The sequence below is a fragment of the Actinoplanes lobatus genome, assembly GCF_014205215.1.
Classification (GTDB): domain Bacteria; phylum Actinomycetota; class Actinomycetes; order Mycobacteriales; family Micromonosporaceae; genus Actinoplanes; species Actinoplanes lobatus.
The window spans coordinates 5,013,547-5,070,924 of record NZ_JACHNC010000001.1; the positions used below are offsets into that span (position 1 = coordinate 5,013,547).

The 57,378-nt window shown below is 71.2% G+C and carries 50 protein-coding genes and 1 tRNA gene (2 of these 51 cut by a window edge); 15 read left to right on the plus strand and 36 right to left on the minus strand.

Annotated elements, in window-relative coordinates:
* Nucleotides 1–2,860, minus strand: the 5' portion of a protein-coding gene (locus tag BJ964_RS23130; protein ID WP_188122622.1) for a beta-propeller fold lactonase family protein. Its footprint begins 2,270 nt before the window's first position; 2,860 of the gene's 5,130 nt are visible here — the first part of the coding sequence; it begins with the start codon at nucleotides 2,858–2,860; its stop codon lies beyond the left edge, outside the window.
* Nucleotides 2,861–3,208: 348 nt separating this feature from the next.
* Here BJ964_RS23130 and BJ964_RS23135 point away from each other — a divergent pair, with 348 nt between their 5' ends.
* Nucleotides 3,209–4,387, plus strand: a complete 1,179-nt coding sequence (locus BJ964_RS23135) for a hypothetical protein (RefSeq protein ID WP_188122623.1) — start codon at nucleotides 3,209–3,211, stop codon at nucleotides 4,385–4,387.
* Nucleotides 4,388–5,145: 758 nt separating this feature from the next.
* Here BJ964_RS23135 and BJ964_RS23140 read toward each other — a convergent pair.
* Together BJ964_RS23140 and BJ964_RS23145 are read right to left on the minus strand one after the other, a co-directional pair.
* Nucleotides 5,146–6,342, minus strand: a complete 1,197-nt coding sequence (locus BJ964_RS23140) for a helix-hairpin-helix domain-containing protein (protein WP_188122624.1) — start codon at nucleotides 6,340–6,342, stop codon at nucleotides 5,146–5,148.
* A gap of 169 nt (nucleotides 6,343–6,511) precedes the next feature.
* A complete protein-coding gene (locus BJ964_RS23145; RefSeq protein WP_188122625.1) occupies nucleotides 6,512–7,879 on the minus strand; it encodes an APC family permease in 1,368 nt (455 codons plus the stop codon).
* 58 nt (nucleotides 7,880–7,937) lie between these two features.
* Between BJ964_RS23145 and BJ964_RS23150 the strand changes: the two genes are divergently transcribed.
* Nucleotides 7,938–8,354 (plus strand): universal stress protein, encoded by a 417-nt coding sequence (locus BJ964_RS23150; RefSeq protein ID WP_188122626.1) that lies wholly within the window; start codon nucleotides 7,938–7,940, stop codon nucleotides 8,352–8,354.
* Between the two features lie 25 nt (nucleotides 8,355–8,379).
* On the opposite strand, the gene BJ964_RS23155 is transcribed toward BJ964_RS23150, so the two are convergent.
* From BJ964_RS23155 to BJ964_RS23195, 9 genes are all read right to left on the minus strand, one after another.
* A complete protein-coding gene (locus tag BJ964_RS23155) occupies nucleotides 8,380–10,236 on the minus strand; it encodes a glycosyl hydrolase family 28-related protein (protein WP_188122627.1) in 1,857 nt (618 codons plus the stop codon).
* A 170-nt stretch (nucleotides 10,237–10,406) separates the two neighbouring features.
* Nucleotides 10,407–11,117 carry a class F sortase gene (locus tag BJ964_RS47370; RefSeq protein WP_188122628.1) on the minus strand — a complete coding sequence of 237 codons (711 nt, stop codon included), beginning with the start codon at nucleotides 11,115–11,117 and terminating at the stop codon, nucleotides 10,407–10,409.
* A gap of 7 nt (nucleotides 11,118–11,124) precedes the next feature.
* Nucleotides 11,125–11,745 carry a hypothetical protein gene (locus BJ964_RS23165; protein ID WP_188122629.1) on the minus strand — a complete coding sequence of 207 codons (621 nt, stop codon included), beginning with the start codon at nucleotides 11,743–11,745 and terminating at the stop codon, nucleotides 11,125–11,127.
* Nucleotides 11,746–11,953: 208 nt separating this feature from the next.
* Entirely contained in the window at nucleotides 11,954–12,448 is a 495-nt protein-coding gene (locus BJ964_RS23170; protein ID WP_188122630.1) for a DUF2510 domain-containing protein, read from the minus strand.
* A gap of 157 nt (nucleotides 12,449–12,605) precedes the next feature.
* Complete coding sequence (locus tag BJ964_RS23175) at nucleotides 12,606–14,114, minus strand: M28 family metallopeptidase (RefSeq protein WP_188122631.1); 1,509 nt, start codon at nucleotides 14,112–14,114, stop codon at nucleotides 12,606–12,608.
* Nucleotides 14,115–14,226: 112 nt separating this feature from the next.
* Nucleotides 14,227–15,003, minus strand: coding sequence for an ABC transporter ATP-binding protein (locus tag BJ964_RS23180; protein ID WP_188122632.1), 777 nt, complete (start codon nucleotides 15,001–15,003; stop codon nucleotides 14,227–14,229).
* A gap of 13 nt (nucleotides 15,004–15,016) precedes the next feature.
* Nucleotides 15,017–15,790: an ABC transporter permease gene (locus tag BJ964_RS23185; RefSeq protein WP_188122633.1), complete on the minus strand. Its 774-nt coding sequence runs from the start codon at nucleotides 15,788–15,790 to the stop codon at nucleotides 15,017–15,019.
* A complete protein-coding gene (locus BJ964_RS23190) occupies nucleotides 15,787–16,590 on the minus strand; it encodes an ABC transporter permease (RefSeq protein ID WP_188122634.1) in 804 nt (267 codons plus the stop codon). The genes BJ964_RS23185 and BJ964_RS23190 overlap by 4 nt, the downstream gene beginning before the upstream one ends.
* Complete coding sequence (locus BJ964_RS23195; protein ID WP_188122635.1) at nucleotides 16,587–17,549, minus strand: ABC transporter substrate-binding protein; 963 nt, start codon at nucleotides 17,547–17,549, stop codon at nucleotides 16,587–16,589. The genes BJ964_RS23190 and BJ964_RS23195 overlap by 4 nt, the downstream gene beginning before the upstream one ends.
* Nucleotides 17,550–17,649: 100 nt before the next feature.
* On the opposite strand from BJ964_RS23195, the gene BJ964_RS23200 reads away from it, so the two are divergent.
* On the plus strand, nucleotides 17,650–18,435 hold the full coding sequence (locus BJ964_RS23200) for an IclR family transcriptional regulator domain-containing protein (RefSeq protein WP_188122636.1): 786 nt from the start codon (nucleotides 17,650–17,652) through the stop codon (nucleotides 18,433–18,435).
* A 6-nt stretch (nucleotides 18,436–18,441) separates the two neighbouring features.
* Here the strand turns inward: BJ964_RS23200 and BJ964_RS49155 are convergent, their stop codons facing one another.
* From BJ964_RS49155 to BJ964_RS23220, 4 genes are all read right to left on the minus strand, one after another.
* On the minus strand, nucleotides 18,442–19,929 hold the full coding sequence (locus BJ964_RS49155; protein ID WP_188122637.1) for a GGDEF domain-containing protein: 1,488 nt from the start codon (nucleotides 19,927–19,929) through the stop codon (nucleotides 18,442–18,444).
* Between the two features lie 45 nt (nucleotides 19,930–19,974).
* The gene (locus BJ964_RS23210) at nucleotides 19,975–21,378 is read right to left on the minus strand and encodes an ankyrin repeat domain-containing protein (protein WP_188122638.1); all 1,404 of its coding nucleotides are present in this window, start codon (nucleotides 21,376–21,378) and stop codon (nucleotides 19,975–19,977) included.
* Nucleotides 21,379–21,408: 30 nt separating this feature from the next.
* Nucleotides 21,409–21,484 (minus strand) — tRNA-Pro (locus BJ964_RS23215).
* Nucleotides 21,485–21,557: 73 nt separating this feature from the next.
* Entirely contained in the window at nucleotides 21,558–21,998 is a 441-nt protein-coding gene (locus BJ964_RS23220; RefSeq protein ID WP_188122639.1) for a DoxX family protein, read from the minus strand.
* An 85-nt stretch (nucleotides 21,999–22,083) separates the two neighbouring features.
* On the opposite strand from BJ964_RS23220, the gene BJ964_RS23225 reads away from it, so the two are divergent.
* From BJ964_RS23225 to BJ964_RS23240, 4 genes are all read left to right on the plus strand, one after another.
* Nucleotides 22,084–22,656 (plus strand): TetR/AcrR family transcriptional regulator, encoded by a 573-nt coding sequence (locus BJ964_RS23225; protein ID WP_188122640.1) that lies wholly within the window; start codon nucleotides 22,084–22,086, stop codon nucleotides 22,654–22,656.
* Nucleotides 22,657–22,858: 202 nt separating this feature from the next.
* Nucleotides 22,859–23,404 carry a hypothetical protein gene (locus tag BJ964_RS23230; protein WP_188122641.1) on the plus strand — a complete coding sequence of 182 codons (546 nt, stop codon included), beginning with the start codon at nucleotides 22,859–22,861 and terminating at the stop codon, nucleotides 23,402–23,404.
* A gap of 9 nt (nucleotides 23,405–23,413) precedes the next feature.
* The gene (locus tag BJ964_RS23235; protein ID WP_188122642.1) at nucleotides 23,414–24,502 is read left to right on the plus strand and encodes a hypothetical protein; all 1,089 of its coding nucleotides are present in this window, start codon (nucleotides 23,414–23,416) and stop codon (nucleotides 24,500–24,502) included.
* A 4-nt stretch (nucleotides 24,503–24,506) separates the two neighbouring features.
* A complete protein-coding gene (locus BJ964_RS23240) occupies nucleotides 24,507–25,823 on the plus strand; it encodes a vWA domain-containing protein (protein ID WP_188122643.1) in 1,317 nt (438 codons plus the stop codon).
* Here BJ964_RS23240 and BJ964_RS23245 read toward each other — a convergent pair.
* The 3 genes from BJ964_RS23245 to BJ964_RS23255 are packed head-to-tail and all read right to left on the minus strand — an operon-like array spanning nucleotide 25,820 to nucleotide 28,744.
* Nucleotides 25,820–26,431 carry a TIR domain-containing protein gene (locus tag BJ964_RS23245; RefSeq protein WP_188122644.1) on the minus strand — a complete coding sequence of 204 codons (612 nt, stop codon included), beginning with the start codon at nucleotides 26,429–26,431 and terminating at the stop codon, nucleotides 25,820–25,822. The two genes, BJ964_RS23240 and BJ964_RS23245, sit on opposite strands and share 4 nt — an antisense overlap.
* A 52-nt stretch (nucleotides 26,432–26,483) precedes the next feature.
* Nucleotides 26,484–28,214, minus strand: coding sequence for a hypothetical protein (locus BJ964_RS23250; protein ID WP_188122645.1), 1,731 nt, complete (start codon nucleotides 28,212–28,214; stop codon nucleotides 26,484–26,486).
* Complete coding sequence (locus BJ964_RS23255) at nucleotides 28,211–28,744, minus strand: hypothetical protein (protein ID WP_188122646.1); 534 nt, start codon at nucleotides 28,742–28,744, stop codon at nucleotides 28,211–28,213. The genes BJ964_RS23250 and BJ964_RS23255 overlap by 4 nt, the downstream gene beginning before the upstream one ends.
* Nucleotides 28,745–28,887: 143 nt before the next feature.
* On the opposite strand from BJ964_RS23255, the gene BJ964_RS23260 reads away from it, so the two are divergent.
* The gene (locus BJ964_RS23260) at nucleotides 28,888–30,225 is read left to right on the plus strand and encodes a macro domain-containing protein (RefSeq protein ID WP_188122647.1); all 1,338 of its coding nucleotides are present in this window, start codon (nucleotides 28,888–28,890) and stop codon (nucleotides 30,223–30,225) included.
* Nucleotides 30,226–30,230: 5 nt separating this feature from the next.
* Here the strand turns inward: BJ964_RS23260 and BJ964_RS23265 are convergent, their stop codons facing one another.
* From BJ964_RS23265 to BJ964_RS23335, 16 genes are all read right to left on the minus strand, one after another.
* On the minus strand, nucleotides 30,231–31,187 hold the full coding sequence (locus BJ964_RS23265) for an ABC transporter substrate-binding protein (RefSeq protein WP_229807308.1): 957 nt from the start codon (nucleotides 31,185–31,187) through the stop codon (nucleotides 30,231–30,233).
* Nucleotides 31,184–31,786, minus strand: a complete 603-nt coding sequence (locus BJ964_RS23270; RefSeq protein WP_188122648.1) for a GTP-binding protein — start codon at nucleotides 31,784–31,786, stop codon at nucleotides 31,184–31,186. Before BJ964_RS23270 ends, BJ964_RS23265 begins: the two co-directional genes overlap by 4 nt.
* A complete protein-coding gene (locus BJ964_RS23275; protein WP_307838042.1) occupies nucleotides 31,770–32,099 on the minus strand; it encodes a DUF742 domain-containing protein in 330 nt (109 codons plus the stop codon). Before BJ964_RS23275 ends, BJ964_RS23270 begins: the two co-directional genes overlap by 17 nt.
* 225 nt (nucleotides 32,100–32,324) lie before the next feature.
* On the minus strand, nucleotides 32,325–32,750 hold the full coding sequence (locus BJ964_RS23280) for a roadblock/LC7 domain-containing protein (protein WP_188122650.1): 426 nt from the start codon (nucleotides 32,748–32,750) through the stop codon (nucleotides 32,325–32,327).
* 47 nt (nucleotides 32,751–32,797) lie between these two features.
* The gene (locus BJ964_RS23285) at nucleotides 32,798–35,167 is read right to left on the minus strand and encodes a sensor histidine kinase (protein ID WP_188122651.1); all 2,370 of its coding nucleotides are present in this window, start codon (nucleotides 35,165–35,167) and stop codon (nucleotides 32,798–32,800) included.
* Nucleotides 35,168–35,434: 267 nt separating this feature from the next.
* Nucleotides 35,435–35,905: a sarcosine oxidase subunit gamma gene (locus tag BJ964_RS23290; protein ID WP_188122652.1), complete on the minus strand. Its 471-nt coding sequence runs from the start codon at nucleotides 35,903–35,905 to the stop codon at nucleotides 35,435–35,437.
* Entirely contained in the window at nucleotides 35,898–38,630 is a 2,733-nt protein-coding gene (locus BJ964_RS48100; RefSeq protein WP_229807309.1) for a 2Fe-2S iron-sulfur cluster-binding protein, read from the minus strand. The genes BJ964_RS23290 and BJ964_RS48100 overlap by 8 nt, the downstream gene beginning before the upstream one ends.
* Nucleotides 38,627–38,869: a sarcosine oxidase subunit delta gene (locus tag BJ964_RS47385; RefSeq protein ID WP_203832737.1), complete on the minus strand. Its 243-nt coding sequence runs from the start codon at nucleotides 38,867–38,869 to the stop codon at nucleotides 38,627–38,629. Before BJ964_RS47385 ends, BJ964_RS48100 begins: the two co-directional genes overlap by 4 nt.
* A gap of 15 nt (nucleotides 38,870–38,884) precedes the next feature.
* Nucleotides 38,885–40,102: a sarcosine oxidase subunit beta family protein gene (locus tag BJ964_RS23300; RefSeq protein WP_188122653.1), complete on the minus strand. Its 1,218-nt coding sequence runs from the start codon at nucleotides 40,100–40,102 to the stop codon at nucleotides 38,885–38,887.
* Entirely contained in the window at nucleotides 40,087–41,052 is a 966-nt protein-coding gene (locus tag BJ964_RS23305; protein WP_188122654.1) for an ABC transporter substrate-binding protein, read from the minus strand. The genes BJ964_RS23300 and BJ964_RS23305 overlap by 16 nt, the downstream gene beginning before the upstream one ends.
* 3 nt (nucleotides 41,053–41,055) lie before the next feature.
* The gene (locus BJ964_RS23310) at nucleotides 41,056–43,023 is read right to left on the minus strand and encodes an ABC transporter permease subunit (protein WP_188122655.1); all 1,968 of its coding nucleotides are present in this window, start codon (nucleotides 43,021–43,023) and stop codon (nucleotides 41,056–41,058) included.
* Nucleotides 43,023–44,060, minus strand: a complete 1,038-nt coding sequence (locus BJ964_RS23315) for a quaternary amine ABC transporter ATP-binding protein (RefSeq protein WP_188122656.1) — start codon at nucleotides 44,058–44,060, stop codon at nucleotides 43,023–43,025. The genes BJ964_RS23310 and BJ964_RS23315 overlap by 1 nt, the downstream gene beginning before the upstream one ends.
* A 17-nt stretch (nucleotides 44,061–44,077) precedes the next feature.
* Entirely contained in the window at nucleotides 44,078–45,505 is a 1,428-nt protein-coding gene (locus BJ964_RS23320; RefSeq protein ID WP_188122657.1) for an aldehyde dehydrogenase family protein, read from the minus strand.
* Nucleotides 45,502–47,163 (minus strand): choline dehydrogenase, encoded by a 1,662-nt coding sequence (betA, locus tag BJ964_RS23325; RefSeq protein ID WP_188122658.1) that lies wholly within the window; start codon nucleotides 47,161–47,163, stop codon nucleotides 45,502–45,504. Before betA ends, BJ964_RS23320 begins: the two co-directional genes overlap by 4 nt.
* On the minus strand, nucleotides 47,160–47,480 hold the full coding sequence (locus BJ964_RS23330; RefSeq protein ID WP_188122659.1) for a bifunctional 3-phenylpropionate/cinnamic acid dioxygenase ferredoxin subunit: 321 nt from the start codon (nucleotides 47,478–47,480) through the stop codon (nucleotides 47,160–47,162). Before BJ964_RS23330 ends, betA begins: the two co-directional genes overlap by 4 nt.
* The gene (locus tag BJ964_RS23335) at nucleotides 47,480–48,598 is read right to left on the minus strand and encodes an NAD(P)/FAD-dependent oxidoreductase (RefSeq protein ID WP_188122660.1); all 1,119 of its coding nucleotides are present in this window, start codon (nucleotides 48,596–48,598) and stop codon (nucleotides 47,480–47,482) included. Before BJ964_RS23335 ends, BJ964_RS23330 begins: the two co-directional genes overlap by 1 nt.
* 145 nt (nucleotides 48,599–48,743) lie before the next feature.
* Here BJ964_RS23335 and BJ964_RS23340 point away from each other — a divergent pair, with 145 nt between their 5' ends.
* From BJ964_RS23340 to BJ964_RS23355, 4 genes are all read left to right on the plus strand, one after another.
* The gene (locus BJ964_RS23340; protein ID WP_188122661.1) at nucleotides 48,744–49,517 is read left to right on the plus strand and encodes an IclR family transcriptional regulator; all 774 of its coding nucleotides are present in this window, start codon (nucleotides 48,744–48,746) and stop codon (nucleotides 49,515–49,517) included.
* A gap of 74 nt (nucleotides 49,518–49,591) precedes the next feature.
* Entirely contained in the window at nucleotides 49,592–52,015 is a 2,424-nt protein-coding gene (locus BJ964_RS23345; protein ID WP_188122662.1) for a GcvT family protein, read from the plus strand.
* A gap of 9 nt (nucleotides 52,016–52,024) precedes the next feature.
* Entirely contained in the window at nucleotides 52,025–53,143 is a 1,119-nt protein-coding gene (locus tag BJ964_RS23350; protein WP_229807310.1) for an aromatic ring-hydroxylating oxygenase subunit alpha, read from the plus strand.
* 25 nt (nucleotides 53,144–53,168) lie between these two features.
* Nucleotides 53,169–54,326: a TetR/AcrR family transcriptional regulator gene (locus BJ964_RS23355; RefSeq protein WP_188122664.1), complete on the plus strand. Its 1,158-nt coding sequence runs from the start codon at nucleotides 53,169–53,171 to the stop codon at nucleotides 54,324–54,326.
* A gap of 4 nt (nucleotides 54,327–54,330) precedes the next feature.
* Here BJ964_RS23355 and BJ964_RS23360 read toward each other — a convergent pair whose 3' ends face one another.
* Nucleotides 54,331–55,545, minus strand: coding sequence for an oxygenase MpaB family protein (locus tag BJ964_RS23360; protein ID WP_188122665.1), 1,215 nt, complete (start codon nucleotides 55,543–55,545; stop codon nucleotides 54,331–54,333).
* 180 nt (nucleotides 55,546–55,725) lie between these two features.
* Between BJ964_RS23360 and BJ964_RS23365 the strand changes: the two genes are divergently transcribed.
* The 3 genes in view from BJ964_RS23365 to BJ964_RS23375 are tightly spaced (each overlapping or abutting the next) and all read left to right on the plus strand, a layout consistent with a single transcriptional unit that may run on beyond the window.
* Complete coding sequence (locus BJ964_RS23365; protein WP_203832736.1) at nucleotides 55,726–56,727, plus strand: tripartite tricarboxylate transporter substrate-binding protein; 1,002 nt, start codon at nucleotides 55,726–55,728, stop codon at nucleotides 56,725–56,727.
* On the plus strand, nucleotides 56,728–57,177 hold the full coding sequence (locus BJ964_RS23370) for a tripartite tricarboxylate transporter TctB family protein (RefSeq protein WP_188122666.1): 450 nt from the start codon (nucleotides 56,728–56,730) through the stop codon (nucleotides 57,175–57,177).
* Nucleotides 57,177–57,378: the 5' portion of a tripartite tricarboxylate transporter permease gene (locus BJ964_RS23375; RefSeq protein WP_188122667.1), read on the plus strand. Its footprint extends 1,304 nt past the window's final position; 202 of the gene's 1,506 nt are visible here — the first part of the coding sequence; it begins with the start codon at nucleotides 57,177–57,179; its stop codon lies off the right edge, out of view. The genes BJ964_RS23370 and BJ964_RS23375 overlap by 1 nt, the downstream gene beginning before the upstream one ends.

Here is a 57,378-nt window from a genome sequence, read left to right on the forward strand (position 1 = left end):
CTCCGCCGTCCGCAGCCGCGGGCTTCCCGGGGCGGTCGACCGCGGAGTCCGCCACGCCTGATGCGGGCGTGTCCGAGGCGGCACCCGGCTCCGAACTGGCGGACCGCGCCGCATCCGGGCTCTCCGCAGTCGTCGGGCCGGTCGCGTTCACATCCGGCTGCGCTCCCGCCGAGCTGCCGGCTGCCGCCTCCTCAGCGACGGAGACCGCCGCCTGTTCGCCGTCCGGTCCGGAGTTGTCATCGGAAGCCGTAGCCGAATCGGTGGTGGCGGTCGTCCGGTCCGGTCCGGAGGTGTCATGGGAAGCCGTCGCCGAATCGGTTGCGGTGGCGGCCGGCCGATCTGGTCCGGAGGTGTCATGGGAAGCCGTCACCGGGTCGGCGGGGTCAGGCCTGGGAGCCGGATCCTCCGTGCTGCCGGAACCTGCTGCGGGGTGCGCGGGGAAGATGTCGTCCGCATGGTCCGGTTCGGATTCGCCTGCCGGGCTGACGGTGACGTCATCCCGTTGTCCAGGTCCGGCAGACGGTTCCTCGATGAAAACGGGTGTGGCGCTCGCTGCCGTAGTGCTGTCCCACCCGGCTTCCGGGCCGGTGGTCGCGGCCGGTCCCGGGGGAGCGGCCGGGGTGTCCGCTGCCGCTACCGGGAACGAACCACGTACCGTCGCCCTGGGCGCGACCAGAGGTTCGTCACCCGAAGGCCCGGACGATTCGGTCTCCGGGAGAGCCGCTTCGGGCTCGCCACCGCGAACGTCCGAGCGTTCCACCGCCGAAGTGTCGCTGTTCGTTCCCGCTCCAGAGTCCACCGAAGGCTCATCGGCGGGCCTGACCGTGCTCTCGAACGAGGCCGCAGCACCCGACTGCCCGGCCGAGAGGGCGGCGGAGCGACTCGACGACGGCGGCCCACTGGTGGGCGCCCACGGCGAGGTCCACGCCGCGGTGCGCGGCCCAGCCGCATCGCCCGAGCCTGGAGCCTTCTCGGGGGAGACCCGCGGTGACGCGTCAGCAGGCAGCCCCGAAAGTGAGCCCTCGGCGGTCGGGGTGGCAGGCGTTTGACCGGCAGGCTCGGGGCGGGGTGTCTGGTCGGAGCGCACCCACGGGGAGACATCAGCGGGCCGGCCCTGGACCGGTGACGCGCCGGCCGGAGCGTCCGGATGCGGGGCGGTGCCACCCACGGCCGGTGGCGGGGTGCTCCGAACCGGAGGGCCGCTCGTGGGGGACCAGGCCGGGGACCCCGATGTCGGTGCCCATCCGGGGGATCCGGCTGTGGGCGGGACCGCTTCGGCCGTACCGGAAGAGGGGTCGGGGTTTTTGTCTCCTGACCCACCGGATGGCCATGCGGCCGGTGATCCGGCGCCGCTGCCCGGCTGAGCGGGTGGTGCCGCCTCGCCGGGCGCCGCTGCCGGGTCCGGGGTCTGCCGTGGCTGATTTCGGACTTCGCCGGGCCAGGCCGTCTCACCCGGCCACGCCTCCTCGGGTGTCGGGGTCTCGCCCGGCCAGGGCTGTCCGCCCGCTGCCCAGGCCGCCTCCCACGCGGCCGCCGGGCTACCCGCTGCCGGCGGCACAAAGCCGCCGCCCGAAGGCGATGTATGCGGCCCGGCGCCGGATGAGGGCACGGGAGGGACGGCGTGCGGCCCGGCGCCGGATGAGGGCGCCGGAGAGACGGCGTGCGGCCCGGCGCCGGACGTAGGTGTGGAACCGGCTGCCGGCGACCCGGGTGGGGAGAAACCCCCCGCGACCGGACCGCCGCCAGTGGGCGGCGCGGCAGGCAGAGCAGCCTGCGTGCCGTTCCCTCCGGGCGCCGGGACCCAACCGCCGGTGGCCACGTCGAAGTCCGTGGCGACCTCGCCGGTCACGGTGAGGCGGGCGGATCCGGCCGGCCCGTCGAGGGTGACCGCTCCGTCGAGCCGCCCGACCGTGGGGAACCAGGAGACCCGCAGCACGTTGCCTTCGAGGCGGGCGTGCAGGCCCTCGGCATCGCTGGACACCGCGGACGCGGCGGCCAGCGGTGGGCCCTGGACGGCGACGACGGCGGCGAGCTGGCGGGTTCCGGGGGCGACCCGGCCGAAGTCGACGGCCGGTTCGGCGAGGCGGACGGAGGTGCGGCGGAGCGCGGCCGACGCCGCGGCCGCGACCCGGCCCTCACCGGTGGCGAGCCGCTGCAACGACGAGCGGGCCTCGACGGCGCGGGACAGGTCGTCGCCGGCGGCCGCGACCGCGAGCTGGGCGATCTGTGCCATCTGGTCGCTGCCCTGGCGGCGGATCCGGGCCAGGTACGGCTGCCGCCCCGACCCGAACACCCACTGCCGCACGCTGGGGTCGCGTTCGCGCAGGTGGTCGTGGAGTTCGCCGATGCCGATCCAGCCGTCCCGGTCGCGGTCGGCGGCGCCGGTGACGACGCCGTCGGCGATGAGCCCGGCGAAGGTGGGCGGTTCGGGCCGGGCGGTGGCGGCGATGACGACCCGGCTCTGCCACTCGGCGGCCCGTGCCGCGCGGAAGTGGTGCCCGGCGTCGACCGGACTCCCGGTACGCCCGTCGAGCAGCACCACGGCCTGCCCGGCCCGGCTCCGCTGCATGAGGACGGCCATCTGCGCCACGTCGATCGCGGTGTCGGTGGGCCGGCCCATCACGGTGTCGGCGGTGGCCAGGTAGAGCCCGCCGCCGGGCCCGGTCAGCATGACGCCGCGGAAGTAGACGAGGACGCAGTCGTCCTGCTCCCGGCCGTCGAATATCGACTTCGTCCGGGAGTACGCCTCGCGCGCCCCGGGATCTCGCAGATAAGTCACGTCGAACCCGCCGAGCGCCGGCTCCCCGAGCACGTCCACGAACGCCGGAACATCTGCCGACGGCACCGAGAACCTGCGCAACACGGGATCGTCGTGCTGCTCGACGCTAACCACTACTGCCAGTCGTCGCCCGCTCATCGAATGCATCACCCGTCATCCATGGTGCGACGACGAGGCCCGACACGAAACCCCGAGTTGATTACGAACAGCGCCGATCCGGCGACACTGCGTTGTTGATCTAGCCGGGGCGCGGTCGTCCGGGCCGCTCGGCGACGGGTGTCCGCATGGCGATCTACCAGCGATGATGTTGCCGAATCGCCGGGCCTGGAAAGAGGTGGAAGAGCGTCGATCCATCGTGCGCCGGAGAGTGTGCCGAAGTCACGGCGAATTCCCGGCTTTCACCGGATCCGGTGGTTCTACCATGATCGGATGTCTGATCTGTCCGGTGCCTTTGGGTTGCGCTCCGTGACGCCGCCGACCGTCGAGGCCGATTTCGGGGCCGGTCCACAGACGATGATCGCCTCGATGACCGTACTCGATCTGACGAATCGCGTGCCCACGGACGGCCCGGTCGACTTCGCCGCGCTGGACGCCTTCCCACAGGCCAGGAACATCCTCTGGTTCGGCGCCGACCGGGGTCTCGCCGAGGCCCTCCGCTCCCGCCCGCGGATCCGCTTCCTCGAGTGGCGCGATCCGGTCGGCGACATCGATCTCGCCGGCACCTCCGTCGGCACCCTGCGCCTGCACGGCTGCGACGGCCTGCACGGCCTTCGCCTGCCCGCCATGGAGACACTGCTGCTCGCGGGCCGGTCACCCTCGCTGCGGGTCGATCTTCCCGATGCGGGGTACGACGTGAGCCTGCGCTGGTTCCCCGACGAGCCGAACGCGCGGCTCCCCGACGGCCTCCACCGGGTGCGGGACGCTGAGGCACCGGGCGTTCGGCTCCCTGACGGGCTCCACCGGGTGCGGGACCTCTGGCTCCGGGTGAGCACCGGGGTGTCCGCCTCGGTGCTGTCCGGCCTCACCGAGCTGGCGAAACTCCGTCTCGACTTCGACGACCCGCCGGGCACGCTGGAGGATCCGCACCTGCTGGCCGCCTGCTCCCGCCTGCGTACCGTCTCGCTGTCCGGCGCCTACGCCCTCGGCCCGGACGATCTTCCCGATCTCCCGGAGTTGCGCCGCATCGAGGTGCACGGGATCCGCCGAAGCGTGGCGAGGGCGCTGCGTGACCGCTACCGTGGCGGCGCCGTCCAGGTGTATGTGCGGGGCGACGTCTCCGACGCCTGGCTGGCCCGGCACCTCGGCAACCCGTTCCGGGACTGGGTGGAGGACTCCGAGGCGGCCGCCGAGGAGGCCGGTTCCGCCCACGCGCGGGCGCTCGCGGCCGCTGAGGGGATCACCCCGTCGACGCCGGATCGTCTCCTGCGGGCCGAGCGGGCGCTGCGCCGGTTCGTCGCCGATCTCAACGGCATGAATCAGCGGTACGGCGTGATCGACACCGCCGAACGTGAACAGGTCTGGGACGTCTACTGCGGCCTGGCCGCCCGGTTCCACGTACCCGTGGAAGAGGGGCCGTCCGAGTGGTTCGACGCCGGCCGGGAGTTCTGACCGGGTAGCGGAATCGATGATGCGGCGTGCCACTGCGGCGTCACCCCGACTCGCCGGCGATCTTGGGCGATTGCAGCTTTCAGGCCGATCTTGATTCCTGGTCGCCATGCGGTGGTCGATCATCGCCCATGATCTATTTACGCTGGAAGACCTCGGGTGATCGGATGCATCCGGGATGCTTCTTCTTGGCTGCCCACGGCCGAATCCGCAATCCCTCGTCCAGCGGACGCGTCACCCTGAGCGATCTTGGTCGATTTATCACCGTCTCGGGTGGCCAATCGTTCAAGATCGCAGAGCGTCGGCATGCAAAGCGGGCGAAACGGGCATCTGTTCCCCGCGAAAGCCCCATTTCCACCTAGCGCGGCGGATGGCGGCCCCTTCGCCGATTCGCCCGACCAGGCGCTTGACGTCGAACCGCAAACGTCCAAGGAGAAGGCTCCCGGATGACCGTGATCGCGCAAGATCACGCCGCCGGCGACGATTACCCAAGATCTGCATCGGTGCTCGCGGATGGCTTGAGCGGCCGGCGGTGACCGGTCGAATCTCCCGGCGAAGGCGGGGAAACACGCGAGCAGGCGACTTGACATCGGCGCCAGGCGAAAAGCGAAAGAGACTCCCTGGCGACGGGCGACGGGCGACGGGCGACGGGCGACGGGCGACGGGCGACGGGCGACGGGCGACGGGCGACGGGCGACGGGCGACGGGCGACGGGCGACGGGCGACGGGCGTGCCCCGGCGTGGGGCACGCCCGTGTTCGCTCAGCTCTTGGCGCCGACCAGGTCGCGGGCCTTCTCCGGCCAGGAGGCGAGGCTCGCCGAACCGCGCATGCCGGCCGCGTTGATCGCCTGCTTGAGGCTGTCCACGTCGGAGTCGGCCAGCTTCGCGTAGGTGGTGATACCGGCCGCGGCGAGCGCGACAGCCACCTTCGGGCCGATGCCCGCGATCCTGGTGAGGTCGTCCTGCGCGTCGACCGGGGCGGGCGTGGCCGCCAGGTCGGGCTCCTCGGTGATGACGGCCTGCACCGGAATGACCGGCTCGGGCGTGAAGACCGGCTCGGGGGCCACGACCGGCTCGGGCGCGACAACCGGCTCAGGCGCGACGACCGGCTCCGGGGCGACGACCGGCTCGGGCGCGACGACCGGCTCCGGGGCGGTCGGGGGCTCAGCGGCGGCGACCGGCTCCGGCTCGGCGACGGGCTCAGCGGCGGGCTCGGTGGCGGCGACCGGCTCCAGTTCGGCGACGGGCTCAGCGGCGGGCTCAGTGGCGGCAACTGGCTCCGGCTCGGCGACGGGCTCCACGACCGGCTCGGCGGCGGCAACTGGCTCCGGCTCGGCGACGGGCTCCACGACCGGCTCGGCGGCGGCGACCGGCTCGGCGACGGCGATCGGCTCAGTGGCGGCGACCGGCTCGGGCTCAGTGGCGGCGACCGGCTCCGGCTCGGTGATGGGCTCGGTGACCGGCTCGGCCTCCACGATGGTGACCGACTCGGTCTCGGTGAGAGCGACCGGCTCGGGCTCCGCGATGACGACCGGCTCGGGCTCTGCGATGACGACCGTCTCGGGCTCGTCGACGGCGACGGGCTCGGCGGGCTCGGTCTCGGCGGAGGCCACGATCTCCTCGGCGGCGGCAACCGGCTCGGCGGCAACCGGCTCGGCCGGGGCCTCGGGCTCGACGGCGGGTGCGGCCTCGGCCTCGGGCTCGGCGGCGACGGGCTCGGCGATGAGCTCGTCGGCGGGCGAGGTCACGGCAGACGACTCGGAGTCGGTGTCGGCCGGTGTCGCGTCGACCGCGGGCGCGACCGCGGTGGCTTCGGTCGAGGACGGCGACGGGGCCGTGGTCGACGGGGCCGAGGCCGACGTGGCCGGGGCGGTCGCGCCGGAGCGGCGGCCCCAGATCAGCCAGCCGGCTATCACGCCGATCACGAGCCCGGCAACAAAGTAGAGGAATGATGCCATATCGGGCCTCCGGACAGGAGAGGAGGATGCATGTGGTAGCGGGCAGCTTCGCACATCGCTTCAAGCTGCCACGACGAGGGTGTCGACCAGCGTCGAACACCCGCCACCTGCGACGCCCCAAGATTTCCGTCCGGTTACGCCGATCGTGCGACCCGGCCCGGTCACCCGATCAGGTACGCGATACTGCGCCCGGAACGAGGCGGTTCGTCGCATACGTGATGGCCCACAGCGCCACTCCGATGAGCAGCAGCACCCCGGCCACCCGGTAGTCCGCCCCGGCCCGCCCGGAGAGAGGGCTGGCCAGGAAGGCGCAGGCGATCGCCCCGAGCACCGGGATGACCGTCGGCGCCCGGAAGTGCTGGTGCTCGACCCGGTCCCGCCGCAGCACCAGACAGGCCACGTTGACGACGGTGAAGACGCAGAGCAACAGTAGCGCCGTGGTGCCGCCGAGGGCGGCCAGATCGGCGAACCAGATCAGCCCGAACGCGATCAGCGTGGTGAACACGATTCCCACCCAGGGCGTACGGCGACGGCGGTGCACCCGGCCCAGCACCTTCGGCAGGACCCCCTCGTTCGCCATCCCGTACAGCAGCCGGCTGGCCATCATCATGTTGATCAGCGCCGAGTTGGCCACCGCGAACATGGTGATGAACGCGAACACCCACAACGGGAACCCGGGCGCCCCGGCCTGCACCACCTTGAGCAGCGGCGTGTCCCCGGAACCGAGTTCGGCGGGCGGCACCAGCGCGACCGCCGAGATCGCCACCAGCACGTAGATGACCCCGGTGACGCAGAGGCCGGTGAGCATGACGCGCGGGAAGATGCGGACCGGGTCCCGGGTCTCCTCGGCCATGTTGACCGAGTCCTCGAAGCCGACCATCGCGAAGAAGGCCAGCGCCGTCCCGGCGGTCACGGACAGCCACACGCTCTCCCCGGGCGGGGTGTTGAACTCGGTGAGCCGGGACAGGTCGCCGTTGCCGCCACCGAGCGCCCACGCGCCGACCCCGATGACGATCAGCAGGCCGGTCAGCTCGACACAGGTGAGCACCACGTTGGCCTTGACGCTCTCCCCGACGCCCCGGAAGTTGATCAGGCCGACCAGGGTGATGAAGCCGAGCGCCACGGCGGTGAGGGCCAGCCCGTCGCCGAGGGTCAGGTCGAACGCCTTGCCGAAGTTCCCGGCGAACGCCTTGGACGCGCTGGACGCCGAGGTCAGCCCGGAGCACATCACCGCGAAGGTGACCATGAAGGTCAGGAAGTGCACCCCGAACGCCTTGTGGGTGTAGAGCGCCGCGCCGGCGGCCCGCGGGTACTTCGTGACCAGTTCCAGATAGCTGAACGCGGTGAGCAGCGCGACCACGAACGCCAGCAGGAACGGCAGCCACACCGCGCCGCCGACCTCGTTGGCCACCTTGCCGGTCAGCGCGTACACGCCGGTGCCGAGGATGTCCCCGATCACGAACAGCAGCAGGAGTGCCGGGCCGATGACCCGGTTGAGTGCGGGCTGCTCGGACTCGGGCGAGGTCACATCCGCCATGCGTGCTCCCTGCGAAGGTCCACTGCGGATAAGTGACGTTACCCGTACCTTGGGTGACATGCATATCGTGCTTGCCGCAAATCCCCAGGCCGAGCAGCCGTGGGTGACCGACGCCGTCGCCGACCTGGTCCGGCAGACGGGCGCGTCGGTCATGGTGGTCGCGGTGGACGAGCTGGAGAGCGAGTATCTTTCGCCGATGCCGCGCAGCGTCTACACCGAGCGGGCCGAGCATGCCGCGGAGGTCGCGGTCCGGCGGTTGGCCGAGGCCGGGATCGAGGCTTCGCGTACGGTCCTGCCGGGCCGCGCCGCGGAGCAGATCATCCGGTTCGCGAGCGATCAGAAGGCCGACCTGATCGTGCTCGGTTCCAGCGTGCGCCCGGTGGTGGCGCAGCGCCTGCTGGGGAGCGTGCCGCTGACCCTGATCGAGAAGGCGGGCCGCCCGGTGCTGGTGGTCACCCGCCCCGTGAACGGGTGACCACCAGACCCTGGTTCGCGAAGGGTTACGGGACCGCGGGGTAGTCCGCCACGAAGACCGGCTGGCCGACCTTGGTGGTGTCCGCGGCCTCGCCGACGCCGTTGACCACGTGGTCGATGATGCCGGCGCTCAGGTTGACGGTCATGATGTGGTGCAGCTTGACGCCGGGGGTCTGCGGCACCTCGAACCCGTTCTCGGTGTGGATCGACGGGTTGTTCTGGTTGAAGACGTAGACGCCCGCCCCGTACAGATGATGGGTCTTGACCTTGGATCCGACCTTGTAGCCGGCGTAGCCCTCGACCGATCCGTTCATCCAGTCGGCCTGCGTGGGCGGGTCGTACGGAAGCTCGTTCTGGTAGAGGACGGTGGTGCCGCGCTCGCCGTTCCAGACGGTGTTGTACTTCTGGAAGTGCTCGACGAACAGGCCGGTCGCGGTCACGTCGTCGCCGTTGATGACGGCGCCGTAGCGGCCGGTGTTGGTCTTCCAGCGGTCGGTGTCGCCGTTCACGCCGTTGGTGAAGCCCTCGACGCCGTGGTCGCCGCGCCACACCCAGGTGTGGTCGATCAGCACGTCGTCGCTGTTGACCTCGAGCGCGATGTTGCTCTTGCCGATGTGCGGGCCGCCGACGCGGAAGTAGACGTCGTTCAGCGTGGTCGGGTTGGCCGCCGAGCTGAAGCCGAGGCCGTGCTTCTGGCCGACGCGCAGCAGGACCGGCGACTCCTTGGTGCCGGCGTCGATGGTGACACCGGCGATGATCGCGCCGGGCACGTCCGCGACGTCGAGCGGGATGGAGCCGTTGACCGCGGTCAGCGTGGCGTGGCCGAGGCCGAGGACCACGGTGTTCGGGCGGCGCACCTCGATGCTGCGGGCGATGTCGTAGACGCCCGGGGTGAGCAGCAGGTGCTTGCCGAGCGCCAGCGCCACGTTGATCTTGGTGACCGAGTCACCCGGCTTCGCGACGTAGAAGTCCGAGAGCGGGATGGTACGGCCGGAGGCGTCGTCCCAGGAGGTGCCGGCCGTGTTGCGCTTGGCGGCGGGCACGCGTACCTGGTACTTGCCCTTGGCGTCGACGAACAGGAACGGCTTCTCCCGGCTGACCGGGGTGGTGGGAAGCGTGGTGTACGGCGGGTTCGGGAACGCCGCGTCGTCGGGCGCGCCGGTCACCCCGGCGAACACCTGGTTCCAGACGGCGTTGGACCAGGTCGCCACCTCGCTGTTGCGGGTGAGCCACTGCTGCTGGGAGCCGTTGACCGTGTTCGGCAGCTTCGAGTTGGCGATGAAGCCGCCGCTGGCGTACTGCGGGCCGGCGGTGCAGTAGTCCATCAGCGACAGGGTGCCGCCGGTGAACTGGGTCCGGCGCAGCGAGACGGCCTGGGAGACGGCCCAGAAGTTGGCGGTCTGCCGGCAGCCGTCCTGGCCCGCGCCGTTGATGTTGACGGTCAGGTTGGACAGGGTGCGCCAGAAGTTGACCAGCGCGATGCAGTTGGGGTTGGCCGGGTCCGAGCCGAGGCAGCGGTTGTACGCCTCCACCTTGCCGTTGATCACCACATCGCCCGGGTTCGCCCCGAGGCCGGTGATCTCCGTGTAGTAGCCGACCTTGATCTGGAGCGGCTGCTCGGCGGTGCCGTACGTGCCCGGCTTGAACAGGTACGCGTACCGCGCCGTACCCATCTCGTTGTCGACCTGCTTGGCGTAGGTGGCGTCCAGGGTGGCCTGGATGTCACTGACCGGCATGCTGGGGTCGAAGACGGTGACGTTGGAGCCGAAGCCCGGAGTGCCGGAGCCGTGCGCCGACGCCGGTGAGCCCGGCACGGCGGCGAGTGAGAGCCCGAGAGCGAGGGCACCCACTGCGGCGCGGCGGAACGGGCGGATTCTCGTCATGCGGAGGGGTTCCTTCCGAAACAAGATCGCAATGATGCCCGTCACAGAAACAACCCTCGATCGCCTGTGTCAAGGGAAGCTGTCCGGCATGCGGCCCGAACCGGGGCAAGACGGTCAGGTTCCGGAACCAAACTGACCGAAAAGCCGGTCGGAACCGCTCCCGGAAGCGGTTACGAGAGGGCCTCCGCGAAGACGACGATGTTGCTCCGGTAGCTGCCCCGGCCCCGGTCGAAGACGCCGCCACAGGTGATCAGGCGCAGCCCGGGACGATCCAGCGGGGCGTACACCTGGTCGCTCGGAAAGTCCCGCTTCGGATAGGTGGCCACCTTCGTCACGGTGAAACGGGCGACGGAGCCGTCGGTACGGCGTACCGCGACGGGGTCGCCCGGCCGCGCCTCACCCAGCCGGTGAAAGACCGCGGGCCCGTCCCGCGCCGAGTCCACGTGCCCGGCCAGCACCGACGCGCCCACCTCGCCCGGCGTGGGGGAGTGGCGGTACCAGCCGGCCGGGGCATCACCGCGCAGCGGCGGCACCTCGAGCGTCCCGTCGTCCCGGAGCCCGAGCGTCATCAGCTCGGTGTCCACCCCGATCGACGGGATCTCCAGGCGCACCGGCACCGACCGCGTCATCCCTCGCGCGCCGACATCCTTCCCGCCGCCCGCCGCGTCGTTCCCCTTCTTCCCGCGGGCCGCCTCCTTCTCTTCCTCACCGCCCGCCGCCGAGCCGGACGGCGTGAGGGAAGCGCCGACGGCCTCGGCCGCGAGAGACGGTGGTACCGGTCCGGTGTCCTCGGTGCGCAGGCCGAGCGTGACGGTCGCGGTTCCGAGCAGCGCCAGCACGGCGGCGAAGGCCGCCGCACGGCGGTCATGGACGCGGGGCACGCCGCGCCTATCGGTGGTTCGGGCGCCGCATGCTGTACGCCCCCGCAGCGGCCGCCGCGATCAACAGGAACAGGCCCGTCGCCAGCAGCGTGAGGCGCCGCCCGCCGACCAGACCACCACCTCCGGTGTCCACGCCGCCGGAGGGTGTCGGCCGCGGAGAGCCGCTGGGCTCATCGGTGACCGGGGGCGGTTCGGTCGTGCCGGGCGGCTGGGTCGTGCCCGGAGGCTGGGTCGTACCGGGCGGTTCGGTCGTGCCGGGTGGTTGGGTCGTGCCAGGCGGTTCGGCCGTGCCGGAACCGCCGGAACCGGGCGGCACTGATCCGTTTCCGCCACCGGACGGCCCCGGGTCCACGCCGCCCGGCTGCGAGCCGCCCGGGGTCGGCCCGCCGGGTTCGGACGCGCCCGGGTTCGGCCCGCCCGGATCCGGGGAGCCGGACGGCGGCGCGCCCGGGCCGGACGACGCCGGCCCGGCGGCGGGCGGCTGGTCGTCCTCACGGCTGTCGCAGTACGCCAGCACGGAGAAGAGCAGAATCAGCGCGAGCAGCAGCCCGGCGCCGATCGCGACGGCCCGGTTGTTCTGCAACGGGCTCGGCCGGCGGTGTGTCGGATAGCTGCTGGGGTCGGACATGCGGTCCTTCCAGGACGACCGGGGTGGGCGCCACCCTAGTGGTCCTCTTCCCCGTTCCGCAGCCTTCTATCCGTGATCGGTCACTTCGGACGGTCCCGGGGCCGGGCGGGGCAGCAGCTTGGGGCGTGTAGTCCCGCCCGGCACGAGCAGCATGCCGGGCGGCGCTCTCGTTTCGCTCTCGGTTCGCTGTCCGGCTGTCCGGTGCGGATCAGAGCAGAAGGAGGTACGCGGTGAGCGTCAGCACGATCACGGCGACCACGGCGATGGCCGCGGGCAGGACCACCCGGTGCAGCTCCCGGCCGGAGGGGCCGGAGGGGCCGGAGGGGCCGGGAGGGCCGGGAGGCGGTTCCGGCACGCGGTGACCGGGCTGCCCGGAGACCGCGTCGACCGGCTGCATGGCGTACGGCACGGCCGGCACCTCGGGGTGCGGCGCGGGCGAGGCCGGCCGGGTGCCGGAGAGCAGCGGCAGCCCACCGCGCCGGGCGGAGGCGGGCTGGGCGGCGTGGAGCGGCGGATCGCCGGGGGTGACCGTGTGCTGCCCGGGGGCCGCGGGCCCGGTCGGCGGCACCGGCGGGAAGAAGCCGTTCGGTGGTGGCGTCGGAGGGCCGCCGGGCTGGATGTGATCGGTCCACTTCCCGCCGTCCCACCAGCGCTGGGCCGGTAGACCGCTCGGATCGGCGTACCATCCGGCGGGCTGCGACATGGGCGTGCTCCCTTCTCGGGCCGGGGACGAGGGCTGGTCCTCCCGATCGGCCGGAGACGCCCGGGTCTGAAGGGTTCCCGCCCGCCGGGAGAGTCCGGCGGGCGGGTGACGAGGGTTTCCCGCCCGCCGGGGCTGACCGGCGGGCGGGTGACCCGGCTCAGGAGCTGGTGATGACCAGGTTGTCGACGGCGGCCTCGACGAGCGAGGCGGTGCCCGCGTCGGCGGCCTCCACCCGGATGCGGACGGTCTGCCCGGCGTACGAGGACAGGTTGGCGGTCGCCGTGGTCCAGGCCGCGGCCTTGTTCGCGGCGCTCGCCGTCTGGCTGAGCACGGTCGTCGTGGTGGTCCCGGAGACGACCTGCACGCGCAGGTAGTCGGCGCTCGTCGCGTTGTTGAGGTAGGCCAGGTACCAGGACAGGCTCAGCGTCAGCGTGCCGGTGGGCAGCGTGATCTGCGGGGAGACGATGCTGGTCACGCCGCCGTCGAGGTCGTTGGCCCCGGCGCTGGATCCGGCGGTGGCCCCGGTGATCAGGGCGTAGCTGCCGCCGGCCGCCGCGTCGAGCTGGGTGGCCACGCCGGAGCTGCTGGTGGCGGCCGGGTTGCCGCGTTCGAGCAGGCCCGCGGTGGCGGTGTCGCCGGTGCCGGCGGTCCAGCCGGTCGCGGTCTCCAGGCCGTCGGACCAGACGGTGGTCCCGGGCGGCGGTTCGGTTCCGCCGCCGTCGGCGAGGGTCCAGACGGCGTACGCGATGGCGTCGCTGTTGCGGTCCAGCGCCGTGTCGTTGATGTTCGACGTGGTGTCGCAGGAGGCGTGGTAGCAGGGGTCGAAGCGGGTGGCGGTGCCGCCCCAGAGGGTGACCTGCGCGGACGTCTTGGTGCCCTCGGCCCCGGTGAAGATGCCGCCGGCCGGGATGCCGTTGGCGATGAACGGGCCGTAGTCGCTGCGGCCGTCGAAGTCGGTGCCGCGGGTCGGCACGCCGATCGAGGTGAAGTAGGCGGCCAGGGTGGCCTCGATCTGCGCCGAGCCGGCCGGGCCGGGGCCGGAACCGGTGCCGTCGGAGTTGTCGCCGTCGTAGAGGAAGTAGCCGGGGTTCGGCGAGCCGACCATGTCGAAGTTCAGGTAGCCGGTGATCTGCGACCGCTGAGCGCTGGTGAGCGAGTTGACGTACGCCGTCGATCCTCGCAGGCCCAGCTCTTCCGCGCCCCACCAGGCGAAACGCAGATGCCGGTCCGGCTGGAAGCCGGATCGGGCGACCTGGAGGGCGACCTCGAGGTTGGCCGCCGAGCCGGACCCGTTGTCGTTGATGCCGGGGCCGGCCGTGACGCTGTCGAGGTGGCCACCGATCATCAGTGTGTCGCTGGTGTCACCGCCCGGCCAGTCGGCGATCAGGTTGTAGCCGGTCGCCCCGTTGTACGTGAAAGACTGCTGGGAGGTGGTGAATCCGGCCTGGTCGAGCAGGTTCTTCACGTAGGTGACCGAGGCCAGGTAGCCGGGGCGGCCGTGCGCCCGGTTGCCGCCGTTGGCGGTCGCGATGCTCTGGAACTGGCTGAGGTGGGCCTTCACGTTGGCGACCGGAATGTCCGGCGCGGCGGCGGCCTGGGCTGGGCCGGCTACCGCGAGGCCGGCCAACAGCAGGGCGGCGGCGCCGACGAGGGGTGTTGCTCGCACGAGATCTCCTCTGCGGGCTCAGGAATCTGGGGTTGCCCGAGCATCGCAGAGGAGAACGCCCGGACCCTCATATCAATCGATACCTATCAGGGCCCGGGCGTCCGGTGCGGAGCTACCGCATCGCGTTGCGCTTGGCGGCCTGGATCTGCTCGTAGACCCGGGTGCGCAGCTGGATGAACCGGGGGTCGGCCCGGGTGGTCAGCTGGTCCCGCTGGTCGGGCAGGTCGATGGCCAGCTCCTCCTGCACCACGGTCGGCGAGGTGGAGAGCATCACCACCCGCTGTCCGAGGTAGACCGACTCGTCGATGTCGTGGGTCACGAACAGGATGGTCACGCCCAGCCGCTTCCACAGCTGGCGGACCAGGTCCTCCAGGTCGGCGCGGGTCTGCGCGTCGACGGCCGCGAACGGCTCGTCCATGAGCAGCGTCTGCGGCTCGTACGCGACCGCGCGGGCGATCGCGACGCGCTGCTGCATGCCGCCGGAGAGCTGCCACGGGTACGCCGACGCCGTGCCGGTCAGTCCTACCGCTTCCAATGACTGCTCTACCAGCTGCTTGCGTCGGGCTCGCCCGACTCCTTTTTGCTTGAGCGGCAGTTCCACGTTGTCGCGCACGCTCATCCAGGGGAACAGGCTGCGCCCGTACTCCTGGAACACCACGGCCATGCCCGGCGGCGGCCCGTCGACCGGCTTGCCGTTGACGCGGACGTCCCCGGCGGTCGGGTCGAGCAGGCCGGAGATACAGCGCAGCAGCGTGGTCTTGCCACAGCCGGACGGGCCGACCAGGCAGACCAGTTCGCCGTTGTCGACGGTGAACGTCAGGTCGCGGAGCGCCTCCACCTCCCGGCTTCCGGACCGGTAGACCTTCCGCAGTCCCTTCACTTCGAGCATCGTCGCTCCTCCCTCAGCTCTGGCGCTGCGCCGCGCGCAGGCCCTCGTACCATCGCAACGCCCGCCGCTCGGCGAGCCGGAACAGCAGCGACAGCACGAAGCCGAGCAGGCCGAGCAGGATGATCCCGCTCCACATCTCGGGGATCGCGAAGCTGCGCTGGAACTGCACGATGGTGAAGCCGAGGCCGTTGCTGGCCGCGAACATCTCGCTGATCACCATCAGGATGATCGCGATGGACAGCGCCTGGCGCAGTCCGGTCGCGATCTGCGGGCCCGCCGACGGCAGGATCACCTTGGTGATGCGGGCGACGCCGTTCACCCCGTACGAGCGTGCGGTCTCCAGCACCACGCTGTCCACCGCGCGGACGCCTTCCACCGTGTTGAGCAGGATCGGCCAGATGCACCCGAAGACGATGACGATCACCTTCATGGCGTCGCCGATGCCGGCGAACAGCATGATGACCGGCACCAGCACCGGCGGCGGGATGGCCCGGAAGAACTCCAGGACCGGTTCCACCGCGGCGCGCAGGCGCCGGTTCATGCCGATCGCCACGCCGGCGCCGATGCCGATCAGGGCGGCCAGCAGGTACCCGGCGAACAGGCGCAGCAGGCTGGGCGCCACGTCGGCCTTCAGGCGGTCGAGGCTCCAGGTGTCCCCGAAGGCGACCAGGATCTTCTCCAGCGGCGGCGAGTAGAAGCTCTCGCTGCCGGCGCTGAGCACGTACCAGCCGGCGAACAGGATCAACGGCAGTGCGATGGCGAGCAGGATCCTCTTCACGACGTTCATGCGGTCACCTCTCCCCGCACGGACTGGTGCCAGGCGAGCAGGCGGCGCTCGCCGGTACGAGCCAGCAGGTTGATGATCACGCCGAGCACGCCGGTGACGACGATCAGGGCGTACATGGTGGGAACGGCCTCGGAGGCCTGTGCCACGGCGATCTCCTTGCCCAGGCCGGGCGAGCCGATGACCAGCTCGGCCGTGATCGCCAGGACCAGCGCCACCGAGGCGGCCAGCCGGACACCGGTGAAGACGTACGGCAGGGCGGTCGGCCAGAGCACGTGCCGGATCCGGCCCCACGCGGAGAACCGGAAGCTGCGGGCGGTCTCGAAGGCGACCGGGTCGACGTCGGCCACCCCGTACAGGACCTGGACCAGGATCTGCCAGAAGGCGGCGTAGCAGACCAGCAGCAGGGTGGAGCCGAGCTCGGTGCCGTACATCAGCACGGCGAGCGGGATCAGCGCCACCGACGGGATCGGGCGCAGGAACTCGATCGTCGAGGCGGTCAGTGACCGCAGCACCGGGATCGACCCGATCACGATGCCGGCGAGCACGGCGGCGCCGACCGCGATCGCCAGGCCGACGGACCAGGCGAGCAGGGTGTCGGTGAGCGCCGTCCAGAACGCGGGGGTGCCGGCCTCCTCGGCCAGCGCGGCCGCGATCCGGCTGGCCGGCGGCAGGAACCGCTCGTCGACCAGGCCGAGCCGCGGCGCCAGCTCTATGACGAGAAGCAACCCGGCCAGGCCGGCAACACCCAGAAGGGCGGTGCTGCCGGACCGGGCCGGGTTGCCACGACGTGGGGACGTCACGGGAGGAGCTTCTCCAGGTCCGGGGTGCCGGTGAAGATGCCGTCCTCGGCGCCCAGGGTGGCGAGGGTCTGCACCGACGGCTCGTTGATCTGGGTCGGCCACTTCGGCAGCACCAGCGAGGAGCGGAGCTTCTCATCGATCTTGGTGTAGGTGCCGAGCACGGTGCGGACCTCGTCCGGGTGCGCGTCGGCGTAGGTCAGCGACTCGTTGATCGCCTCGGTGAAGCGCTTGACCAGGTCGGCGTCCTTCTCGATGAGCGTGGTCGAGGCGAAGTACGCGGCCACCGTCAGGTTCGGCGCGGTGTCCACGAACGTCGAGGCGATCTCGCGGCCACCCGCCGCCTTGATGGTGGACAGCTGCGGCTCGACCACCCACGCGGCGTCGACCTGACCGTCCTGGAGGGCGGCCGGCATGTTCGGGAACGGCATCTCGACGAAGTTCAGGTTCTTCTTGTCGCCGCCGTCCTTGCGGACCGACTCGCGGGTCACGGTGTCGCCGATGTTCTTCAGGGTGTTCAGCGAGATCTTCTTGCCGACCAGGTCCTTGGCGGACTTGATCGGGCTGTCGCCCTTGACCACGACGGCGCCGAAGTCCTTGCCCGCCTCACCGGTCGACGCGACGCCGGCCGCGATCGCCTTGATCGGCACGCTCTTGGTCTGGGCGATCAGCAGCGAGGTGAAGTTCGAGAAGCCGAACTGGAACTGGCCGCTGACCACGCCCGGGACGATCGCCGCGCCGCCCTGACCGGCTTCCAGGGTGAGCTCGATGTTCCGGCTCTTGAAGAAGCCCTTCTCCTTGCCCAGGAAGATCGGGGCCACGTCGACGATCGGGATGACACCGACCTTGACCTGGTCGACGCCGCCCGCGTCGGTGGTGTCGCCCGAGTCGCTGGAGGTGCCGCATGCCGCGAGGGCGCCGGCGAGGACGGCCGCCGTCAGCCCTGCGAGAAGTCGCCGCATATTTACTCCTTCGAAATGTGTGCGCATGACGAACGTGAGTTCTCATAGAGAACGCTATGATGTGCCCCGTGTCACGTCAACGACTCGGGTCGATCATCTGATGCCGCGCGAACCGTACTACGTTCAATCGCTGGAGCGGGGGCTCGCGGTCATACGTGCGTTCGATGCCCGGAACCCGGAACTCACGCTCAGTGACGTGGCTCGCGCCTGTGGTCTGCCGCGCGCGGCCGCCCGCCGATTCCTGCTCACCCTCACCGATCTCGGGTACGTGCGCACCGACGGCCGGCTGTTTTCGCTGGCCCCGCGCGTCCTGGAACTCGGCTACTCGTACCTGTCCAGCCTCTCGCTGCCGGAGGTCGCCGAGCCCCATCTGGAGCGTCTGGTGGCCGAGGTCCGGGAGTCGTCCTCCATGTCGGTGCTCGACGGTGACGACATCGTCTATGTCGCCCGTGTCCCGACAAGTAGGATCATGCGGGTCGCCATCAACGTGGGTACCCGATTTCCGGCATACGCGACGTCGATGGGCCGGGTCATGCTGGCCGCCCTGCCCGAGCCGGAGCTCGACGCGTACCTCGCCCGGGCCAAGCTGGAACGGCTCACCGACCGCACCATCTGCACCCCCGACGCGCTGCGCGCCGAGCTGCGGCAGGTCCACCTCCAGGGCCACTCGATCGTCGATCAGGAGCTGGAGGAGGGTCTGCGGGCCATCGCGGCGCCGATCCGGGACCGCACCGGCGCCGCCACCGGGGCGGTGAACATCTCGGTGCACGCGGCCCAGGCCACCGTCGACGAGATCCGCGAGCGGCTCCTGCCCCCGCTGCTCGCGGCCACCGCCGCCATCGAGGCGGACCTGCGGGTCGCGGCGCCGCGGCGGACCATCACCTGAAACCGGTCAGGCGGCCGCGGCCACGGTCGCGGCGTGCAGGTGCGCCGATCCGGTTACGCGCTTGGCGGCGTACATCGCGCCGTCCGCCGCGCGCATCAGATCCCCCAGGTCGTCGCCGTGCCGTCCGCAGGCGAAACCGATGCTGGCCCGGATGTGCAGCGCCCGGCCGGCCACGGTGACCGGATCGGCCAGCCCGGCCACCACCCGGCCGGCCACGGCGGCCGCCTCGGCGCAGGTGGTTCCGGGCAGCACCAGCACGAACTCGTCGCCGCCCAGCCGTGCCGCGGTGTCACCGGGCCCGACCGTGCCGGCCAGCGCCGCGGCCACCCGGGTCAGCAGCTCGTCGCCGGCCTCGTGGCCGTACGTGTCGTTGATCTCCTTGAATCCGTCCAGATCGAGCAGCGCCACGTGCACCGGGCACGGGCCGGACAGCGCCTCGGCCAGACGACGGTGGCACAGCGCCCGGTTGGCCAGCCCGGTCAGCCCGTCGTGCGAGGCCGCGTGATCGAGCCGCTCCAGTAGCCGGCTGTTGTCCCGCAGCGCCCGGGTCTGCCGGTACGCCACCACCGCGGTCAGCGTCACCGCGGTGAACGCCACCGCCACCATGTCGTCCGACCGCTGCCAGGCGGCCACCAGCAGCAGCCCGTCCACCGCGGCCACCGCCACGTAGGGCAGCACGCTGTACGGCCGCCGCCGCACCGGCCGGGCCCGCGCGACCGGGGCGCGCGACTGCGACTCGGCGGCCAGGGCGGCGCACCAGAACGTCAGCGGCATGTACAGCTGCGCCATGAACAGCCGGGCGTCCACCTCGGCGAGCAGCGGTTGCAGCATCGGTCCCACGGCCGCGAGGAACGCCCCGGCCGCCAGGATCCGCAGACCGTGCCGATCGATCGCCGTGTAGTCCGACATCACCACCTTGGCCAGCGCGAACACGACCAGGACGGCCAGCACCGTGAGAGCCAGCGACATCAGCACGGCCGAGGACATCCCCTCGCGCAGCGCCGGCCGGGTCCCGAAGTGCCAGATGAACAGCGCCCCCGCCAGGGCCACGGTGCCGGCGTCCAGGGCGACCCGCGCGCCCGAGCCCAGCCGGCTGTCGCCGACGGGCAGGCGCGCCAGGGCGAAGACCAGGCAGAGAATCGCCAGGCCGTCCAGAATCAGCATCACCGAGCCGGTGTACGACGTACGCGCGCCCGGATGAGCCAGGACATCGGCGGCCTGCGCCATCTGCGCGACGGCCGTCAGCAGCGGGATCGCGCTCAGATGCCGCCAGAACCGGCGGGTCGGGGCGGGCAGCGCCCGGTTGCGGGAGACCGACCAGAACGCGACCGCCGCCAGCGGCCCGCTCACCGGGACGGTCGCCCACAGCAGCCAGGCCGGGCCCACCGGGTGAACAGCCGTGATCGCGAACCACACCACGGCCACCCCGAAGAGGGCCAGGCAGGCCCGCGACACCATGCGCCCGCTCGTCTCCACGAACCGCCTGATCGACACCGGGGACGTGGACTTGAGCAGCCCGGTCCCGGCGCCGCCGTCCGATCACGGCCCGATCGACGGGACGGGAAGCGACAGCGGGGGCCAGGCGCCGGCCTCGGTGAGGGCCCGGAGCAGGTCGTGCGATGGGGTGTGGATCAGGGTCTCGAACATCGGGGGGTGCCCGTAGCGGCCCCGATCGTTCACGTCCAGGCCCTCGGCGAGCAGCCGGGGCAGCAGCTCGGCGTGCTCGAACTGGTGGATCCGGTGCAACAGGGTCCGGCCCTGCCCGTCGCGGAACCCCGGATCCAGGCCAGCGTCCAGCAGCGCGAGCACCACGCGGCCACCGCCGTGCTCCATGCGCCGCCACAGGTCACGCCGATAGGCGCGCAACCGTTTCGGAAGTGCCCCCTCGCCGCGGCGCCAGGCGCGGTCGACCCGGAAACATGCGTTGATCACGCCCCCGAAAGCGCCCAGCGCCAGCTCACGCTCCTTCTCGGCCACGGTGTGGTGGAGAAGCTCCAGGCGACCACCTCGCAGACGGATCCGATGCCACTGCCCGGCGCAGTGGATCCGCAGCATCTCCTCGTCCCCGAAACCGTCCGGAACCAGCGAGCCGCCCGCACCGGACCCGCCCGCACCGGGGAAGAGGGCCGCGCGGACCAGCGGGTGCACCTCGCCGGCGTCGAGGTGGCCCAGCCGGACCAGGTCGAGGTCGACCGGGGAGCGCAACAACTGCCGGTGCAGGCACAGATCGGCCCGGGTCGGCGCCGGCTGGGACGGCTCGTCCGCGCGCAGGACGACCCGGAGGCGGCCGTCGCCGATCTCCAGGCGCACGTGCCTGTCCGGCCGCCGGTAGGCGCTGCGGATCCCCTCCGGCCACAGCCGCCACGACCACCGGCGGAACTGGGCCGTGACCCGTCGCAACTCCCGGGCGGCGACCACCGGGTCCGCCGGACCCAGCAGATCCTCCCCGGGCGCGGGGACGGCCGCCGGGACCTGCCAGCCGGTCGAGGCCCACGTCGGGGTGCCGGCGGTCAACTCGGCGGCGCGGCGGGCGTCCCACAGGTGGGGCGCGACCGGGAAGACCGGGCCCGGCCCCAGATCACCGAGCCGTCCGGACAGGAGGGTGAGACGCTGGGCGCCGGACACCCACCGCGGCGACCGGACCTGGAGAACGACCGTGTCCGCGGTGACCGGCCCGTCCGGCGTCAGGAGAAAACGCATTCGCTGAGCCAGGGCCGCCGTCCCGTTCAGCGCCCGGGGCAGGTGCCAGCGGAGCAGATCGGGGGCGAACCCGGCGAGCAACCCGGCGACCGGCCCGGGATCGCCGACGCGGACATCGACCCGGGCCGCCTCGCACGCGGCCCGCCAGTCCTCTCGCTCCCTGGCCTCGGCGCACTCGGCGATCATCCAGCCGGGCACGGCATAACGGCGAACCGCGCGCCAGTCCTCCAGCCGCTCGCTCACCTGCCCACCCCCGTGTCGTGGAGAGAAGAGTGGCGAAGCCGACCGGATTCGAACCGGCGTCCTCCTACGTGCCGTCAAGGCGCGACTACCTCTGCGCTACGACCTCGCCGCGCCGGAGCATACGGGGGCCGTACGACAGTTCCGGCTGCCCCGGGCCGCCCATCCGGTCGGCGGGTTCTTCAGACGGCCAGGGCGACGGCCGCGCCGACGAACACCACCTGCATGGCGGTGCGCAGCGGCAGCGGGGTGACCGGTCGCCCGCCCAGGCTCAGCCCGCGCCGGGCCGCCGACACGTTGGCCGGGAACATCGCGAGCATGAGCAGTGCCAGCCCGGCCGCGGCATAGGGGGCCAGCGGCGGGATCAGCAGGGCGACGGCGCCGGCCAGTTCCAGTACGCCGGTGAGCGTGACGAGCAGGCCGGGCCGGGGGAGTGCGGGCGGCACCATCGCGATCATGTCCTCCCGCCAGCCGGGCCGGAAGTGCTGCATGCCGGTGAGGAGCAGCATCAGCGCGAGGCCGCCACGCAGGGCCGGCTGCCAGCCGTCGAGGGCGTCCACACCGGCCAGGCCGATCAGGCGGAGGACGGTGGACCCGGCGATCAGAACGAGGAGCGGAATCATGAGCATCACCTTTCCAGTGGAAACTTTCCACTGGAAAGATAGCGCGGTGCTCCCGATTTTGCCAGTGGAAAGATAGGGTTCCGGCATGGAGCCGACCGCCTACCACCACGGGAACCTGCGCCGCGTCATGCTGGACGCCGCGCTCCAGGCCATCGGCGAGTCCGGCCCCACCGGCTGGAGCCTGCGCGAGCTGGCCCGCCGCGCCGGGGTGTCGCACACCGCGCCCGCACATCACTTCGGTGACAAGACCGGCCTGCTCACCGCCGTCGCGGCCGAGGGCTTCGACCTGTTCGCCGCGGCCCTCGAGGCGGCCGGCGGCGACTTCCTCGAGGTCGGCGTGGCGTACGTCCGCTTCGCCGTCCGGTACCGCTCCCACTTCCAGGTGATGTTCCGCCCCGAGCTGTACCGCCCCGCCGACCCCGCGGTGGCCCCGGCCCGGGCCCGCGCCGCCGCCGTCCTGTCCAGCGGCGGCCGCGCCCTCTCCCCGGACCCGGCCCGCGACCGGCTCGCCACGGTGGCCGCCTGGTCGATGGCCCACGGCTTCGCCGACCTGTGGCTCAGCGGCGCCCTCGCCGACGCCGCCGAGATCGACCCGGAGGCCTACGCGCGCGACCTCATCACCCTGGCCTTCGGCCACCTCCGTCACCCTAAAGCCTGATCTATCTAGTTTCAGCGCTTCTCATTCAGAAATTGGCGATAAGTCCGATATAAGATCGCTGCTGCAATGGCGCGGAGGCTTCCGACCCACGGCTGACCCGACGGCGAATGCCCGTGTTCAGCCCGCCCCGCGTCGCCGAGTGATCTCGCGGTGATCTCGGCCGGCAGAACAAATCGGCTCACGCTGCGCGGAGAAGGCTTCCGTGCTCTATCGTTTGCGAGTTCTCGTGGATCACAGCCATAGGGAAATTCGTGAGGTCGTCTGCTACGGGGTATTCGATTTTCTGACTCCACGGCCGATCGACTGGACGATCCCGCTGATGAAGAACATCGTCATTTCATATCGTTCCTACAAGCGCACCAGGCCCTTGGTGATCGATGGGCCGGCGGACCGGGACAGCCGTCCGGTTCCTCGTAAGGAGGCGGTGCGGGAAATCGGGTCGGCCGTCAACATGGCCAACTTCGAAGCGCTGCGGGCGGCCTTCGCCGAGAAGAAGCGGCGCGAAGAGAAGTACGAGCGCTGGGCCAAGATCGTCGCGGAGGACGATCAGTACGGATACCTTCGCTGGCTGGTGAACGGCGCCGATTCACGCGACTGCGACGCGATTCTCGTCATCGGTGTCGCCGGGGTGGATTTCAAACGTGCTCCCCTTCTCGTCAGGCATCAACTGGTCGACTACCGCGCGATCGGGACCGAGATCGCGAAAATGTGGAGAAACGCAAACCGTCGTGACTACCGGGAAGGCTGACTCGTGAAGATGGGCAGCGGGATCGAATTCGAGTGTGGGCACGCGGACCCGGAGGAGACGGACGAGTTCTCCCCGTACGAGGACGGATACGCCGTGCACGAGGCCGGGCACGTCCTGGTCCGGTACGGCGAATTCGAGACGGCGCTGAAATGCATGGAATTCGCGCTGGACCGCGGTGTCGTCCGGGCGGACGACGACGTCATGGTGATCGAGGAGACCGTCGAACGGGCCGGGCGTCCCCGCGAATCCGTCGTCGCCCCGCCGGTCGCCCGGGTGCCGACCGGCGAGGGCGGGCAACCGCTGCGGCCACCGGTGGACAGGTTCCGCGGCTCGACCGCACTGCTCGTCGCGGCCGCCCTCCTCGGCGCCTTCCTCGTCGTCGCACAGCTCGACGCCGGGGGCAGGGCCCGCGAGGAGCCGCAGCGACTCAACTCCCTGGTGTTGCAGACCGTGCCCGAGGGGGAGGCTCAGCAACTGCCGGTGGTCCAGGACGGCGCCGCACACCGGACCGAACCCGAGACGCCGGCCGGCGCTCCGCCGTCGGCCGCCCCGGAGACGACCGAACCCCTGGACGAGACCGTGACGGTGCTCCGCGGGCCGAACAGGAGGGGCGGCATCAGCACCGCCTTCGTACCCCGGGAACGCGGCACGAGGAAGAACGAGTCGCGGATGCGCTGGAAGGAGGTGAAGTCGTCGCGTCTCGTCACCACCCTCCAGTCGCCCGAGGACGCCGAATGCACCTGGCAGTTCCGCGGCGGCGACGGCACCACATCGGAGTACCGCACGTCGCAGATCGCCGTCGAGCCGGGGGCGGCGCGGAAGGTCGAGGTCCCGGTGACCCGGTGGCGGGACGTGACCGCGGTGGCCGAGACCGACCGCGCCGGGCGTGACTGCTTCATGGTCGACCCGGTGTTCGAGCGCACGGGGAAGGACGACACGTCCCCGCGTCCCGAGTCGACGGTCCCGGACCGCTGGCTGGAGACGGCGGCACCCACGGCGACGCCCGAACCGGCCGGGACGCCCGCGCCCACGGCGGAACCGGAGACGAGCGACGGTCTACTACAGTCGGCCGACCCAGGGGAGTCAGCGAAGGAGTAGTGCCTTGCGCGTCACCGCCCACCTCGATGTCGAGATGATCGCCATCGAGACCGAGGACCAGGTCTCCGTGATGATCGAGCTGGCCGCGCCGCCCGCGCCCGCCGACGGCGCCGAGCGGGCGCCCAGCACCCTCGTGGTGGTGCTGGACCGCAGCGGCTCGATGAGCGGCGGCCGGCTCGACGGGGCGAAGAGCGCGCTGACCGGGCTCGTCGACCGCCTGGATCCCCGCGACCACTTCGGCCTGGTCGTCTTCGACGACCGGGTCGACGTGGTGGTGCCCGCCCGGCGGCTGACCGACAAGGCGGCGGCCAAACGGGCCATCGCCGGGGTGGAGGCGCGCAACAGCACCGACCTGTCCGGCGGCTACCTGCGCGGGCTCCAGGAGGCCCGCCGGGTGGCCGGGCCGGCCGGCGCCACCGTCCTGATCATCAGCGACGGGCACGCCAACGCCGGCATCACCGACCCGGAGGCGCTGGCCCGGATCGCGGCCGAGGCGTACACGCACGGGGTCACCACGTCGACGCTCGGGTTCGGGCTGGGCTACGACGAGCGGATCATGTCGGCGATCGCCCGGGGCGGCTCCGGCAACGAGCACTTCGCCGAGGAGCCGGACACCGCCATCGCGCTGATCGCCGGCGAGGTCCAGGCCCTGCTGGCGCAGACCGTCCAGGCCGCCTCGCTGCACGTCCGGCTCGCCCCGGTGGTCCGCGGCGTGCTGGTGGTCAACGACCTGCCCGCCAACGTGGTCGACGACGGCCTGCTCATCGAGCTGGGCGGCTTCTACGCCGACGAGACCCGGAAGCTGGTGCTCACCTTCGAGGTGCCGGCGGTCGCCGCGCTGGGCCTGGCCGAGATCGCGACGCTGACCTTCACCCATGTGGAGCTGCCGGCGCTGGCCCAGCACACGGTGACGGTTCCGGTGCACGTCAACGTGGTGCCCGGCGACGTGGCCGCCGGCCGGGTGCCCGACCCGGTGGTTCGCACCGAGCTGGTCTATCTGCGCGCCCAGCGGGCCAAACGACGGGCATCCGAGCTGCTCAACCAGGGTGACTCGACGGCCGCGCTGGAGGAGATCCGGCAGGCCCGGGAGGAGATCGGCAAGGCGCGGGCGGACGCTCCGGAGTCCCTGGCCGCCGACCTCGCCGAGGAGGCCGCGACACTCGACTACCTGGCGCACGAGACCGAGATGGGCTCGGCCTCGCGCGCCGGTAAGTTCATGTCCGCCAGCTCCCGGGCCCGCCTCCAGAAGCGCGGCCGGCGGTACGACACCCCGCCCGTCCCGCCCACCGAGGAGTCGGACCCCGACGAGGACGAGGCCTAGCGACGGCGATGGGCGGCGAGATCGGCGAACCGGTGCGGGTGCTGCCAGTCACCACCCGCCCGGTCGACCGGGCAGCCGGCGTTCTCCAGACGCTGGGCGACCTTGTTGCGCCAGTCCACCGACGCGCTGACCGTCACGTAGTTGAGACCGGCCAGATCGGCGGTGCGCCGCATGTCGCCCGCCTCCAGGATGATGGTGTGGTCCGGCAGCGCGGCCAGGGCCATGCCGAGTTCGAGAAACACGTTCGGCCGCGCCTGGCAGCCGGTCGACAGTTCGGCGGTGGTGTCCGAGGCCTCGCGCAGTTCGGGGTGCAGCTGCACTCGGTCGTCGGGGGTCAGTAGCGCGACGACCGCCTGGGCCTCCCGCACGGCGCGGGTCACCACCTCGGTCAGCGACGGCGCGCCCTTGCCGGTGGCGCGGACCAGGTGTTCCCACTCCTGCGGCTTCAATCCGAGGGCACGCAGAAAATCGAAGATCGCATTGCGTACGTCCAGATCGCGGCCGTGGATGACGAAGACGGTTCGCGGATCCTCCGCCTGCCGGACGCTGTCGTTACGCGGTGCGGCGGCGCCCCGGCTGCCCACTTCGTTCTCGTCGCCGAACGCCACGTTCGTACCGTGAAATTCTTTGATCTTGTTTCGTTGACCCTTGCCCATTTCCTCACTTCTCCTGGTCCGTCTTGGGTTCCTCCTTGTCCGGCGACTTGTCACCCGCCTTGCCCTTGCCGAACACGACGTTCTTGGAATGGAGTTCGCCGATCTTGTTCTGTTGGCGATGGATCACCGTTCGGATGTCGTCCTCCAACGAGGAGGTGTCGATGTTGCGGCTCTTCAGATAGTCGGCGAGCCCGTTGCGGAGGGCCTGCATGAGAAACGCGATGGTCCGGTTGATGTCCTGCACCGCGTTCGGGTGGACCATGATCACTCCTTCCGCCAATTTCTCCCGGATGGAGTAGGCGGCGCCGCGGCCCACGGGTTTGTTGTGCCGGATCTGGTAGTTCGTGAACCAGGCGGCGGAGAGGCGCTGGGTGAGGCGATAGAGATCGCTCGGGAGCCAGAGCAGACCGCGAACGGCGGCCCGCCAGACGCGGGTCGAGCCCAGGCGGACCGCCGCGGTGCCGTGTGTCCACCAGTCCGCGGGCAACCGGTGAATCACCGATGATCCGCCGAACGACATCAGCGGAAGGATCAGTGTGTCGATGTGCAGCATCAGGTTGTCGCCGGTCAGATCGGCCCGGAGGAACAGGGTCAGGATGATCCGCTCGTCCCAGTTGACGACCGGGACCTGGTAGCACTGGTAAGTGCGCCGGGTCGCGGTCGGATCGGTGAGGCCGGCGAGCATCCGTTCCAGCGGGAGCCAGCAGTCGGGCACCGTCTGGAGGCCGTGCCCGTCGAGGTAGGTCCGGTAGCCCACCCATGATCCGGGCAGGGCGTCGGTGAGGGCGACCCCTTCCAGCGCGCGGTGCAGGGACACCAGATCGACGGGTTTGGGCTTCTTCTTGGAGCCGTCCGCCGTGGTGCGTCCCCTGGCGACGTCGATGTCGAACTGGAACTGGTCGATGACCGAGCCGCTGCCCACGAACGTGTTCTCCAGAAAGGTGTCCCGGCGGGCCCCGAAGTCGTAGGTGACGACCCGGGCCAGGGCGTTCTCCGATGTCTGCGGCGGTTCGGGGGTGTCGTACAGGTCGGCGAGGCGTCTCGCCAGCCGGGCCGGCAGGGGCGGCGCCTGCGCCCGGGGCGGCAGCTTGCCGTCGCGGCCCGGCCGTCCGGTCAGCGCCCGCCGAGCTCGTGCCACGACCACGGCGGCGTCGAGGATGCCGATGATCAGGACGACACCGGCGGCCATCCCGGCGACCATCGCCTCCCGGCGGCCGACCGCCTGCCAGAGCCCGTATCCGGTGAGCGCCAGGGCCGCGACCGTGACCGCGGCGCACAACAGGATGAGCTGCCGCCAGGACTCCTTCTGCCGCCGGTACCAGGTCACCGCATTGCCTACGGTCAGCGCCTTCCGGCGCATGAATCGCCGGACCACGACGGCCACGGCGATCCAGGCCATGGTCGCGCCGACCGCCACGAGACGGCCGTGGACCCACCACCGGGAGACGAGCGTGACGACCATGGCGAGCAGGACCAGCCCGAGGGCGGTGTCCCGGATGCGCTGCCAGCGCCGGGCCCACCAGGCGTGGCGGATGACTGCGGTGCTGTCGGCACCGTAGTTCGGCCCCCACGCCCGGTGCCGCTCGCCGAGGAAGAGTTCGAGTACGGCGTTCCGGAGGCCGGCGTCCATGTGCATCGAGGCGCAGAGCTGGCGGGTCGGCGTGCTCGTCCACGAGCGGTGCGGTTCCTCCTCCGGAACGTCCATGGCCGAGGGTCTTTCCTGGAGGGTCGTCATCGGGGGACGACCTCGTACGGCGGATTCAGCGGCGCCAGGTCGGCCGCGTCCGGCACCCGCAACTGCCGCCGGACGGCGCGGTAGAAGTCGAACAGGGCCGCGAGCGCGCGTTCCCGCGGGGGATCGTGCGGATAGTCGGCGGCCCGGGGATCGATCCCGGTCGCCGCCGTGACCTGGAGGGCCCACGCGTGGCGCACGAACCGCCGCGCGGCCAACTGGACCGGCTCGTCGGCCAGGATCCGGACCTCCGTCATGAGGGTCTGCAACTGGCCGCGTTCCCGGCGGATCTGTTCCAGACTCGCGGGCTGGTCCGCCGTGCGGAGTGCCGCGTGATGTTCTGCGAGATCGAGAATGGTGCGGGCGCACGCCGCGAATTCCGCGCACGTGCCCTGGATCGCGTTGTCCCAGCGGGTGCCCAGCGCGCTCCGGTGCCGCATTCTCTCGATCATGAGGGTGGGAACCGAGCCCGCTATCGCGCCGATCACGATCGACAACAGCATCATGGCGTTGTGTCCTCCGTCATCGATCATCGCTATCGCCTTCCGCTGATGCGCGAGCGCTCGTGATTCCGTAGATTCGGCTCATCCGGTCGCGTCCTCTCCGCGCCGGAACCCGCGTCAAAAATTGATCAACGCCGTCAGTTCCGGTCACCGACTCATAGGAAATCCGAAGGATGCTTCCCGCAAAAGGTTCCGGGCGCTTCCCGATCGCTTCCGGAACGCTTCCGGTCCTCACCGTCCTGGGACCCGCCGCATTGACCGTCGAGGGCGGGCCGTGGCGGCTGTCGCCGCGGTCGGTCGCCGTTCTGCTGCGGCTCGCCGTGGACGCCGGGGAGTATGTGCCGGTGGACCGGATCTACCGGGACGTGTGGCGGGACGCCGGCGGCCGGGTCGGCCGGCACGAGCGCACCCAGGTACAGAAGGCCGTCAACGAGATCCGCAAGGCCGGGACCGGGCTGGTCGAGACGTACCGGCTCGGCCGTACCGCGTCGTACCGGTTGGGGCTGGCCCCGGACCGGATCGACTTCCTGCACTACCGGGATCTGATCGAGCGGGCGCGCCGCTCGGACGCCGCGACCGCGGTGGACCTGCTGCGCGAGGCGTCGGAGCTGTGGCGGGGGAGCCCGCTGCCGGAGGTGGCGCGTCTCCCCTTCGCGAAGCCGGTCATCGACGGCCTGGCCGACCTGCGTGCCGCCGCCGACCGTGACCTTTTGCAGGCGTACGTGGACATCGGCCGCTACGAGGAGGCGCTCGGGCTCGCCGAACGCCTGATCGCCGGTGGCCCCGACCACGACGGGCTGTCGATTGTGGTCGGCGATCTGCGGCGCCGGTTACGGGCCGGCCGCAGGGACCTGCTGCGCCGCACGCTCGACGGCGTGCGGCCGTTCGTGGTCTCGGTAGTGGTGGGCGACATCTTCGCGGAGGACGACGTCCATCTGGCCATCGGCTTCACCGACACCTTCGACACCGACTCCCGGGCCGACATCGTGATCAGCGGCGGATCGCTGCAGGCGGAGGCCGCCCGCAGGCTCTTCGGCGACGACCGGGAACTGCTCGATCGCCGGTTGCGGGGCGCGCTGACGGGCGTCGAGCCGCGGACCCGTGAGATGCGGGCGGCCAAGCGCCGCGGCAAGCTGATCCGATATCCGGTCGGCACGGTCGCCACCCTCCGGGCCGGCGGACGGCTGCTGTTCGCCGTGGCGTACAGCAGGATGGGCAACGACCTGGTCGCCCGGTCCTCCGAGCAGGACGTGGCGGTCAGCCTGGAACGGCTGTGGGACGCGGTCTATCTGCGCGGCCAGCTGCGGCCGGTGGCCGTGCCGCTGATCGGCGCGGGACTGTCCCGGATCGCCTCGGCCACGCCGGACGAGCTGATCACGATGCTCGCCGGCTCGTTCGCCGCCCGTAACCGGGCCGTCCGGATCAGTCCCGAGCTGCGGATCGTCCTCCGCCCCGAGGACGTGTCAAGGGTCGACCTCGGGGCGCTGGCCCGGTTCCTCGAGAGACAGTGAGTCGCTCAGGGCAGCCACTTCTCCCAGACGGTGCGGTTCGCGTCGACCCACCTGCGGGCCGCGTCCTCGGCGGACAGGTTGTTCTGGGTCATGTCCTTGGCGACCTTGTTCTGGTCGTCGTTGGTCCACGTCCAGTTCCTCAGGAAGGTGGCGGCCGGGCTGCCCGAGTCGACGAACTTCTTCCGGGCGATCTTGTCGAGGTCGTACGGCTGGTAGTCGCAGGCCACCGTCTCCCCGTCGGCGTCGCAGCCGGGCGTGTAGTTGGGCAGCGGCACCCGTACCAGTTTGATGTCCGACAGCAGCCACTGCGGCTCGTAGAAGTAGCCCAGCAGCGGCGTCCGGTTGGCCTGCGCCTTCCGGAACGCGGCGATGAGCTTGTCCTCGCTGCCCGCGTACACCACGGTGTAGTCGAGCTTGAGGTTTTCGATCAGCTTGTCGTCGTTGGTGACGAAGGACGGGTCGCCGGCCAGGAACTGGCCCTTCTCGCCGGAGGCCTTGGTCTTGAAGAGGTCGGCGTAGCTGTTGAGCTTGCGCCAGTTCGTGATGTCCGGGTAGGTCCTGGCCATCCACGGTGGCACGTACCAGCCGATGACGCCCTTGTTGCCGGTGAGCCCGAGCTCCACGGCGACCTTCTGGCCGTCGATGTACTTCTTCTTCAAGTCGTCGTGGCCCCAGTTCTCCAGGATCACGTCGATGCTGCCGTCGACCAGGCCGGCCCACGAGGCGGTCTCGCTCAGTTCCACGGTGCCGACCGTGCAGTTCAGCTCGTTCTCGAGCAGGTAGCTGACCACGGCGACGTTGGCGGAGTACCCGGACCAGGGGTTGACCGCGATGTTCACGCTGCCGCAGCCGACCGGGTCGGGCACACCGGGCGGCGGCGTGATGGCCGCCTCGGTGCCGGAGCAGCCGGCCAGCGCGGCGATGCCGATGGCCGCGATGAGCCGGGAGAGTCCGCGCCTCACCGGATCGACCCCGCCCGCTCCCGGCCCGCCCGTTTGGCGAGCACCTCCTCGGTGAGTGCCACCAGGACACTCTTCACCGACTCGCGGTCCCGCGCGTCGCACTCCACCAGGGGTACGCCCTCGCTGACCCCGAGCGCGTCGCGGACCTCGGCGAGCTGGAACCGTTGGGCGCCGGTGAACCGGTTGACGCCGATGATGAACGGGATCTCGTGCTCCTCGAAGTAGTCGATGGCCGGGAACGAGTCCTCGATCCGCCGGGTGTCGACCAGCACGATCGAGCCCAGCGCCCCGTCGACCAGGTCGTCCCAGAGGAACGCGAACCGGTCCTGCCCGGGGGTGCCGAACAGGTAGAGCAGCAGGGCGTCGTCCAGGGTGATCCGGCCGAAGTCGAGGGCGACGGTGGTGGTGGTCTTGCCGGACACCGCGGAGGTGTCGTCGATGCCGATCGACTTCTCGGTCATCTCGGCCTCGGTGACCAGCGGTTCGATCTCGGAGATGGCCCCCACGAAGGTGGTCTTCCCGACGCCGAAGCCGCCGCTGATGACGATCTTGACAGCGATGGGGTGCGCTGTCGACGGCTCCCTAGAGCGCCCGGACACGGTCCCTGATCCTTTCGATCAAACTGGTGGAGAGCTCGCCGGGCTGGTCCTCGACGGAGAGGTAGCCCTGCGTGATCAGGTCGGCCACGATGACGCGGACGACGCCGAGCGGCGCGCGCAGCGCCACCGACAGGTCGGCGACCGACATCGGCGCCTGTGCGAGTTCGACGATGCGCCGGGACTCGAAGCGCAGCGGCGCCGACAGCGCGGCCGGTGCCGCGTGCAGCAGTGTCTCGATCCGGATTCCGTCCTGCAGCGGCTCGGTACGCCCACCGGTCAGCATGAACGGGCGGATCACCGGGTCCTCGTCCATGCCGCCCGAGTGCAGCCCGTACCCGTCGGACGGCCGGTGGGAGCCGGCGTAAGGGATTCCCGACGGCCCGGTCATTGCGCCACCTCCGCTTCGCTCCGGTGTCGCAATGAGTTAAGGACTGAGCTGAATGATTCGCTCGCAAGCTCGCTCATTGCGCCACCTCCGCTTCGCTCCGGTGTCGCAATGAGTTAAGGACTGAGCTGAATGATTCGCTCGCAAGCTCGCTCATCGCGGCAGGTGTTGCCGGGACTCTGCGATCAGGGCCGGGGTGAGCAGATCGCCGAAGCGGTCGGCGAGCAGTGAGATCTCGTAGCCGACCAGGCCCAGATCGCTCTCGCTGCCGGCCACCACGCCGAGGACGCTGCCGCCGCGGATGACCGAGACCAGCAGGAAGCCCCGGTGCATCTCGATCATGATGAGCTTGAGGCCGTCGAAGTCGTACCGGCGGGAGGCGCTGCGGGCCAGGCTGGCCAGGCTGGAGACGATGGCGGAGAGCTGGTCCGCCTCGGCCCGGTTCAACCCGTCCGAGCTGGCGATCAGCAACCCGTCGGAGGACACCGCCACGGCGTCGCGCACGCCGTCCGTCTGGTGGACGAAGTTGCCGAGCAGCCAATTGAATTGATGCCGGTCCGCCGAGGTGTCAACGCTCATCATTCTTCTTTCCAGGTTGCTGCCGAGGGGCCATTTCTGAGTACTAGTCATGAAAGCCCCGCCTTTTCGGCGTTGCCGCGCTGGATGCCGCCGCGCAGGGCATTGAGGCGATCCCGGACCGCCTCCGGCGAATCGGCGACCGGCGCCGGCTTGTCGGCCGGGGCGGTGACGGTCTCGGCTGGGCGCGACGGGGTGCGCTGCGTGCGGGGGATGCGCTTCTTCAGACCGTTCGCGGTACGGGCTGCGCCGTCGACGGGGGCGGCTTCGTCCTGCACCACCACGTACTCGATGGCGGTGGACCGCAGGGGCCGTGCGCCGTTCGTGACGGGCGCCGGCTCCAGCCGCAGCGGCGCGGCAGGCACGGTCGGCGCCGGTGGCTCGACGGTGGCGGTGGCGGTGACCTGCCTCGGGATCGGGGTGATCTTGCGGGCCGGGGCGGGCGGCCGGGGCGCGGCGCCGACCGTGTGTGGGTCGGCCAGGATCTCGGCGGGCACCGTGATCCGTGCCGTCACACCGGTCACCGGTGACGGCGTGAGCTGTACGTCGATGCCCATCTGGAGGGCCAGCCGGCCGACCACGTAGTGGCCCAGGAAGCGGGCCGGGGCGGTGATGAAGTCACCGCGGCCGCGCAGCCGCTCGTTGGCCCGGGCCATGTCCGCCGGGGTCATGCCGATGCCCTGGTCGGTGATGGCGATCAGGTAGGTCTCGCCCATCCGGCGGCCGTGGATCTCCACGTCCACGTCCGGCGGGGAGAAGGCCAGGCCGTTCTCGATGAGCTCGGCCAGCATGTGCGCGATGCCGCTGACCGTGGAGCCGGTGACCATGGTGTCGTCGACCCGGCGCAGGGTGACCCGGCGGTACTCCTCGACCTCGGAGACCGCGGCCCGGATCACGTCGGAGACCTGCAACGGCTCGGAGAGCTGCCGGGGGCTGGCCGCACCGACCAGGACCAGCAGGCTTTCCGCGTTCCGCCGCATGCGGGTGGCCAGGTGGTCCAGCTCGAACAGGTTCGCCAGGCCGGCCGGGCTGGACTCCTCCCGCTCCAGCTTGGTGATGAAGCCGAGCTGGCGGCGCAGCAGGTTCTGGTTGCGCCGGCCCAGGTTGGCCAGCGACTCGGCGGTGGTACGCCGCAGCACCGCCTGCTCGGTGGCCAGCGCGTACGCCGTGGCCTGCACCCGGTCGAAGGCGTCGGCCACCAGGCGGACCTCGGTGCTGGCGCCGCGTGGCACGAGCACCGGTGGCGGGGGAGCGGTGCTGTCGCCGGCCGCCGCCTGCTGGACCGCCTCCGGCAGCTGTGTGCTGGCCAGCAGGTTCGCCTCGGAGGCCAGGACGGCCAGCGGGCGGGCGACCGAGCGGGACGCGACGGTGGCGAGCCAGACCGAGCCGGCCAGGCAGAGCAGTACGGCGCCGAGCAGCACGCCCATACGTGTGGTCGCGTCGTCCTCGAGGGCGGTGGCCCGCGCCGTGATGACCGACCCGATGTGCTGCTCCAGCTGGAGCATGTCGTCGAGCATCGTGGTGTGCGCGGACCACCAGGACTGCGGGTTGACCTGGAGGTACCGGTTGTCACCGGACTGGAGGGCGACCTTCTCGAAGTAGGCCGCCTCGCGGGCCGCGCCGGTGTCGAGCGCGTAGTCGCGGGCGGCGCGCTCGGTGCTGTTGGCGTACCGGTCGAAGGCGGCGAGCGCGGCGTCCTTGGTGGACCGCATGGTGACGAACTGGAGGAACTCGCCGGACTTGAAGCCGCTGGCCGAGAAGACGCCGTTGAGGAAGGCCCGCTCCTGGGCGGTCGCCTCCTTGATGTCGCCGAGCGCCTCCAGTGCGGCCGCGCCCCGGCGCAGCTCCGGGTCGGTGGTGCCCTCCAGGTCGAAGTCGAGGTTGCCGAGGTCGGCGATCCGGGCGGTGTAGAAGGCGAAGGTGGCGGCCCGCTCGCCGGAGCCGGTGTCGGTGCCGGCCCGTACGCCGGTCAGCCCGTCCAGCTGCTGGAGCGCGGCGCCGACCCGGTCCTCCACCTCGCCGCCGTCCGCGATCAGCACCTCCAGCTGGTCGCGCCGCAGGTCGACCGCGTCGCGGGCGGGCAGCAGCTCGGCGCGGAAGCCGTCGTTGCCGCCGAGCAGCCCGGCGGTCAGGCCACGTTCGGTCTGGAGGTCCTGGACCAGCTCCTGGACGGCGAGGTCGATGGTGACGGCGCGGGTGGTGTCCGAGGCGGTGCGGTAGTTGCCGACCTCGCCGACGGCCACGATGGTGAGCAGCACCAGGGTGGTGGCCACCGGCAGGGCGAGGGTACGCACCACGCGCTGGCGGATCGTCCCACCGGCCCGTCGTGATCGCGCCCTCTCGTCGCCGGGGTGGCTGCTGGGGACCGGGGCGTTCCCGCCCGGCTCGGACTGCTCGGCGTCCTCAGCATGGACGGACAAGCGATCAGCTCCTCTGTCGACCGCCGGCTCGGCTCGCTCACGACCGGCGTGCACGTCGATTCATTACGGTCTATCCGCAAAGTTTGTTGCGTGAAGCGGGGGATGGCGCGTCGGAATCGCGGTCGCCGGGAATGGAACTGATCTTCCGGCTACGCCGCAACAGAATCGTCGCTTCGTCCTTGATGGTCAACAGTGCGAGCCGAAATTTACGATGGCGCAACGTCACAAAGCATTGACATGATCACTGATCGTGAGATGGGAGCGTTATCAGTCACCCGCTGTGAATTCCTGGGCCGCGTCGACGAGCCAGTCGGCCAGGTGTGCCGCGAAGGACGCCCGCACCAGAATCCAGAACTCCGTCTCCCGGCGCCAGATGATCACCGGCGCGTGCGCCACCGTCGTCTGTGCACAGTCACCCACCCGGAAGACCCGCGGGTGGAGGTCGATCGCGCAGCCCATGGCCAGCAGATCGAGCACCCGGGATCCGCCCACCGCCACGGTGGTGCGCTGAGCCGACACGTCCACCACGGAGGAGCCCGGCGTTTCCAGCGGCTCTCCGACGATCAGCCATTCATCCGGACCGAGTTGGAGAGCGTTCACATCTTTCGACGGAAGAGCCCGCACGTTGAGCTGGGTCAGGAACGGCACCTCGGCCACCGTGACCGCGCCGCCGGTCGCGACCGCCACCGCCGCCAACCGGTCCGCGGCGCCGCCCAGAGGAGAATTCCGCTCAGCCATCCCGCCGGGTTCCTTCCGGGTCGTAGAGCACCGAACCGGTGACCGTCACCGGTGTCACGCCGTCGTCGAGGGTGGCCCACAGCGTCTGTCCGATCAGGTCACGGCCGCCGCGCACCAGGGCCAGCGCGAAGGTCCGCCCCAGGGCCGCGCTGTGGTACGAGGACGTCACGTGCCCCAGGGCCGCTGTCCCGTCCGGCCCGGTCAGCAGGTGCGAGCCCTCCGGCAGCAGGGTTCCGGCGTCCGGCAGCAGCCCGACCAGCTGCTTGCGGTCGGGGCGCGCGGTGTCCGTACGCGAGAAGGATCTGCGGCCGACGAAATCGGCCTTCTTGCGCGACACCGCCCAGCTCAGCCCCAGATCGTGCGGGGTGACCGTGCCGTCGGTGTCCTGGCCGATGATCGGATAGCCCTTCTCGGCGCGCAGCACGTGCATGGTCTCGGTGCCGTAGGGCGTGATGCCGAGCGGCGCGCCGGCCGCCAGCAGCGCCTCCCACAGCGTGACGGCGTCCCACCAGCTCACGTTGATCTCGTAGGCCAGCTCGCCGGAGAAGCTGATCCGGCAGACCCGCGCGTCCAGGCCCGCCACCCCGGTGTCGCGCCACGTCATGAACGGGAAGCCCTCCCGGCTGACGTCGAGGGCGGGCGCCAGCGTGGCGAGAACCCGGCGGGAGTCCGGTCCGACCAGCGCCACGGTGGCCCACTGCTCGGTGACCGAGGTGCAGTGCACGCGCAGTTCCGGCCACTCGGTCTGGAGCCACTCCTCCATCCAGTCGAGGACCGCGGCGGCGTTGCCGGTCGTCGTGGTGACCAGGAAATGCTCCTCGGCCAGGCGGATCACGGTGCCGTCGTCGAACACCATGCCGTCCGGGCGGCACATCACGCCGTACCGGATCGCGCCCGGCGCCAGCGTGCTGATCATGTTGGTGTACAGGCGGTCCAGGAACACCGCGGCGTCCGGCCCGCGCACGTCGATCTTGCCGAGGGTGGAGGCGTCCATCATCGCCACGCCCTCGCGGGCCGCCCAGCACTCGCGCAGGACGGCGGTGGCCATGTCCTCACCCCCGCGCGGGTAGTACCACGGCCGCCTCCACTGGCCGACGTTCTCGAAGAGCGCGCCGTTCGCCTCGTGCCAGGCGTGCAGGGCGGTCACCCGGACCGGATCGAAGCGCATGCCCCGGTTCCGGCCGGCCAGCGCCGCGAAGCTCACCGGCGTGAACGGCGGCCGGAACGTCGTGACGCCCAGCGTGCCGACCTCCACGCCGAGCAGTTCCGCGATCACCCCGCTGGTCAGCGCCCCGGACGTCTTGCCCTGGTCGTGCGCGGTCCCGGCGGTGGTGTAGCGCTTCACGTGCTCGGCCGAGCGCATCCCGGTCCCGGTGGCCCGTTCCAGGTCGGCCACCGTCACGTCGCGCTGGAGATCCACGAACGCGGTGGCCGGATCCCCGCCGGGCAGCGTCCAGATGGCCAGCGGCGGCGTCACCCGCGGCCCGGTGACCTCCGGCAGGACGATCCCGCCGGCTTCGAGACCGGCGGCCCCGGCGGCGCGCTTCCCGGCCGCGGCGCCTTCGGCGAGGCAGACCCCCAGCTCGTACGAACCTCCGGCGGCCCCGGCGACCTCCAGCGCCTGCCGGCAGTTCCCGTCCGGGCGGAAGGCGGCCAGCGCGGGGTCGTGGACGAGCCGCCCACCGGCCTGGCTGTAGAGCGCGCCCACCGGGTTCCAGCCACCGGACACCAGCAGCAGGTCCGCCTCCAGGCGGCGCTCGATTCCGTCCGGGGTCCGCAGCGTCACCGCCTCGACCCGCTCGGCCCCGTGCACCCCGGCGATCGCCCAGCCCTCCCGCAGATCGGCGATCGCGGCGATCTCCACCCCGGCGGCGGCCAGATCCCGGGCCGCGTCGTGGGCGCTGTCGTTGCCGGTCAGCACCACCGCTCGGCGGCCGGGCAGCACGCCGTACCGGTTGACGTAGGTGCGCGCCGCACCGGCCAGCATGACGCCCGGCCGGTCGTTGCCGGCGAACGCGAGGGACCGCTCGTGCGCCCCGGTGGCGAGAACCACCCGGCGCGCCCGGATCCGCCACACCCGTTCCCGGGCCCGGTGCTCCGGCAGCCCCGGCCGCCGCTGCACCGCCACCACGTAGTTGTCGTCGTAGTAGCCGAATGCCGTGGTCCTGGTCAGCAGCCGGGCCTCGGGGGCGGCGTCCAGTCCGGCCACCACCGTGTCCACCCAGTCGAGATGCTCACCGGTGCCGAGCAGGCTGCCGCCCGCCCGGATCTGGTCGTCGACCACGACGACCCGCGCGCCCGACGACGCGGCCACCCCGGCGGCCGCCAGCCCGGCCGGTCCGGCGCCGATGACCAGGACGTCGCAGTGCGCGTACATCCCGTCGTACCGGCCCGGGTCGGGGTCCGCCGCGAGCCGGCCCTGACCGCGCAGGCCGCGCGCCACGAGCCCGTCGTACAGCTCGACGGTGGTGGCCGTCAGCATCGGCTCGGGGAACGGCTCCTCGATCTGGACCAGCGCGTTCGGCTCCTCCACCCCGGCCGCGAAGATGCCGCGCGGCCGTCCGGTCCGGATCCCCGACGAGACCCGGTGGACACCGTTGGCGAGCAGCGCCGACGCGAGCGTGTCACCCGGGTGCCCCTCGTACTCCCGTCCGTTGAACAGGAAGGCCAGCGTGCGGCCCCGGTCGACGAGCCCACCCGCCTCCATACGGAATGGCTGGGTCATGCCAGGACCTCGTTCGTCACGGTGTCGCGGACCAGGCTGAACCAACGACGGCAGCCGGCGCTGTGGCTCCACCGTTCCCGGAACGGGCCCTTCGGGTTGTCGCGGAAGAACAGGTACCGCGCCCACTCCTCATCGGAGAGCGCGCCCGGGTCGGCCGGGTAGGCCACCCCGGCCTGCCCGCCGTAGTGGAACTCGGACTCGTCGCGTGGCCCGCACCAGGGGCAGGGGATGAGCATCATGGTGTTCCTCGTGGTTCAGTGGGCGACCGCGGCGGCGCCGTGCTCGTCGACGAGCGCTCCGGTGACGAAGCGCTCCAGGCTGAACGGGGCGTTCAGCGGATGGGGTTCGCCGTGCGCCACGGTGTGGGCGTAGCACCAGCCCACCCCGGGAGTGGCCTTGAACCCGCCGGTGCCCCACCCGCAGTTCAGGAAGAGGCCGTCCACCGGGGACAGGCCGACGATCGGGGAGGCGTCCGGGGTGACGTCCACGATCCCGCCCCAGGTACGCAGCACGTGCGCCCGGGCGAAGAACGGGAACAGCTCCAGCGCGGCCGCCATCTGCCGCTCGATGATGTGGAAGGCGCCGCGCTGCCCGTACCCGTTCCAGGTGTCGATGCCGGCGCCCATCACCAGCTCGCCCTTGTGCGCCTGGCTCACATAGACGTGGACGGCGTTCGACATGACCACCGTCGGGTGCACCGGCTCCAGCAGCTCGGAGACGAGCGCCTGCAACGGGTGGCTCTGCAACGGCAGGTCGATCCCGGCCATCCTCGCCACCACCGACGTGTGCCCGGCCGCGCTGAGCGCCACCCGGCCCGCCCCGATCGTGCCGCGGGTGGTGTGCACCCCGGTGACCCGGCCGCCGCTGACCTGAAGACCGGTCACCTCGCAGTCCTGGATGAGATCCACCCCGAGGGCGTCGGCGGCCCGCGCGTACGCCCAGGCCACGTGGTCGTGCTTGGCGATCCCGGCGCGCGGCTGGTAGGTCGCCCCGTGCACCGGGTACCGCACGTCCGGCGAGATGTTGATGATCGGGCACACCTCGCGGACCTGCTGAGGGTCGAGCCATTCGGCGTCGATCCCGTTGAGCCGGTTGGCGTGCACCCGCCGCACGCTGTCGCGGACGTCCTGGAGGCTGTGCGCCAGGTTGAGCACGCCCCGCTGGCTGAACAGGATCGGGTAGTCCAGCTCCTGTTCGAGACCCTCCCACAGCTTGAGGGAGTGCTCGTAGATCCCGGCGCTCTCGTCCCACAGGTAGTTGGACCGGATGATCGTGGTGTTGCGGGCCATGTTGCCGCCCGCCAGCCACCCCTTCTCCAGCACCGCCACGTTGGTGATCCCGTGGTTCTTCGCCAGGTAGTAGGCGGTGGCCAGGCCGTGCCCGCCGCCGCCCACGACGATCACGTCGTAGGCGGCGGCCGGCTCCGGGTTACGCCACAGCCGTTCCGGGTGGACGACTACTGGCCCAGCCACGCCTTCACCTTGTCCGGGTTCGCCTCGACCCACTTCTTGGCCGCGTCGGCGGCGGACATCTTGTCCTGGGCGATGTACTTGGCGACCACGTTCTGGTCGTCGTTGGTCCAGTTGAAGTTCTTCACCAGGTTGTAGGCCGGGCCGTTGGCGTCGGCGAACTTCTTGCTGACGATCTTGTCGAGGTCGTACTCGGGGTAGTCGCAGGCGACCTTCGCGGCATCCGCGTCACAACCCGCGGTGTACGCCGGAAGGCTCACCTTCTTCAGCGGCACCTCGGCCAGGAACCACTGCGGCTCGTAGAAGTAGCCGATCAGCGGCGTCTTCTTCGCCTCGGCCTGCCGGAACGCGGTGATCAGGGCGGTCTCGCTGCCCGCGTACACCACCTTGTAGTCCAGCTTCAGGTTCTTCACGAGCGCCTCGTCGTTGGTGACGAACGACGGGTCGCCGTCGAGCAGCTGGCCCTTGTCGCCGGACTCCGAGGTCTTGAACTGCGCCGCGTACTTGTTGAGGTTCTTGGAGTCGGTGATGTCCGGGTACTTCTCGGCCATCCACGGCGGCACGTACCAGCCGATGATGCCCTTGTTGCCGGTCGACCCGGCGGCCACCGCCACCTTCTGCTCGTCGATGTACTTCTTCTTGAGGTCGTCGTGGCCCCAGTTCTCGACGATCGCGTCCACCTCGCCGGTGGCGAAGCCCTGCCAGGAGATCTCCTCCTTGAGGTCCTTCTTCGTCACGGTGCAGCCGAGATCCTTCTCCGCGACGTACGCGATGACCGCGGCCGTGGCCTCGTACCCGACCCACGGGTTGACGGCCAGGTTGAAGGTCCCGCAGGGGGCCGCCGCCGCGGCGGACCCGGGCGTCGTGGTGGTCTCGCCGACCTTCTCGCCGCCGCAGGCGGTCAGGGCGAGCGCCGTGATCGTGGCGGCCGCCACGATGCGCGTCGATTTCATGATTCAGTGACCTTTCCGGGTGTTCGAGGGGGACGAGGCTCGGGCGATGCGGTCGAGCATGATGCCGAGCAGCACGATGGCCGCCCCGGCCGCGAGGCCCTTGCCGTACAACTGGCTCTGGGAGAAGCCGGCGACCACGTCGTAGCCGAGCGCACCGGCTCCGACCAGACCGCCGACCACCACCATCGACAGCACGTAGATGAGGCCCTGGTTGGCGGCGAGCGTCAGCGACCGCCGGGCCATCGGCAGCTGCACCTTGGTGATCAGCTGCCAGGTGCTGGACCCGGCGGCGGTGGCGGCCTCGACCGTGGTGGCCGGGATGCCGCGTACGCCGTCCGCGACGATCTTGATGGCGACCGGTGCGGCGAACACCACCGCCGCCACGATCGCGGTGAACCTGGTGGCCGCGAAGAGGGCCACGAACGGCACCAGGTAGACGAATGCCGGCATGGTCTGCCCGGCGTCCAGGACCGGGCGGACGATCCGGTCGACGTGCCGGTTACGGCCCATCCACACGCCGACGACGACCCCGAGCACCATCACCAGCAGGGTCGCCACGATCGTCATGGCCAGCGTGGTCATGGCGTCCTGCCACAGGCCGGTGCCGATCAGCAGCGCGAGGCAGGCGACGGTGACGACCGCGGCGCGGACCCCGCCGATCAGCGCGGCGAGCAGTACGGCCACCGCCGCGACCAGCCACCACGGCGACTCGGTGAGCAGCGCCTGGAGCGGGTTGAGCAGGGCGTAGGTGACCAGGTTCTTGACCGCGTCGGTGACGGCGAACAGGTGGTCCTGCGCCCACACGGTCACCGTGTCGGCGCCCCGGGAGATCGCGCCGCCGATCCGGTACGTGTCCGGGAACTCGGCGGCCCACACGTACGTGTAGGACATGTAGCAGCAGGCCGCGGCCAGGATCCCGAACAGCGCCACCAGCGGCCGCCGCAGCCGGGAGGAGGGCCCGGTCCGGCGAACCCGGTCGCCGGCCGCCGTGGTGACCCGGTCCAGCACGATCGCCAGCACCACGATCGCCAGACCGGCGTTGAACGCGGTGCCCACGTCCAGCGTCTGCAACGCCTTGACCACCGACTTGCCCAGGCCGGGCGCGTCGATCAGGGCCGCGATGGTCACCATCGACAGCGCCGCCATGATCGTCTGGTTGACGCCCAGCACGATGGTGCGCTTGGACAGCGGCAGCAGCACCTTGAACAGCTTCTGCCGGCCGGTGGCGCCCAGCGACTCGGTCGCCTCGACCGCCGACGGGTGCACCGAGCGGATGCCGTGCGCGGTCAGCCGGATGGCCGGCGGCATCGCGTAGATCAGCGTGGCGATCGTCGCCGACGCCGGCCCGATCAGGAACAGCAGCGTGAGCGGGGCCAGGTAGACGAAGGTCGGCATGGTCTGCATGAAGTCGAGCGCCGGCGTGATCAGCCGGTGGAACCGGTCGGACAGCCCCGCCCAGACGCCCAGCGGGATGCCGACGAGCAGCGAGATCGCCACCGCGGCCAGGGTCAGCGCCAGCGTGTCCATGCTCTCGGTCCACAGGCCCTGCAACCCGAGGAGGACGAACCCGCCGGCGGCCAGCAGCGCTACGCGCCAATTCCCGAAGACCCAGGAGAGGTACGCGACGAGCGCCACCACGCCCAGCCAGCCCAGCACCGGCACCGGCCGCCCGTACGACGGTTGCGCGATCAGGTCCTGGAGCAGCGTGACCAGGCTGTCGATGGCCGCCCGGATCTCGTTGAAGAAGTACAGGAACACCGGACTGCTGTTGCGGTTGGCGCCGACCGTGTCGTTGACGTCGTTGAGCCAGCGGTGCAGCGGGGTCAGGTCGGCGGGGGACAGGCCGAGGGTGTGCATGCCGTGCACCGGGATCCACAGCACCACCCAGGCCAGCAGCACCGCGGTCACCAGCACCGGCCGGCCGATCCGGCGGCCGGCGGACCGTGGCGCGGCGAGGGTCGTGACGGCCATCAGACGCCGGCCTCCGCGCCGGTGACGACGGTGAGGATCTGGTTGCCGGTGACGACACCGAGCAGCTTCCCGTCCTGGACGATCCGGACCGGTGCGCTCGCCCCGAGAACGGTCCGGACCGCGTCCCGGACGATCACGTCCGGGCCCAGCTCCGGGCCGTCCAGGTCGTCGTCCGGGCGGGGCCGCCGCATCACCCGGCGCAGCGTGAGCACATGCGACTTCGGCACGTCGCGGACGAAGTCGCGCACGTAGTCGTCGGCCGGCGCGCCGACCAGCTCGTCGCCGGTGCCGCACTGCACGGCCGCGCCGTCCCGCATGATCAGGATCCGGTCGCCGAGCTTCAGCGCCTCGGACAGGTCGTGGGTGATGAACACCATCGTCTTGCCGACCTCGCGGTGCAGCCGGATGACCTCGTTCTGCATGTCCCGCCGGATCAGCGGGTCCAGCGCCGAGAACGGCTCGTCGAAATAGAGCACGTCCGGGTCGACGGCCAGCGCCCGGGCCAGGCCGACCCGCTGCTGCATGCCGCCGGACAGCTGGTCGGGGTAGCTGTGCTCGTACCCGTCCAGGCCGACCAGCTCGATGACCTCGCGGGCCCGGCGGTCGCGTTCGGCCCGGCCGGTGCCCCGGATCTCCAGCCCGTACGCCACGTTGTCGACGACCTGCCGGTAGGGGAGCAGCCCGAAGTTCTGGAAGACCATCGAGAACTTGTGCCGTCGCAGGTCCCGCAGCCGCCGGCGGCCGGCGTCCAGGATGTCCTCGCCCTCGAACACCACCTTCCCGGCGGTCGGTTCGACGAGCCGGGTCAGGCAGCGGACCAGCGTCGACTTGCCGGACCCGGACAGGCCCATGACCACGAACACCTCACCCGGCGCCACGTCGAACGACACCTCCCGGACCGCGGCCGTGCAGCCGGTCCGGTCGGCGAGCTCGCGCCGGGACAGCGCGGCCAGCTCGGCCGAGCGTGGCACCCGGTCCGCCTTGGGCCCGAACACCTTCCACAGGTCCCGGACCGAGATGACGGCCTCGGTGGTCATCGTGACAACTCCAATGTTCAGGGACGGAACCAGTGCTGCGGCCGGGGATCGATGTTCTGCCAGACGTGCTTGACCTCGCGGTACTCGTCCAGGCCGCGCGGGCCCAGCTCGCGGCCCACACCGGACTGCTTGAACCCGCCCCACTCGGCCTGCGGCACGTACGGGTGGTAGTCGTTGATCCACACGGTGCCGTGCCGCAGCCGGCCGGCGACCCGCTGCGCCCGCCCGGCGTCCCGTGTCCACACCGCCCCGGCCAGCCCGTAGTGCGTGTCGTTGGCGATCCGGACCGCCTCGTCCTCGCCGCGGAACGTCTCCACGGTGAGCACCGGCCCGAACGACTCCTCGGTCACCACGCTCATCCCGGACCGGCAGCCGTCCAGAACCGTGGGCAGGTAGTAGAACCCGCCGGCCAGCTCCGGGTCGTCCGGCCGCCGCCCGCCGCAGCGCAGCTTCGCGCCCTCGGCGAGCCCGGCCGCCACGTACGCCTCCACCTTGGCCAGATGGGCCGCCGAGATGAGCGGCCCGGTCTCGGCGTCCGGGTCGAACGGGCCGCCCAGCCGGATCCGCGCGGCCCGGTCCACGACCGCGTCCACGAACTCGTCGTGCAGGGACTCCTCGACGATCAGCCGCGCCCCGGCCGAGCAGACCTGACCCGAGTGCAGGAAGACCGCGGTGAGCGCGAAGTCCACCGCGGTCTCCACGTCGGCGTCGGCGAACACCACGTTCGGGTTCTTGCCGCCGAGCTCCAGGGCCACCCGCTTCACCGTGCCGGCGGCCGTGGCCATCAGCCTCCGTCCGGTGGCCAGGCTGCCGGTGAACGAGATCAGGTCGACCCGGGGGTCCTCGGCCAGCGGCGCGCCCACCTCGGGGCCGGCGCCGAGCACCAGGTTCGCCACCCCGTCCGGCAGCCCGGCCTCGGCCAGCAGGCCGATCAGCCGGATCGCGGTCGACGGGGTGAGCTCGCTCGGCTTCAGCACGAACGTGTTGCCGGCGGCCAGCGCCGGGGCGACCTTCCAGGAGGTCTGGAGCAGCGGATAGTTCCACGGCGTGATCAGCCCGCACACGCCGGTCGGCTCGTGCGTGATTCGGCTGATCGCGTCGGTGCGGCCGGTCTCGATCACCCGGCCCGCGTCGGTCGCCGCGATGCCCGCGAAATAGCGGAAGGCCTTCGCCACGTCCGCCATGTCGTACTCGCTCTCGACCAGGCGTTTGCCGGTGTCGAGCGACTCGGCGCGGGCCAGAACGCGCGCGTCCCGGTCGATCAGGGCGGCGACCCGGTACAGCAGGTCTCCCCGCTCGGCCGCCGGGGTGCGCGGCCACGGGCCGTCGTCGAACGCCTGCCGGGCCACGGCGATCGCGGCGAGAGTGTCGGCGCGGGTGTGCTCGGGGACTTCCGCGACCAGGCCGCCGTCGGCCGGGTTGCGGATCTCGCGGGTGGCGGTCACCGGTCGCTGCCCTGCCGGAAGAACGGCACCGGTTCCGCGGCCAGGGGGGTGTTGCCGAGGATCAGGTCGGCCGCCTTCTCGGCGACCATCATCACCGGGGCGTAGATGTTGCCGTTCGTGACGTACGGCATGACCGAGGCGTCGACGACCCGCAGCCCGTCGACTCCGTGCACCCGCATGCTCCCCGGATCGACCACCGACATCTCGTCGACACCCATCCTGGCCGTACAGGAGGGGTGCAGCGCGGTCTCGCCCTCCCGTCTCACCCAGTCGAGGATCTCCTCGTCCGACGCCACCGCGGGACCGGGGGAGATCTCGCCACCGTTGTACGGATCCAGCGCCGACTGGCCGAGGATGTCGCGCGCCACCCGGACCGCCTCCACCCACTCGCGCCGGTCCTGATCGGTGGAGAGGTAGTTGAACCGCAGCGCCGGATGTTCCCGCGGATCCCGGCTGACGATCTTCACGCTGCCCCGGGCGTCGGAGTACATCGGGCCGACGTGCACCTGGTAGCCGTGGCCACCGGCGGGCGCCGAGCCGTCGTAGCGGACCGCGATCGGCAGGAAGTGGAACATCAGGTTCGGGTACGCCACGGTGTCGTTGGAACGGACGAAGCCGCCCGCCTCGAAGTGGTTGGTCGAGGCCGGGCCGCCGCGCAGGAACAGCCACTGCGCGCCGATCCACGGCCGGTGCCGCCATTTCAGGTAGGGCTGCATCGACACCGGCTGGGTGCAGGCGTACTGGACGTACACCTCAAGGTGGTCCTGTAGGTTCTCGCCGACGCCGGGCAGGTGGTGGACCGGGTCGACGCCGAGGGCGGACAGTTCGGCGGCGTTGCCCACACCGGACAGTTGCAGCAGCTGGGGCGTGTTGATCGCACCGCCGCAGAGGACGACCTCACCGGCGTACACCCGTCGCGGAGCGCCGCCCCGGCGGGTCGTGTATTCCACACCGACCGCGCGGGTGCCGTCGAACAGCACCCGGGAGACGTGAGCGCGCGTCCGTACCGTGAGATTGGGCCTTTTCATGGCGGGATGCAGATAGGCGCGGGCCGCGCTGAGACGGCGACCCCGGCGGATGTTGCGGTCGAAGAGGGCGAAGCCCTCCTGGCGCTCACCGTTGACGTCGGCGGTGGCCGGATATCCGGCCTGGTGGCTCGCCTCCAGCATGGCCTGGAACAGCGGGTTGGTCCCGGGACCGCGCTCCAGCACCAGCGGGCCGTCGTGGCCGCGGAACGGATCGTCCGGGTCGGCGGCCAGGCACGACTCCATCTTCTTGAAGTACGGCAGACAGTGCGCGTAGTCCCAGTCGGCCATGCCCGGATCGGCGGCCCAGCGTTCGTAGTCCAGCGGGTTGCCGCGCTGGAAGATCATGCCGTTGATGCTGCTGGAGCCGCCGAGGACCTTGCCGCGGGCGTGGTAGATGCGGCGGTCGAACATGTGCGGCTCGGGCTCCGACTGATATTTCCAGTCGTAGAAGCGGCTGCCGATCGGGAAGGTCAGCGCCGCCGGCATGTGGATGAAGACGTCCCACGGATAGTCCGGGCGTCCCGCCTCCAGCACGAGGACCCTGGTGGACGGGTCCTCGGAGAGCCGGGCGGCGAGCGCGGAGCCGGCCGAGCCGCCGCCGACGATGACGAAGTCGTACCGAGCGGTCATGGGCGGGCCTGCTCGGAGAGCGCCACGTGGACGACACCGTCGGTCACCCGGACCCGGTGGGTGCGGACCGGCTTCTTCGCCGGCGGCGCGTCGACCGCGCCGGTGCGCAGGTCGAACCGGGAGGCGTGCAGCGGGCACTCCACCTCGCAGCCCTCCAGCCAGCCGTCGGCCAGGGAGGCGTCCTGGTGCGTGCAGGTGTCGTCGATGGCGAAGACCTCCCCGTCCTCGGTGTGGAAGATCGCGACCGGCGGGTCGGTCTCCCACCGGTACGCCTCTCCCGGCGGGATCGTGCTCAGCGGGCACACGGGCTGGAACATCAGGCCTCCTGAGGTACCGCGCGCACCTGGCGCCGCCATCGGGTGAACGACTTCGGCCGGTTCATGCCGAGCACCGCGACCGGGTGCCCGTCGCGCTCGTAGACGGCCAGGAAGTCGCGCTGCTCCGGGTCGCCCTCGACGATCCGGACCGCGTCGCCCGGCTCCCGTCGCCCGGCGAACTGGATGCGCACGCCGTACTGGTCGGACCAGAACCAGGGCTGCCGGGCCGGTGGCGGTGTGCCGCCGAGCAGGGTGGCCACCGCGGTCGCCGGATGGTCCATGGCGTGCGACCAGTGCTCGTTGCGGACGCCCGCGGCCACCGCGCAGTCGCCGGTCGCCACCACGGTGGGCAGGCTCGTCGCGCCGTACGCGTCGGTCACCACCCCGCCCGCGACGGCCAGCCCGGATCCGTCCAGCCACTCCACATCGGGCACCGCGCCGATCCCGGCCACCACGACGTCCGCCGGCAGCCGGGTGCCGTCGGCCAGTTCGACCGCCTCGACCCGATCCGAACCGGTCAGCCCGCGTACCGGGACGCCGGTCCGCAGCCGTACCCCGTGGTCGCCGTGCAGGCCCGCGCAGACCGCGCCCATCTCCGGCCCGAGCGGCCCGGCCAGCGGGGTGTCCAGGGCCTCGACGACGGTGACATCGCAGCCGAGCGACCGGGCGCTGGAGGCGACCTCGGCGCCGATGAAGCCCGCGCCGATGATCACCACGGTCGGGCGCCGCCGGAGGTCCTCGCGTAGGGCGATGGCGTCGTCCAGCGTGCGCAGGGTCCGGGCACGGCCGAGCTTCCGGGCCCGTGCCCCGGTCGCGATGACCACGCCGTCCGCCCGGATCTCCGTGCCGTCGCCGAGATGGACGCTGCGCCCGCGCGGATCCAGCCGGGTCGCCGTGACGCCCAGCCGCCAGTCGATCCCGAGGTCCTCGCCGTCGAGGGCGAGGTCGGTCTCGGTGCAGGCGCCGGTCAGGAAGTCCTTGGACAGCGGCGGGCGGTCATAGGGGTGGCGGCGCTCGGCTCCGATGAGGATGATCTCGCCGGAGAAGGACTGTCGGCGCAGCGCGCGGGCGGCGGCGAGGCCGGACAGGGAGGCCCCGACGATCGCGACTTTCTCCACGCCGGTAATCGCCCCCTGTTGTGGAACACGAAACAGTCAGTGAGATCCGCAACAGCCTGTCGGGGGATTGATCGATAGTCAAGAGTGCGACAGATACCGGTCGAATCTCGCAACGTGCCCGAAATTCCTGCCCTAGTGTTGCGCCATGAGCAACCCCGAGCCGGGTCCCGCCCTCGTGCAGTCCGTGGACCGCGCCCTGAGCATCCTGGAGATCCTGGCGAGGCGGCGCAGCGCCGGGGTCACCGAGATCGGCCGGGAGCTCGGTGTGCACAAGTCCACCGCGTTCCGCCTGCTCGCGGTCCTGGAGAGCCGGGGCTTCGTGGAGCAGACCCAGGAGCGTGGCACCTACCGGCTCGGCCTCGGCGTGGTGCGTCTGGCCGGGGCGGTGGCCGCCCAGCTCGACCTGAGCCGGCAGGGCCACGAGGTGTGCGACCGGCTCGCCGCCGATCTGGGGGAGACCGTCAACATCGCCATCCTGGACGGCAGCCGCGTCGTCAACATCACCCAGAGCCGTGGCGCCGCCTCGGTGACCAGCTACAACTGGGTCGGCCGGCAGACGCCGCCGCACGCGACGTCCAGCGGCAAGGTGCTGCTGGCGTTCGCGCCCGGGACGGTCCGGGCCGCCGTCCTCGCCGAGCCGCTCGAACGGTTCACCCCCGCCACCGTCACCGGCGCGACCAGGCTGACCGCCGAACTCGACGCGGTCCGGTCGGCCGGATGGGGATCCACGAGCGAGGAGTACGAGGTGGGCCTCAACGCCGTGGCCGCGCCGATCCGGGGCGCCGACGGCTCGGTGGTCGCCGCCCTCAGCGTCTCCGGCCCGGCGTACCGGCTGGACCGGGCGGCGTTCCCGGAGGTCGCCAAGCGGGTGATCGCCGCGGCCGACGAGGTGAGCGGCCGAATGGGATTCATGCCTTGACGCGAGCCTGACTGTGCGGTGAAGCTGTTGCGTATCGCAGATCCGGTTGCGCTCAACGAAACGCAGGGATCCCCATGGTCAAGCCTCCTCGCGTAGTCATCATCGGCGCCGGCGTCGTCGGCAGTGCCCTGGCGGACGAGCTCACCGAGCGCGGCTGGACCGACGTCACCGTGGTCGACCAGGGCCGCCTCTTCACCCCCGGCGGCTCCAGCTCGCACGCCCCGGGCCTGGTCTTCCAGACGAACCCGTCGAAGACCATGACCGAGCTGGCCACCTACACGGTCGAGAAGCTCAGCGGCCTCACCCTCGACGGCCGGTGGTGCTTCCGGCAGGTCGGCGGCCTGGAGGTGGCCACCACCGAGGCCCGCCTGCACGACCTCAAGCGCCGGCACGGCCTGGCCACCTCGTGGGGCGTCGAGGCCGCGCTGCTCGACCCGGACGAGTGCGCCGCCGTGCACCCGCTGCTCGACCCGTCCCGGATCCTCGGCGGATTCCACGTGCCCACCGACGGTCTGGCCAAGGCGGTCCGCGCCGTGGAGGCCCAGGCCCGCCGCGCGATCGAGCGCGGCGCCCGCTTCCTCGGCGGGCACACCGTCACCGGCATCGGGCAGAGCGCCGGCCGGGTCACCGGCGTGGAGACCGATCAGGGTTTCGTCCCGGCCGACATCGTGGTCTGCGCCGCCGGCTTCTGGGGCCCGCGGATCGGGCGGATGGCCGGGCTCACCGTGCCGCTGCTGCCGCTGGCCCACCAGTACGCGAAGACCGGCCCGCTGCCCGCGCTGGCCGGCGTGAACGACCCGGTCCTGGAGGCGACCCGGCCCATCCTGCGCCACCAGGACCGGGATCTCTACTTCCGGGAGCACGGCGACCGCCTCGGCATCGGCTCCTACGGCCACCGCCCGATGCCGGTCCACGACTTCCTCTCCCCGGCCGAGGCGCCGGTCATGCCGAGCGTCCTGCCGTTCACCGCCGACGACTTCGCACCGGCCTGGCGGGACAGCGCCGCCCTGCTGCCGGACCTGGCCGGCGCCACGATCGAGGAGGGGATGAACGGGATCTTCTCGTTCACCACCGACGGCTTCCCGCTGCTCGGCGAACACCGGGAACTGGCCGGATTCTGGGTGGCCGAGGCGGTCTGGGTCACCCACTCGGCCGGTGTGGCGCGGGCCGTCGCCCGATGGCTCGTGGACGGCGACCCCGGCATCGACCTGCACGAGTGCGACCTGCACCGGTTCGAGACGGTGCAGCTGGCGCCCCGCTACATCGAGGAAAGGGCGAAACAGAACTTCATCGAGGTGTACGACGTCGTGCACCCGTTGCAGCCGATGGAGGACCCGCGCCCCCTGCGGACCAGCCCGTTCCACCCACGGCAGCGGGAGCTGGGCGCGGTCTTCCTGGAGGGCGCCGGCTGGGAGCGGCCGCACTGGTACGCGTCGAACGCCCCGGCCGTGACGCCGCCCCGGGACGAGTGGTCGGCCCGCTACTGGTCACCGATCGCCGCCACCGAGGCCGCCGCCACCCGGGAACGCGTCGCGATGTACGACATGACGCCGCTCAAGCGCTTCGAGGTGAGCGGGCCCGGGGCGCTCGGCTTCCTCCAGCGCCTCACGACCAACAACCTGGATAAATCGGTCGGCTCGGTCACGTACACCTTGATGTTGGATTTCCACGGTGGCATCCGCAGCGACCTGACCGTGGCCCGGCTGGGCGACCAGACGTTCCAGATCGGTGCGAACGGGCCGCTCGACGAGGACTGGATGCGGCGGCACCTGCCCGATTCTGTTCAGTTGCGGGACATCACCGGCGGCACCTGCTGCATCGGCCTGTGGGGCCCGCGGGCCCGCGAGGTCCTCCAACCGCTGACCGACGCCGACTTCTCCAACGCCGGGCTCAAGTACTTCCGCGCCCGACGGGCCTACCTCGGCGAAGTCCCGGTCACCGCGATGCGACTCTCCTACGTGGGTGAACTGGGCTGGGAGCTCTACACCTCGGCCGACCTCGGGCTCAAACTGTGGGACATGCTCTGGGAAGCGGGCCGGGAGCACGGGATCGTCGCGGCCGGGCGCAGCGCCTTCAACAGTCTCCGCCTGGAGAAGGGCTACCGAGCCTGGGGCACCGACATGACGACCGAAAATGATCCCTATGAGGCGGGCCTGGCGTTCGCCGTCCGGATGGACAAGGGCGACTTCATCGGGCGGTCCGCCCTCGAAACGCGCCCGGCGTCGCCGGACCGGCGCCTCACCTGCCTCACCCTCGACGACCCCGCCGCCGTGGTGATGGGCAAGGAACCGGTGTACGCCGACGGCGCGCCCGCCGGCTACGTCACCAGCGCCTCCTACGGCTACACCGTCGGCCGCACCGTCGCGTACGCATGGCTGCCCGCTTCACTCTCCGTGCCGGGCACCGCGGTGGCCGTCGAGTACTTCGGCGTGCGGCTGCCGGCGACCGTCCGGGCGGAACCGCTGTTCGACCCGAAGATGGAACGTATCCGCTCATGAGGAGTGGCCGTGACCGCAAGCCTGATCCCCACCCTGCCCGGCCACTACTACACCGACCCCACGATCTTCACCCTCGAACAAGAGCGGATCTTCGAGCGGATGTGGTTCTGTGCGGCGCGGGCCGCCGACCTGCCGAAACCGGGCAGCTTCCGGACGGTCGACGTCGGCCGGGAGAGCGTCGTCATCGTCCGGGGCCGCGACGGCGTGCTGCGCGCCTTCCTCAACGTCTGCCGGCACCGCGGCGCGAAGCTGTGCACCGAACCGGGCGGTGAGGTGCGACGGGCCATCCAGTGCCCCTACCACGCCTGGACGTACGGGCTGGACGGCAGGCTCATCGCGGCGCCCAACCTGACGAAGATGCCGGACATCGACCGCGTCGAGTACGGGCTGGTCACCGTCCACCTGCGGGAGTGGATCGGGTACGTGTGGGTGTGCCTGGCGGACGAGCCGCCGTCGTTCTCCGACGACGTGACGGGCGCGGTCGTCGAGCGGCTCGGCGATCTGGGCGCGATCGACTCGTACGAGATCGAGAGCCTCGACGTGGGCCGGCGCATCACCTACGACGTGCGGGCCAACTGGAAGCTGATCGTCGAGAACTTCATGGAGTGCTACCACTGCGCCACCATCCACCCGGAGCTGACCGAGGTGCTGCCGGAGTTCGCCGACGGGTACGCGGCCCAGTACTACGTGGGCCACGGGGCCGAGTTCGGCACCGGCATCGAGGGCTTCACCGTGGACGGGAGCGAGGGCTTCGCCAAGCTGCCCGGCGTGACCGACGACCAGGACCGGCGCTACTACGCGATCACCATCAAGCCGCAGGTCTTCGTCAATCTGGTGCCCGACCACATCATCCTGCACCGGATGTACCCGGTCGCCGCCGACCGCACGATCGTCGAATGCGACTGGCTCTACTCGAAACAGGTGGTGGAGTCCGGCCGCGACGTGTCCCGTTCGGTGGAGCTGTTCCACCGGGTGAACGTGCAGGACTTCGAGGCCTGCGAGCGGTGCCAGCCGGCGATGAGCTCCCGCGCGTACGCCCGGGGTGGGGTCCTGGTCCCGTCCGAGCATCACATCGGCGCCTTCCACGAGTGGGTGACGACCCGGCTCGGAACCGCTGTGATTGACTGACGCGTATGGTCCAACGAGTGATGCGGTGACCGCCGGGCCGGCTTCGGCCACCCGACCGCACAACCGCAAGCAACTCATCGTCGAGGCCGCCGGCCAGGTGTTCAGCGAACGCGGCTACCACGCCGCGTCGATGGAGGAGATCGCCGCGGGGGTGGGCATCAGCGCCGCCGCGCTGTACCGGCACTTCCCGAACAAGTACGCGCTGTTCGCCGAGTGCGCCGAAGTGATGGTCGACCGGCTCGTGGCGGCCGTCTCCTCCGTGGACGGGTCGCTGCGGGACGTGCTCGCCGCCGTCACCCGGGTGACGGTCGCGCACCGCGCCTCCGGCGGCCTGTACCGGTGGGAGGCCCGCTACCTGGAGGTCGCCGACCGCCGGCGGCTGCGGGCCAAGTTCGAGCAGGTGGTCGGGCGGGTCACCGAGCTGGTGGCCGGCGAGTTCCCGCTTCCGGAGGCGCCGCTGCGGGCCGTGGCGGCGCTCGGCGCCATCGGGTCGATCACCATGCACCACACCTCGCTCGCTCAGCGCCGGATCGAGGACCTGCTGCTCGGCTCGGCCCTGCACGTGGCGGCCACCGATCCGTCGGCCGCCGCCGGCAGCGCACGCCTGGTCGAGCCGCCCGCCTCGCCGGTGCCGCGGACCAGGCGGGCGGAGATCCTGGCGGCGGCCGTTCCGCTGTTCGCCCGGGACGGGTTCGCCAACGTCACGAACGCGCAGATCGCGCAGGCGGTGGGCCTCGCCCCGTCGGCGATCTACCGGCACTACCCCGGCAAGGTCGACATCCTGGTGGCGGCCTGCCTCCAGGCGGCCGGGCTGCTCGCGCAGGCGGTGGAGCAGAACCTGGAGCACGCGGCCGGCCCGCGGGAGGCGGTGGTGGCGCTGGCCGCGGCGTACGTGGCCTACAAGTTCGAGCACGACGCGCTCAACAGCGTCGCCGAGGCCGAGATCGCCGGCCTGCCGGACGACCTGAAGCGGCCGCTCATCCTCGCCCAGCGGGAGCACATCGCCGTCTGGGAGCAGCAGTTGCGCGGCGTCCGTCCGGAGCTGGACCCGCGTCAGGCCCGGCTGCTGGTGCACGCCGGGTTCGGCGTGGTGGTGGAGGCCGGGCGCGCGCTGCGCTGGGAGAACACGCCCGGCCACCGGGACGCCGTCACCGCGCTGGTGATCGGCGCCCTCACGCTCTGACCGCTCAGGTGCCGGCCCGGTTGCCGGTCGGGATGGTGATCGGCGTGTACGTGGCCGACGTCCCGTTGTTGAGGAACAGCATCGCCACGCCGCGGATGAACTGGTCGAACAGCGAGTACGTGGTCGGGATGATCCCCGAGGTCCCCTCCCGGAACGCCACGTACGCCGGCCAGCCGACCTCGATGACCGCGCGGGAGGCGAAGTCGCGCGGCAGCCTCAGCCAGTCCCCGACCTGGTCACCGAGCAGGTAGCGGGCGAACTCCCGCTGGAAGCCCCGGGTGACGCCCAGGTCGACCTGCGAGGTCAGCCCGAGCAGGACGTCGGCCAGGTCGATGCCCTCCGGTGTGGACGCGAGCAGCGGCGTCAGCGCGTACTGCGACTGGGCCTTGGCCGCCGCCCAGGTCGCCGGGATGAAGTCGTCCCGCACGCCCAGCAGGTGCAGCGCCACCTGCCACATGTGCAGGTACGCCTCCTCCTCGGCGGCCGACATCCGGATGCCCCACGACTTCAGCTTGCCGTACACGAAGGTGCCCAGGCTGTGGAAGGTGATCAGGATGTCGCCGTTGCTGATCGGGATGAAGTCCTGGTCGTCGGTGACCGCCCGCCAGTGCGGGGACTGCGGCAGCAGGTGCCGGACCGCGGCGTGGGTGAGGCGGGTCTTGTTCGAGGTGACGACGAAGTGGCCGGTCGGCTTGAAGGCGTCGACGGCGCTCAGGTCGTACCCGTAGGTGAAGGTCTTGGCCGCCCGCGACTTCATCACGGCGCCGCCCTCGGACCAGTAGACGTTGCGCGCCTCCCGCGGGATGACCGTGCTCATGATGCCGCTGCCCAGGCCGTACAGCAGGAAGAGATACATGCTCATGCGCTTGTTGAACTGGGCGGCCCGGTCGAGTTTGGTCTGATCGGCCCACGACGGCAGCTTGTTGTGCGCCTGGATCCAGGTGGTGAGCGCGGCCGGGATGCCGCTCGGCAGCGCGTCGCCGTTGTTGACCCACTTCTCGAACGCCGTGTTGACGCCCGGAATCTGACCGCTCTCCAGGAGGTCGACGAGCAGCGGGTCGGTGGCGTCGTCCCAGACACCCCACGGGTCGGTGACGGTGTCCGTCGCCGCGATCGAGCCGGACGACGACCAGGCCCAGGCCTTCGAGGGGTCGGCCACGCCCACCAGACCGAGGGCGGCACCGATGGTGAGGACACGTCTTCTACTGAGATTCTGCATTAGCTTACCCCTCCGTACACGGTGTTACGCGGGCGTTTCAACATTCATCGATGTGTGATTTTCGATTAACATAGCGGCACCTGACCCCACTCGGCAAGATGGCAACCCTAGTGATCAACGTCGATAGACCAATACGGTCTTCGATAGATCCCGGAGGGGTTCCGAAAAGGAGGTCAGAACATGGGTACGCGCAGGCCGCGGATGCTCGCCGCGCTCGCCGCCGTGTCGCTCGCCGCCGCCTGTTCCGAGGGCGGCGGGGACGAGGGCGGCGCCACCGGCTATCCCGAGCAGAACATCACCATCGTCGTGCCGTTCAGCGCCGGCGGCCCCACCGACACCGTCACCCGGATGATCGCCGGCCCGATGGCCGAGGCGCTCGGCGGCAAGATCGTCGTCCAGAACGTCGAGGGCGCCGGCGGCACGGTCGCGGCCGGGCAGGTCGCCCAGGCCGAACCCGACGGCTACACCGTCCTCATGCACCACATCGGCATGTCCACGGCGCCCGCCCTCTACAAGGACCTCGGATACCAGCCGCTCGAGGACTTCGCGACCGTCGGGCTGGTCACCGAGGTGCCGATGACCGTCGTCGCCCGGCCCGGCTTCCCGCCCGCCACCCTCGCCGACCTCACCGCCTACGTGAAGGCCAACCAGGACAAGGTCACCCTCGCCAACGCCGGGCGCGGCGCCGCCTCCCACCTGTGCGGGCTGCTCTTCCAGTCGGCGGCCGGGGTCAAACTCCAGGAGGTGCCGTACCAGGGAACCGGGCCGGCGCTCACCGACCTGGTCGGCGGCCAGGTCGACGTCATGTGCGACCAGACCACCAACACCAGCGGCCAGATCACGGCAGGCAAGATCAAGGCGTACGCGGTGACCACCCCGGAACGGGTCAAGAGCCTGCCCGACGTGCCCACCACCACCGAGGCCGGGATGCCGCAACTCCAGGTGAGCGTGTGGCACGGGCTGTACGTGCCGGACGGGACGCCGCCGGAGATCGTCCAGAAACTGTCCGCGGCGCTCCAGAAGGCACTGGCCGACCAGACGGTCATCGACGAGATGGCGAAACTCGGCACCGCACCGGTCACCGCCGCGGACGCCACCCCGGAGACACACCGCGCCCGCCTCGAGGAACAGATCGAGACCTGGGGCAAGGTCATCGCCGACGCCGGCGTACAGGCCTCGTAGATGCAGCGCCGACGGTCACTCCCGGACGTGCTCGCCGGGGGAGTCTTCGCCGTGATCGGCGGCGCGTTCGTGGTGGGGTCGCTCGGCTATGACCGGGGGACCCCGCTACGGATGGGCCCCGGCTACTTCCCGCTGCTGGTCGGCGCGATCGTGACCGTCCTGGGCCTGGCGATCGTGGTGAAAGGACTCGTCGCCGGATCCGATCTTCCCTTCGAAGCCGTCCCGTGGCGGGCCGTCGTGCTCGTCATCGCGGCGGTCGTGTTCTTCGGCGTCTTCGTCCGGGTGCTCGGCTTCGTCCCCACGTCCTTCGGCACCGCGCTGCTCACCGCGTTCGCCGGCCGGCGGGTCCGGCCGCTCACCGCCCTGGCCGTGGCGGCCGGCCTCACCCTGGCCGCCACCGTCATCTTCATCGTCGGGCTCCAGCTGCGGCTCCCGCTGTGGGGCTGGTGATGGACCTCTTCGACAACCTCGTCCTCGGCTTCTCCACCGCTCTGCTCATCCAGAACGTCCTCTGGTGCTTCGTCGGCGTGCTGCTCGGCACCGCCGTCGGCGTGCTGCCCGGCATCGGGCCGACCGCCACGGTCGCCATGCTGCTGCCGATCACCTTCGAGTTCGAGCCGGTCACCGCGCTGATCATGCTGGCCGGCATCT

Coding starts and splice junctions, on each gene's coding strand:
- BJ964_RS23135 (WP_188122623.1), top strand. CDS start 3,209: ATGTCTGATCTGTCCGGTGCCTTTGGGTTGCGCTCCGTGACGCCGCCG.
- BJ964_RS23140 (WP_188122624.1), bottom strand. CDS start 6,342: ATGGCATCATTCCTCTACTTTGTTGCCGGGCTCGTGATCGGCGTGATA.
- BJ964_RS23145 (WP_188122625.1), bottom strand. CDS start 7,879: ATGGCGGATGTGACCTCGCCCGAGTCCGAGCAGCCCGCACTCAACCGG.
- BJ964_RS23150 (WP_188122626.1), top strand. CDS start 7,938: ATGCATATCGTGCTTGCCGCAAATCCCCAGGCCGAGCAGCCGTGGGTG.
- BJ964_RS23155 (WP_188122627.1), bottom strand. CDS start 10,236: ATGACGAGAATCCGCCCGTTCCGCCGCGCCGCAGTGGGTGCCCTCGCT.
- BJ964_RS23165 (WP_188122629.1), bottom strand. CDS start 11,745: ATGTCCGACCCCAGCAGCTATCCGACACACCGCCGGCCGAGCCCGTTG.
- BJ964_RS23170 (WP_188122630.1), bottom strand. CDS start 12,448: ATGTCGCAGCCCGCCGGATGGTACGCCGATCCGAGCGGTCTACCGGCC.
- BJ964_RS23180 (WP_188122632.1), bottom strand. CDS start 15,003: ATGCTCGAAGTGAAGGGACTGCGGAAGGTCTACCGGTCCGGAAGCCGG.
- BJ964_RS23185 (WP_188122633.1), bottom strand. CDS start 15,790: ATGAACGTCGTGAAGAGGATCCTGCTCGCCATCGCACTGCCGTTGATC.
- BJ964_RS23195 (WP_188122635.1), bottom strand. CDS start 17,549: ATGCGGCGACTTCTCGCAGGGCTGACGGCGGCCGTCCTCGCCGGCGCC.
- BJ964_RS23200 (WP_188122636.1), top strand. CDS start 17,650: ATGCCGCGCGAACCGTACTACGTTCAATCGCTGGAGCGGGGGCTCGCG.
- BJ964_RS23220 (WP_188122639.1), bottom strand. CDS start 21,998: ATGATTCCGCTCCTCGTTCTGATCGCCGGGTCCACCGTCCTCCGCCTG.
- BJ964_RS23225 (WP_188122640.1), top strand. CDS start 22,084: ATGGAGCCGACCGCCTACCACCACGGGAACCTGCGCCGCGTCATGCTG.
- BJ964_RS23235 (WP_188122642.1), top strand. CDS start 23,414: ATGGGCAGCGGGATCGAATTCGAGTGTGGGCACGCGGACCCGGAGGAG.
- BJ964_RS23250 (WP_188122645.1), bottom strand. CDS start 28,214: ATGACGACCCTCCAGGAAAGACCCTCGGCCATGGACGTTCCGGAGGAG.
- BJ964_RS23255 (WP_188122646.1), bottom strand. CDS start 28,744: ATGATCGATGACGGAGGACACAACGCCATGATGCTGTTGTCGATCGTG.
- BJ964_RS23260 (WP_188122647.1), top strand. CDS start 28,888: ATGCTTCCCGCAAAAGGTTCCGGGCGCTTCCCGATCGCTTCCGGAACG.
- BJ964_RS23275 (WP_307838042.1), bottom strand. CDS start 32,099: ATGGACGAGGACCCGGTGATCCGCCCGTTCATGCTGACCGGTGGGCGT.
- BJ964_RS23280 (WP_188122650.1), bottom strand. CDS start 32,750: ATGAGCGTTGACACCTCGGCGGACCGGCATCAATTCAATTGGCTGCTC.
- BJ964_RS23290 (WP_188122652.1), bottom strand. CDS start 35,905: ATGGCTGAGCGGAATTCTCCTCTGGGCGGCGCCGCGGACCGGTTGGCG.
- BJ964_RS48100 (WP_229807309.1), bottom strand. CDS start 38,630: ATGACCCAGCCATTCCGTATGGAGGCGGGTGGGCTCGTCGACCGGGGC.
- BJ964_RS47385 (WP_203832737.1), bottom strand. CDS start 38,869: ATGATGCTCATCCCCTGCCCCTGGTGCGGGCCACGCGACGAGTCCGAG.
- BJ964_RS23305 (WP_188122654.1), bottom strand. CDS start 41,052: ATGAAATCGACGCGCATCGTGGCGGCCGCCACGATCACGGCGCTCGCC.
- BJ964_RS23310 (WP_188122655.1), bottom strand. CDS start 43,023: ATGGCCGTCACGACCCTCGCCGCGCCACGGTCCGCCGGCCGCCGGATC.
- BJ964_RS23315 (WP_188122656.1), bottom strand. CDS start 44,060: ATGACCACCGAGGCCGTCATCTCGGTCCGGGACCTGTGGAAGGTGTTC.
- betA (WP_188122658.1), bottom strand. CDS start 47,163: ATGACCGCTCGGTACGACTTCGTCATCGTCGGCGGCGGCTCGGCCGGC.
- BJ964_RS23330 (WP_188122659.1), bottom strand. CDS start 47,480: ATGTTCCAGCCCGTGTGCCCGCTGAGCACGATCCCGCCGGGAGAGGCG.
- BJ964_RS23340 (WP_188122661.1), top strand. CDS start 48,744: ATGAGCAACCCCGAGCCGGGTCCCGCCCTCGTGCAGTCCGTGGACCGC.
- BJ964_RS23345 (WP_188122662.1), top strand. CDS start 49,592: ATGGTCAAGCCTCCTCGCGTAGTCATCATCGGCGCCGGCGTCGTCGGC.
- BJ964_RS23360 (WP_188122665.1), bottom strand. CDS start 55,545: ATGCAGAATCTCAGTAGAAGACGTGTCCTCACCATCGGTGCCGCCCTC.
- BJ964_RS23365 (WP_203832736.1), top strand. CDS start 55,726: ATGGGTACGCGCAGGCCGCGGATGCTCGCCGCGCTCGCCGCCGTGTCG.
- BJ964_RS23370 (WP_188122666.1), top strand. CDS start 56,728: ATGCAGCGCCGACGGTCACTCCCGGACGTGCTCGCCGGGGGAGTCTTC.